This is a genomic window from Hydrogenophaga sp. (assembly GCF_014773545.1).
Classification (GTDB): Bacteria; Pseudomonadota; Gammaproteobacteria; order Burkholderiales; family Burkholderiaceae_C; genus Hydrogenophaga.
In genome coordinates this window covers 1-55,482 of sequence record NZ_SDDV01000011.1, presented here as the reverse complement: position 1 = coordinate 55,482, position 55,482 = coordinate 1, and the positions used below count along the sequence as shown (strand labels likewise).

Sequence of the window (55,482 nt, the reverse complement as noted above, 5' to 3'; positions counted from 1 at the left end):
GGCCACGCACGCCCAGATACCCGGCGGCAGCCATCCGAAGCGGCGACCGCTCCCCACAGGATTCGTACACCATGTTTGAAGCATTCCGGCGCCAGTTTTCGACCGATCTGGCGATCGACCTCGGCACCGCCAACACCTTGATCTACGTGCGCGGCAAGGGCATTGTGCTCGACGAACCGTCGGTGGTCGCGATCCGTCACGAGGGCGGCCCGCAAGGCAAGAAATCGATTCAGGCGGTCGGCAAGGAAGCCAAGGCCATGCTGGGCAAGGTGCCGGGCAACATAGAGGCGATCCGGCCGATGAAGGACGGCGTAATCGCCGACTTCACCGTCACCGAGCAAATGCTCAAACAGTTCATCAAGATGGTGCATCCGCGCTCGATGTTCAGGCCGAGCCCGCGCATTATCATTTGCGTGCCCTGCGGCTCGACTCAGGTCGAGCGCCGCGCCATCCGCGAATCCGCCCTGGGCGCCGGCGCCTCCGACGTCTACCTGATCGAAGAACCCATGGCGGCGGCAATAGGTGCTGGCCTGCCGGTGTCGGAGGCCAGCGGCTCGATGGTGGTCGACATCGGTGGCGGCACCACCGAAGTGGGTGTGATCTCGCTCGGCGGCATGGTCTACAAAGGCAGCGTGCGTGTCGGTGGCGACCGTTTCGACGAGGCCATCATTGCCTACATCCGGCGCAACTACGGCATGTTGATCGGCGAGCCCACGGCGGAGGCGATCAAGAAGAAGATCGGTTCGGCCTTTCCTGGCTCCGAAGTGAAAGAAATGGAAGTCAAGGGTCGAAATCTCTCTGAGGGCGTGCCACGCAGCTTCACCATCTCCAGCAACGAGATTCTGGAGGCCTTGACCGACCCGCTCAACAACATCGTCTCGGCGGTGAAAATGGCGCTCGAGCACACCCCGCCCGAGTTGGGTGCCGACATCGCCGAGCGCGGCATGATGCTGACCGGCGGCGGCGCGCTGCTGCGCGACCTGGACCGCCTGCTGGCCGAGGAAACCGGCCTGCCGGTGCTGGTGGCCGAGGAGCCGCTGACCTGCGTGGTGCGCGGCTGCGGCATGGCGCTCGAGCGCATGGAGCGCATGGGCACCATTTTCACCAGCGAATAAGCCCGGTGCCGGTTCGCGGCCACCTCGAGCCCGACTCTCATGCCTTTGGGCACCTTGGACCGCAGCCCACCGCCCTTTTTCAAGCAAGGGCCGTCGGCCCTGTCAAAACTGTTGCTGCTGGGCGCCTTGGCCGTGTTTTTGATGATGGCTGACTTGCGCTGGCAGTTTGCCCAGCCCGTGCGCGCCACGCTGGCGAGTGCCCTGTATCCGCTGCAGTGGCTGGTGCTGCAACCGGTGCGGGCGCTCGCACAGGCAGGCGTTTATTTCAGTTCGTTGCAGCAGACGCAGCAGAACGAAAACCAGGCGCTGATGCGGTTGGCAGCACAGGCCGCAAACGCCTTGCAGCTCGAGCAGCTCCAGTGGGAGAACCAGCACCTGCGCCAATTGCTGGCCATGCGCGAGCGCATCAGCACCCCGGCACAGGGCGCTCAGGTCTTGTACGACAGCGCCGATCCGTTCTCGCGCAAGGTGGTGATCGACCGCGGTCAGTTGCACGGCGTTGTGCTTGGCTCGCCGGTGATCGATGAGAACGGCGTGCTGGGCCAGGTCACGCGTGTGTATCCGATGGTCTCCGAGGTCAGCTTGTTGATCGACCGCGAGCAGGCGATTCCGGTGCTCAATCTGCGCAGCGGTTTGCGCAGCGTCGCTTACGGTCGGGCCGGGACGCAGGGCGACGGGTTGGAGTTGCGCTACACCCTTGCCAGTGCCGACGTGGCCGTGGGCGATTTGCTGACCACCAGCGGCGTCGATGGTATTTACCCGCCCGGCCTGCCGGTGGCGCGGGTGACGCAGGTGGACTACCAGGCCACGGCAGCGTTTGCCCGCATCACGGCCGACCCGCTGGCGCGCATGCAGGGTGCGCTGCACGTGCTGGTGCTGCAACCGGTCGGATCGTCGCTGCCGTCGCTCTCGCCTGAGCCCCAGATCGCTCCCGCAGCGCACGCGCCGTCCGCCGTGGGGGGCCGCACGCCATGATCATGCGCCCGGGGCAACCTCTGCTTCTGCCCGCCAACGCGGTCTTCATCTGGCTTAGCCTGCTGGGCGCGCTGCTGCTTGGCATGCTGCTCAACATCGGTGGCGCCGGCCGTGCGGCCTGGCTGCCCGATCTGCTGGCCGTCGTGCTGGTGTTCTGGAGCATGCACCAGCCGCGCCGCATTGGTGTCGGCGTGGCCTTTGTCTTTGGTCTGCTGATGGACGTGCAGCAAGGCGCCTTGCTCGGCCAGCACGCGCTGGCCTACACCGTGTTGGGCTACTTCGCGGTTTTTCTGCACCGACGCCTGCTCTGGTTTCCGATTTTTACCCAGGCCTTGCAGTTATTTCCGCTGTTCGTCGCGGTGCACCTGCTAGAGCTGCTGGTGCGGCTGATAGGGGGTGCGACCTTGCCCGATTGGTCCTACCTGCTGGCACCGGTGCTGCAGGCGGCGCTGTGGCCACTGCTTAGCGTGTTGCTGCTGGCGCCGCAGCGCCGCGCCCACGATCCAGACGAGAACCGGCCACTGTGACCCGCTGCGCTGGTGACGCCCTCGCATGACCGAAATCAGAAACGTCGATACCGAGCTGGCGCGCTTTCGCACCCGGGTGCTGCTGGCGCTGCTGGCGCTGCTGTTCGCGTTCGGTCTGCTGGCCGCGCGCATGGTCTATTTGCAGGTGCTCAAGCACGACGAATTGCGCTTGCAAGCAGAGAGCAATCGCACCGCGGTGCTGCCGCTGCCGCCGCAGCGCGGACAGATTCTGGACCGCCACGGGCGCTTGCTTGCTAGCAATTATGCGGCTTACACGCTAGAGATCACGCCGGCGCGGGTGCCCGACCTGGATGCCACCCTGGCCGCGCTGGGCGAGTTGCTGCCGATCTCGCCCTTGGATCAGCGGCGCTTTCGTCGGCTGTTGCAAGAGTCGCACCGTTTTGATTCGCTGCCGATTCGCAGCCGTTTGACGGAAGTTGAAGTGGCACGCTTTGCGGCGCAGCGTTTTCGCTTTCCCGGCGTCGAGGTGCGCGCGCGCCTGATTCGCCACTACCCGCTGGGCGCGACGGCCAGCCACGTGCTGGGCTACATCGCCCGCATCAACCAGCGCGACAAAGAGCGCATGGCCGAGTGGCCGCAGCAGGTGCGGGCCAACTACCGCGGCACCGATCACATCGGCAGAACGGGTATCGAGCAAAGCTTTGAATCGGTGCTGCACGGAGTGACCGGGTACGAGCGGGTCGAGACCACGGCCGGTGGACGCGCCGTGCGCATGCTCGCCAACACAGCGCCGCAGCCGGGCAACAACGTCATTTTGACGATAGACATCCGCTTGCAAGCTTTGATCGAAGAGATGTTTGGCACCCGCCGCGGTGCCCTGGTGGCGATCGATCCGCGCAACGGCGAGGTGCTGGCCTTTGTCAGCATGCCCACCTTCGACCCCAACTTGTTCGTCGACGGCATCGACGTGGAGAGCTGGCGCGCGCTCAACGAGTCGATCGACCGGCCGCTGTTCAACCGCGCCCTGCGCGGCACCTACCCGCCGGGCTCGACCTACAAGCCCTTCATGGGCTTGGCGGCGCTGGAGTTGGGTCTGCGCAGCGCTGAAACCGAGATCAATGACCCCGGCTTTTGGATGCTGGGCACGCACCGTTTTCGCAGCCATGGCGACAAAAATCTGGGCCGCGTCAATCTGCGGCGCAGCATCGTCAACTCCAGCAACGTCTACTACTACACCCTGGCGCACGAAATGGGCGTCGATGCGATCCACGACTTTATGTTGCCGCTGGGGTTTGGCCAGCTCAGCGGCATCGACCTGGTGGGCGAAGCGCGCGGCGTGCTGCCCAGCCGCGCCTGGAAGCGTGGTGCTTTTCGACGCCCGCAGCAGCAGCGCTGGTTTGTCGGCGAAACCATCTCGCTGGGCATCGGGCAGGGTTACAACAGCTTTACCATGCTGCAACTGGCGCGCGCCATGGCCACGCTGGCCAACGCCGGCGTCGCACACCGGCCCAGGCTGGGCCTGGCGATCGAGACCGGGACGAGCGGGGAGCGCCGCGCACCCCTTGTCGCGCCGCCGGTCGATCTGGGCTATCGGTCCGAGCACCTGGCCGAGATCCTGAGCGCCATGCACGCCAGCACCACCGAGGGTACGGCCGCGCGCGTGTTCGCCGGCGCGGCTTACGCCAGCGGCGGCAAAACCGGCACCGCGCAGGCGGTCACCATTGCCCAGACCGAGCGCTACGACGCGCGCCGCCTGCAAGAGCACCAGCGCAACCATTCGCTCTACGTCGCGTTCGCCCCATTGGAAAACCCCCGGGTGGCGCTGGCAGTGGTGGTGGAAAACGCCGGCTTTGGTGCTGCGCACGCGGCACCGATTGCACGCCGCGTGTTCGACTACTTGCTGTTGGACCAGCACCCGAACGCGCAAGACATGCAAGCGCTGCGACAAGGGCTGGCGAGCGCTCCCATCGGCACGCCCTTGATCGCCAGTCAAATGCCCTGGCCGCCACCAGACCTGGCGGGCGCACCGGTTCAGGCTGCGCCAGCGTCAGCCAGCGGCACTTCGAGCGTGAATTCGGCCCCGCCCTGAGGGTGGTTGCGCGCGCTCAGGCTGCCGCCGTGTTGCAAGGCGATGCCGTGGCTGATCGAGAGTCCCAGGCCGGTGCCCTTGCCGACCGGCTTGGTGGTGAAAAAGGGGTCGAACAGGCGCAACAGATGCTCGGGCGCCATGCCGGGCCCGTTGTCGCGCACCACGAGCTGCGCGCGCGCCGCTTCGCAGCCCAGCGACACCCAGACGCAGGCGCCGGCGCACGAATCGGTGGCGTCAAAGGCGTTTTTCAGCAGATTCATCACCACCTGCTGCAATTGGCCTGCGCTGCCGGCGACGATGCAAGGCGCGCCGCCCTGCCAGCGCAGGTCGGCCGGCTGCTTGCAGCCTTTTTGCAGCCAGTGAATCGCGCGCTCGACCACTTCGACCAGATTGACCGGCGTGTGTTCTTGCGGGTCGATGGCCGAGAAGCATTTGAGCCCGTGCACGATGTCGGCGGTGCGCTGCGCGCCCTCGAGCGTGCCTTCGATTAGCGAGGGCAAGTCGGCCAGCAGGTGCTCGACACGCAGTTGCTGGCGCAGCGTTTGCAGTTCGTCTTCGCTGGCGTGCGCGTGCAGCGCCGCCATATAGGTTTGCAGGCGGTCACAGTATTTGCGCAGCGCGTGCACGTTGCCTAGCACAAAGCTGATCGGGTTGTTCAGCTCGTGTGCCACGCCGGCCACCAATTGCCCGAGCGAAGCCATTTTTTCTGCGTGCAGCAATTGTTGTTGGGTGCGTTTCAAGGCCTCGTGCGCGCTGCGCAGCTCGTGGTAGGCGCGCTTGAGCTCGGCGGTCGGGCGGCCGACCCAGACCGTGCCGACGCGCCGGCCGTTGCTGCTCAGGCGCGGCGTGCAGTTGGCGTCGACCGAAACCGGCTGGCCGTGCGGGTCGCGCAGGTGCAGCTCTATGCCCTCGCCGGCGCGCGGTGCATCGGTTTTGGCCATGGCCGCGCGCGCGCGCTGCACGCTGGCCTGGTCGCTCAGCCAGTCGTAGAGCTGGCTGCCGCGCAGCTCAGACTCGCTGCGGCCCAGCAGTTCGCACAAGGCCGCATTGGCTTGCTCGATTCTGCCTTGCGCGTCGCACACCAGCAACACGTCCGAGATCGAGCTGAGCACGCTGAAGATGAACTGCTGCGACTGTTCGAGTTCGGCGTTTTTTTGCTCCAACTCGACTTCGTCTTCGATTAGGCGGGTGTAGACCTCGTCCATTTTGCGGATCACGTCCAGCCAGGTCGATTCGTCCACTCCCTCCAGCGAAACACTAGGCAGCGGACTGGGTGCGCGGTCTTTGCTCATGGGGGTTTAGTGCACCGTGCACACCATGCAAGGGTCGAAAGAGCGCACGATGTGCTGCACCGCCAGCGGCGTTTGTTCGCCCGCGTGCACCGCTGCGCCCACCAGTGCTTGCTCCAGCGCGCCGGGCGTGCCGCTGGCGTCGCGCGGGGAGAAATTCCAGCTCGTGGGGGCGACGATCTGGTAGTTGGCGATGCACGCGCGCTGCAGCACCACCCAATGCCCCAGGCTGCCGCGCGCGGCTTCGCACAGCCCGATGCCGCTGCCCTCGTCGGGCAACGGCGTGCTGAGGCAAAAAGGCTCGGTCGGTCGCAGCGCATGCAGCCAGTCCTCCATCAGCGGCAGCACGCGCGCGAGTTCGACCAGCCGCGCCAGCACGCGGGTGAACACCGTGCCGCCGTGGCGCGCCACCGCAGCGCGCAGCAGCGGCTGCGCGCTGGCGAGCTGGCGCGCAATGGCGCCGCATTCGACCACGGCGCCGCCCAGGCGCGGTGCTTTGTTCCAACTGTAGGCGCCGGCCTTGTCCGGGGCCGGCTGGGTTTGCCCTTGCAGCGGGTGCCGTGGGCCGCCAGCATCGGCCAACCAGGCGCGGCTGGCGTCTTCGCTGATGCCAGCCGGATCGAGGTCGTCCAGCCGCCCCGCCTGTGCCTGCCAGACGCCGGCCGGCAGCGCAAAGCCGCCGGCGGGCTGGGCATAGGCGCCATAGCTCAGGTAGCGGCCCGGGCCGGGGCCGAGCGCGCCCAGGCCGAGCGCGCGCACCAGGCTGAGGAAAAAACGCAGATCCCCGCCCAGCGGGTCTTGTTCGTGCCAGGCCCACAGCGCCTCTTCGGTCTGCAATGCGGCCAGCTCTTCCAGTGGGGCGGCAAACAATTCCTGTTCCAGAAAACCGCGCAGCTCGCGCACGCGCGCCAACAGGCGTATGCGCTCGGCGGCGTCGATGGCGCGGCTGCTGCCGCCGGGCTCGATCGATTGCGTGTGCGGCCACTTGCCGCCCAGCGTGCCCAGCAGCATCAGCCAGCGCTGGCGCGCCAGCGTGGCCGCGCGCACCTGAACGCCGCGCGTGGGCGCGAAGCGGCGCACGGCCTCGGCGTGCCAAGGCTGGCCGGCATACTCCGGGCGACTGAAGTCGGGCATGAAAAACAGGTAGAAATGCGTCAGATGGTCGGCCAGGTTTTCGGTTGCCAACATCAGGTTGATGGCGTGTTGGCCGTTCGGCGGCATGGTGATGCCGCCCAGGTCGGCCAGCGCGCGCGCCGCTGCCACCGATTGCGAGACCGAGCAGATGCCGCAGATGCGCGGCACGTAGACCAGCGCGTCGTGCGCCGCCTTGCCCTGCAAAATCTGCTCGAAACCCCGGTACATGGTGGCGTTGACCTGGGCCGATGCGACGCGCCCTTGCTGCACGTCGAGCTGGACTTCGAGGTCGCCTTCGACGCGGTTGAACGGGCCTACCAAAAGTGTGCTCATGGGCGCATCACTTCAGCCGAGTCTTGCGCACCGCGGGGGTGTGCAGCAAGTGGTCGGCGGTGGCGTTTTGCCTGACGCGCTTGGGCGTGGCGCTCTTGGACAGCGAGGCCAGCGCGATGAACCAGGCTTTGGGCATGTCGGTCGGCAGCCCGATGGGGATGCCGGCGATTTTTGGCGTCTGGTGAAACGGGTGGCCGGGCTCCTGAAAACCGGGTTCGGTGCAGGCGATGCAGGCGTAGCCGCCGCGCGTGCAACTGCCCTCGCCGTTCCACAGCCGGGTGTTGCAGTCGGCGTGCACCTGTGTGCCCTTGCAACCCAGGTGCTCCATCAGGCAGCCCAGATCGGATGGCTTTTCGGCGCTGGCCTTGAATTCGTAGTATTCGTTGCGGGTGCAACCGTGGTGCACCAGTTGGTCGGCGTAAAAACGCGGCCGCGCCAGCGGGTCCAGGTCGGCGGCGCTGAAGCTGTGGTTGGCCAGCGCCATCAGGGTATCGATCACCCAGTTCGGGTGCGTCGGGCAGCCGGCGATGTTGATCACCGGCAGGCCGCTGCCGGAGCGAAAATCGGCGCCCAGCAGGCCGCCTGGGCGGTCGTCGTCGTACTGCAGGCCGCAGGCGTCGGTCGGGTTGCTGCCGCCGGCGGTGATGCCGCCCCAGGCGGCGCAACTGCCCACGGCCAGTACGTGCTGCGCCCGAGCGGCCAGCTCGCGTACCCAGTGAATCATGGGCAGACCGGTGCCAGCCAGCAGGTGAAAGCGCCCGCTGCCGTTCGGCCCGCGCAGCAGCGAGCCCTCGATGCACAGCGCATCGAGCCGGCTGCGGCCGTCCAGCAGCGCTTGCAACAAGGCAATCACCTCGTCGCCGCTGGCCAGTGAGAGGGAAGGGTGCCAGAGCAAATCAATACCGGCGGTGCGCAAATGGCCCTGAAAATCAGTCGTGTCGGCGCACAGCAGCGACATGCTGCAGCCGCCACAGCCCCCGCTTTGCAGCCACAGGACGTTCATCATTGCGCTCATCCCTCGCCCTCTTGCAGCCCCAGGCGCTGCATTTTGCTGCGCAGGCCAACGCGTGACAGGCCGAGCTCTTGTGCGGTGTGGGTCTTGTTGCCGCGGTGGCGCTGCAAGGCGTCGCGCAGCAGCATGGCTTCTATCGTGTCGAGCCGTTCGGCCAAGGTGCCGCAGGGCGCAATGACCACGCGCAAGGCCGGGCCGGCATCGACCCTGCCTTCGGTGCGGCTGGCGCAGCGCTGACGCACGCGCTCGGAAAACGCCGCCGGGCTGAGCTGGCGGCTGTCGTGCAGTGCCATTGCGCGCGCGATTTCGTTGCGCAGTTCGCGAATATTGCCCGGCCAGGCGTAGCTGCCCAGGCAGGCCAGGGTGTCGTCTGTCACCTCCACGCCAGGGTGGCCGAGTTCGGCTGCCACCTCGCGCGCAATGTGGCGCGCCAGCGGTTCGATGTCGGCCGGGCGCTCGCGCAGCGGTGGCACTGTGATGCTGACGCTGGCAATGCGGTAGTACAAGTCTTCGCGAAACAGCCCGTCCTTGACGCGCTGCTCCAGGTGGCGGTGGGTGGCGGCGATTACGCGCACGTTGACCGGCACCGGGCGCACGCCACCGACCGGCCGCACCTCGCCTTCTTGCAGCACGCGCAGCAGCTTGACCTGAAAGGCGGGCGATGTCTCGCCGATTTCGTCCAGGAATACAGTGCCGCCGTCGGCGCGCTGGAACAGGCCCGGGTGGTCATCGAACGCACCGGTGAAAGCACCGCGCTTGTGGCCGAACAGCTCGGACTCGAGCAGCGTGTCGGGCATGGCGGCGCAGTTTTCCATCACGAACGGACCGGCCAGGCGCGGCGAGGCGTAGTGGATGGCGCGCGCCAGCAGCTCCTTGCCGGTGCCCGATTCGCCCAGCACCAGCACCGAGAGGTCGTAGCGCGCCACACGCTCGGCCATGGCGCAGACCTCGTCGAGCGGGCTGCCGGGTGCGCGCACGATACGGTCAAACCCGAACGCGCAGCGCGCTTGCGCCAGCCGGTTGCTCGAGCGCTGGCGCAACACGCCGGTGCTGGTGCGCAACTCCAGCGCCAGGCGGCTGGTCTGGCGCTGCAGCGCCAGCGCGTCGACCGCGTTGCGCACCGACTCCAGCAGGTGCTCGGGCGACCAGGGCTTGAGGATGTATTGATAGATGCCGGCCTGGTTGATGCCGGCAATGATGTCTTCGCTGTCGCTGTAGCCTGAGATCACGATCCGCACCGTCTCCGGCCAGCGCTCGCGCACCTCTTGTAAAAAAGCGACGCCGGTGCTGCCCGGCATGCGCTGGTCGCACAGGATCACGCTGACCGGTTGGCGCGTCAGCAGCTCGCGCGCCTCGATGGCGCTGTGCGCCGTCAGGATGCAAAAATCCTCGTCCAGCGTGCGCCGCAGCGCTTGCAGCGAGCGCGGCTCGTCGTCCACCAATAGCACGGTGGGCAGGGCTTGCGGTGGCAGGGCTGAGGTCACGGTCGAGCGGCTTGATTCACGCCCCGCTCCCGCAGCGGGCTTTAGCGGTGCACGGCCAGATGCCGCGGGGTCCAAGCGTGGGCTTGTTTGTACACGAAATGGTGGCGTGCCACGTGGTAGCTGGGGTCAAACCCGTAAAAATTGCGCTGCATGCGCGCCAGTTCCTGCGCGCGGTAGTCGGCCAGCGGTCGCTGCGCCTCGTCTTGCTGGCGCTGGGCTTGCTTGGCCGCCAGCCGCGCCGGCCAATCGGCGCTGCAAGCCAGCGCCAGTGCATGTTGCAGGCAGCGCGCGGCAAAGCCCTCAGGGGCGGCGTCGCAGCGGTCGATCAGGCCGCATTGCAGCGCACAGCGCGCCAGCAGCGGCAGGCGCTGCGCCATCAGGGCGTGCGCGCCCGCCTCCCCCAGGCGGCGCGGCAGCAAGTAGGTCCAGTACTCGGAGCCGTACAGGTTGCCCATGTTTTTGTAGTGCGGGTTGAGTACCACGCCGTCGTGCGCCCACGCCTGATCGGCCGCCAGCGCCAGGAAAGCGCCACCCGCGCCGGCGTTGCCGCGCAGCACGGCTACGCTGAGCCGGTCGCTGATGTGCAAAATCGCCAGCGCCAGGTCGTTCATGGCATTGATATTGCGCCACGAGGCGTCGGCTGCGCTGTCCCCGTCGCGCTGGGCGGCGGCCTCGATGCTGTTGAGGTCTATGCCGTTGCTGAAGAAGTCTTCGCCGCCCAGCAGCAGCAGCACCTTTGTGGGACGCTGCAAGACTTGCAGCAGCGCAGCGTGCAAGCGCTCGCAGCGCGCCGTGCTCATGGCGCCGTTGTAAAAGTCAAAACTCAGGCAGCCCACGCGCGCGTGGGCGGGCCCGTGTTCGGTGTAGCGCAGCTCGCCCCATTCGTCGGCGGCCCGCTGCAGCGGCACCGGCCGAAGCGGCAGCGCTGTCGCTTCGGCAAACAGGCTGGCCGCTGCCTGCTTGAAGGTTTTTTGCCCGTCTGCGCCGACCAGCCGTGCCTGCCCGATCCAGACCCCGGCGTCGCGTGTGCGGCGCAGCAGTGCGCCGTCGCGCACCGCCAGCAGCGCGCCGGGTGCGGCGTCAGTGAACGCAGCCAGGCCAGCCGGGCTGGCCAGGTGCGCATCGCTCAGGTAGCAGGGCTGACCCCAGAGTGTGTCGAGCACGCCGGGCTGGCCGTCGGCGCTGCGAATTTTCGCCAGCACGGTGGCGCTGCTGTCTTCGGCCCAGTCGATTGCGCGCTCGCTCTGGCGCAGCAGCGGCTGCCAGTGCGGCGGCGGCGCCGGGCCGCTCCAGGCCGGCGCTGCGCGCGCGCCGGATGCGAAACGAGCCACCGCTTCGTTCACGGCCTGTAACGCTGCCTGCGTCACCTCACGCCGGTACACGCTGCCCTTGCTGGCCGCGCGCAGGGGAAAGCGCGCCTGCGCCCAGACCGGCCCGGCGTCCAAGTCGTCATTGGCCTGCAACACGGTCACACCCCAGTCGGTCTGGGCGTGCAGCAGCGCCCAGTCCAGCGCCGACGGCCCCCGGTCACCCGGCGGGCCGGGGTGCAGCACCAGGCAGGGCAGGCGCTGCCAGACCGATGCCGGTAGGCGGCGCCTGAGAAACGGCGCCAGCAGCAGATCGGGCGCAAACAGCGCCAGCGCTTCTTCGGTCACGCGCTCGGCAATGTCGAGTTCGACGCTGACGCTGTGGCCGGCTGCGCGCAGCTCGGCGAACAGCCGCTGCGTCAGGCTGTTGAAGCTGTGGCACAGCAGCAGGATGCGCAGCGGGTTCAACAGATTCGGGGCAGTTGTTCGCCGCTGAGCCAGTCGACCACGCGGCGCCCGCCAAAGCGGGTCGCCATTTGCACGAAGTGCTGCGGGTCGGCGCTGACTTCGCCAATGCGCGCCGCAGCGGCGCCCAATGGGTGCGCGCGCAGCGTGGCCAGCAAGGTGTCGGCGGCTTCGGGCGCGCAAATGGCGATCAGCTTGCCTTCGTTGGCGACGTATAGCGGGTCGAGGCCGAGCAGCTCGCAGGCGGCTTCGACCTGCGGTTGGACCGGAATCGCCGCCTCTTGCAGCAACATGCCGACACCCGACTGGCGCGCGATTTCGTTCAGCGCGGTGGCCAGGCCGCCGCGCGTGGGGTCGCGCAGCACGCGCAGCGCACCGGGTGCGGCCGCCAGCAAGTCGGCCACCAGGGTGTGCAGGGCGGCGCTGTCGCTTTGCACCGTGGTTTGAAAGCTGAGCGAAGCGCGCTGAGACATCACCGCCACGCCGTGGTCGCCCATACTGCCCGAGAGCAAGATCACGTCGCCGACGCGCGCGTTGCGCCCGCTGATCTGCACCCCAGGCGCGCGCACGCCGACGCCGGTGGTGCTGATGAAGACGCCGTCGCCCTTGCCCTGCTCGACCACCTTGGTGTCGCCGGTCACCACCGGCACACCGGCTGCGCGTGCGGCCGCCGCCATCGAGGCGACGATGCGTTGCAGCTCGGCCAGCGCAAAACCTTCTTCGATGATGAAGCTCGCGCTCAGGTAGAGTGGGCGCGCGCCCAGCATCGCCACGTCGTTCAAGGTGCCGTGCACCGACAGACTGCCGACGTCGCCGCCGGGAAAGAACAGCGGCGAGACCACGTGGGCGTCGCAGGACATGACCAGGCGGCCCTGCGCCGGGTCAAAGGTGGGCAGCTCCAGTACCGCGCCATCGTCGCCCTGGCGCAGGTAGGGGTTGTCGAAGGCGGCCAAAAACAGCTCCTCGATCAGTTGCGCCGCCGCCTTGCCGCCGGCGCCGTGGCTCATGTCGATGCGGCCGTGCTTGATGTCAAGGGGGCGGATATAGTTTTTCTTCACCGGTTTGGCCGGCGCTGCGCCGCCGTTGTGCGGGTATGGGTCGATTTTCATGCCAGGCTGGGTTCGGGTGGAGCGGTGCGGATGGCTATGTCGCGAAAACGTCCGTAGCTGTAGTGCGCGGCGCAAGCGCCTTCGTTTGACACCATGCACGAGCCGACCGGGTTTTCCGGTGTGCAGACGGTGCCGAAAATTTTGCAGTCGCTGGGTTTTTTGACCCCGCGCAAAATGGCGCCGCACTCGCAGGCCTTGTTGTCGGGCACCGGCTGGTAGTTCAGCTGGAAGCGGCGCTCGGCGTCGAAAGCGGCAAAGGCCGGCCGGATTTTCAGCGCGCTGTAGGGCACATGGCCCAGGCCACGCCATTCGAAGCTGGTACGCAGCTCGAACACCTCGGACACCAGGGCCTGGGCTTTGAGGTTGCCGTGCGGCGTGACGGCGCGGGTGAATTCGTTTTCCACCTCGGCGCGGCCCTGGTTGACTTGGCGCACCAGCATCAAAATGGCCTGCATCACGTCCAGCGGCTCAAAGCCCGCAATCACCACCGGCTTGCGGTATTCAGCGGCAAAGTGGTCGTAGGGCGCCGAGCCGATGACGATGCTCACATGCGCCGGTCCGATGAAGCCGTCGATCGGCACGGTGCCGAACTGGCGTACCTCGGGTGACTCCAGGATGTGGGTGATGGCCGAGGGCGTGAGCACGTGGCAGCACAGCACGCTGAAGTTGCTCAGGCCTTCGCGCGCGGCGTCGCGAATGGCCAGCGCGGTCGGCGGCGTGGTGGTCTCAAAACCGATGGCGAAGAACACCACCTCGCGTTGCGGGTGAGCGCGCGCCAGCGCCATCGCATCGGCGACCGAATACACCATGCGAATGTCGCCACCGCGCGCCTTGGCCTTGATCAGCGACAGGCTGTCGGAGGCCGGTACGCGCAAGGTGTCGCCGTAGGTGCAAACGATCACGCCTTGTTCGAGCGCCAGCCGGATCGCCTGGTCGATGCGGCCGATCGGCAGCACGCAAACCGGACAGCCGGGGCCGTGAATCATGCGCACATGGGGCGGCAGCAGTTCCAACACGCCGTAGCGTGAAATGGCGTGCGTGTGGCCGCCGCAAAATTCCATGAAGCTGTAGGAGCGCGCCGGGTCGGCTTCGTGCAGGATGCGGGCGCCGATCTGGCGCGCGAGATCACCGTCGCGGAATTCGTCTATGTATTTCATGCCGGCTCCTTGGCTGCGGCCAACGCGTCGTCGTGGCTGGCGATCTGGGCGAATAGGGTCAGCGTCTGCTGCGCTTCTTCGGCGTCCAGCGTGCCGATGGCGTGGCCGACGTGCACGATCACGTAATCGCCGACCTGCACGTCAGAGACCAAGGCAATCGAGATTTCTTTCTGAATGCCGCCCAGATCGACCAACGCCTGTTCGTTGGGCAGCAGTTCGATCAGGCGGGCAGGGATGGCGAGGCACATGGTTCGGGTTCCTTGACAGTGGGGTGCTCAGACGTGGATGCGGCGAGTTGCCGTGCGGCCACCCAGGCCTGGCCTATGGCCAGCCCGGCGTCGCCGCAGCCGCGCGCGTGCGGCAGCAGCACCGTGCAGCCGTCCGCTTGCAAGCGCGTGCGCACGCGCTGGAGCAATACGCGGTTGTAGAAGCAGCCGCCGCCCAGACCGATTTGGCGGCTGCCGTGTTGGCGCGCCGCTTGCGCGGCCCAGTCGGCCAGCGCGTCGGCCAGCGCGAGATGAAAACCGGCTGCCGCTGCGTCGACGTGTTCGGCTGGCTGATCGAGCAGGGCGGCGAACAGCTCGCGCAGGTCCAGCCGCTGCTGCGCGTCTATCTTCGCCCCGGGCAGGGCGGCGCAGTCAGGGTGATCGGCCAGCCAGCGCGCGCTAGCGGCTTCGAGCGCGATCGCGGCTTGGGCTTCGTCGCTCTGGCGCAGACACAAGCCCAGCGCAGCGGCAGCGGCGTCGAACCAGCGCCCGGTGCTGCTGCTGGGCGGGCAGTTCAGTCCGCGCGCCAGCATTTGCGCAAGGCCGCCGGCCAGCTCGTGGCCGACGCGGGCGCCAAAGCGCGGCACGATCTCGTCGCCGCGGCCAAGCGCGTGCAGCGCGCTGGCGGCCATGCGCCAGGGCTCGCGTGCAGCGCGGTCGCCGCCGGGCAGGGCCAGCGGCAGCAGATGGCCCAGGCGCTGCCAGCGCGCGCCGTTCACCCACAGCAGCTCGCCGCCCCAGGCGCTGGCGTCGCTGCCCAGGCCAAAGCCGTCGAGCGCCAGGCCAATGAGCGGGCCGTCGATGCCGTGCTCTGCCTGCACCGCCGCAATGTGCGCGTGGTGGTGTTGCACGCCGATGGCGGGCAGGCCCAGCGCGGCAGCCAGATCGAGCGCCAACTGGGTGCTGAAGAAATCCGGGTGCAGGTCGTGCGCCAGTGCCTGCACCGGCGCGCCGCTGTGCTGCGCGTGTTGCAGCAGTTGCTGCACCGAGCTTTGCAGCGCGGCGCAGGCCGCCGGGTCACTCAGGTCGCCGTGCAGCGCCGACCAGACCGGCTCGCCGCGCAGCAGCAGGCAGGCGGTGTTTTTCAGCCAGGCGCCGCAGGCCAATACGGTCGGCAGATCGGTTCGGGGCGTAGCGTGACCTGACATGGGTGGGTGTTCTGGGTGCCATGGCGTTCAGGGGCGGGTCTGGGCCGCACGCGCCTGCGCCAGCTCGGCTTCGAGCTGCTGCACGCGCTGGCGCAGCGCGGCCTCGGTGGCCGCAGCAGGGGCATCGTCGTGCTGGTGCGGGCGCCCAGTCTGGTGCTCCAGCCAGTGCAGCCAGGCGTCCATGCCCTCGCCGCTGGTGGCCGAGAGTTGCAACACCTCGATGCCGGGGTTGACGCGGCGCGCCAGCTCGATGCAGCGCGCCACGTCAAAGCGCACATGCGGCAACAGGTCGATCTTGTTCAAAACCATCAGCGCAGCGGCGGCAAACATGCCTTGGTACTTGAGCGGTTTGTCCTCGCCCTCGGTCACCGACAAAATGACCACCTTGGCGGCTTCGCCCAAATCCCAGACCGCCGGACAGACCAGATTGCCTACGTTTTCGATGAACAGCAGGCTGCCTTCGTCCTGGTGGTGGTGATGGCCGTGACCGTGCTCATGGTCATGAGCGTGGCCGTGGCTGTGGCCGGCGTGCGTGTGCAACTGGGCAAACGCTTGCGCCACCATGGGCGCATCGAGGTGGCAGCCTTTGCCGGTGTTGACCTGAATCGCGGGCGCACCGGTGGCGCGGATGCGCTCGGCGTCGAAGCTGGTTTGCTGGTCGCCCTCGATCACGGCCACCTGCAGTTGCGGCGCGCGCACCTGCAGCGCTTCGATGGTGGCGCACAGCAGCGTGGTCTTGCCCGAGCCGGGGCTAGACACCAGGTTGAGCGCGGTCACGCCGTGCGCCTTGAAGTGGGCGCGGTTTTGCTGCGCCACCTGGTTGTTGGCACCCAGAATGTCAGCCTCGAGTTTGATGGCGCGCGCCTGACTCATGCCGGGCACCGAAACGCGGGCCGCGCCGGCGCCAAAATGCAAGTCTCCGCTGGCCGGATCGACCCGCACCGCCGACTCAGCGCTGCCCAGCGCTTGTTGCGCGGGAACAGATTGATTTGCTGCACCGCTGTTGCTGCAACCGCATACGACACACATGCTTGATTTCCTTGGTCGGTTCAGACGCCAGGCGTCGGAACGAATTTCAATCGACTTCCATCTCCAGCACGCGCAGCTCCATGCCGCCGGTGGCTTGCAGCAAGTAGCTGGCGCAGGCTGGGCAGGCGTCGCCGCGCTGCTGTAATTCCACCGTCTGGTGGCAGTTCAGGCACCAGGCCTGTCCGGGCGGCTGCTCGATCTCTATCGCTGCGCCTTCGAGCAGCGTGCCCGGCGCCAGGCTTTGCAAGGCAAAACGCAGCGCGGGCAGTTCGACACCGGCAAGCTGGCCCGCTGCCAGCCGCAACGATAGCAAACGGCTAAAACCTTCGCGCGCTGCAGTGTCTTCCACCAGCTTCAACACGCCCGCAGCCAGGCTGACTTCATGCATGGTGTGAGATCGCTTTTGTGCTCAGGTTTTGCTCAAGGCCGCGCGCCGCGCCTGCCGCCTGTGCCACAGCGAGGCAGCCGACAGCACCAACGCCAGAGCAGCGGCGCTGGCCAGAAACGGCGTCGTCAAGCCCGCGAGCTTGAACATCCAGCTCAGTCCCATGGCGCCAAACAGGCTGAAGCTAGCCCACAGCAGCCGCTGGGCGGGTACGGCCAGTGCCGCCCAGAGACCGACCGCCAGCAGCACCAGCAGGTGTTCGACCTCCAGCAGGTGTAGCAGGCCGTCGTGCAAGAAGCTGGTGCTGCCGTGGCCGGGGTGGGCCAGGGCGCTGCCGCACAGCACGGTCAGCACGGTGGCGCCGAGCAGATGGCGGATTGATTTGTTTTGCATGGGTGATCTCCTCAAGGGGGGGAATGACGCCCAGGGCGGTTCTTGCCTGCCCTGGGCCTTGCCGATCAGCCGCGCCCCTTGGCGCCGGTTGAGATGTATTGCTCCAGCGCCATTTGCTGCGCCGAAACCGCTGCCACCACGCTGTGCACGCGCTTGATGACGGCACGCATGAAGTTGTACACCAGCTCCGGGTGCTCGGTGATCAGGGGCCGCATACCATCGGCACTGAAGCACAGCACGGTGGCGTTGCCCAGCGCCATCACGCCCAGGTTGTGTGGCATCTGGTCGATGAAGCTAAGCTCGCCGACCAGGTCGCCTTTTTCGAGCACGTGCAACACTTGGTCGCCGCCGCTGGTTTCCTTTATCAGCGCCAGCCGACCTTCGCTGACGATGTAGAAGCTGTTGGTGGTCTCGTCCTTGCGGTAGAGATATTCCTTGTCCTGGAGCCGGCGCACGCAGCCGGCCCGCTCGGCCAGGATGGCAGCGCCGTCGCGGCCGATGTATTCACCCAGGGGGGCGGCGTAAATCAAGGCCGCGATTTTGTCGATTTCGTGTTGATTCATGAGATTCTCCGGTGGGGTTTAACAAAAGATCAAACGGTGCATGACTCAATTCGGCGCATGGAAATCCATTCAATCGCCGCTTCCAGATTGAACTGCGCCCGTGCGCTCAGTCCCTGCTCGAGCTCCCACGCGTAGCCGCGGATCGCCAGCACATAGACTTCGGGCGCGTGCTCAAAACACTGCTGGCAGGTGGCCAAAATGGCGGGAATCGAGATCGCGTGCGAGCTGAAGCTGAAATCCATCTTCGGCTGCACCCGCGTCAGACTGAACGATTCCAGCGCCGCGTCCTTGCTGGCGTCGATGAACAGTACGCGCCCAAAGGTGCTGATCAGGTCGGCGTCCTCCAGGTGCAATTGGTAGTGGCGCTGCAACTCGGCTTGCGGGCTGTCAGATTGCTGCTCCAGCCAATCGACGAAAGCCCAGCCCAGTCCGTCGTCCTGGCGCCCGACGTTGCCAATGCCATAAATCAGGTTGCCGGGCTGATTGAAATCAGCCAGCGACAGGATCGGGTGTTCAGCGCGCGCGTTCATGGACCAGATTCCCTGCCGCGTCCAGCACCGAGACGGTCAGCGGCATTTGCCCGAGCGCGTGCGTGGCACAGCTCAGGCAGGGGTCGTAGGCGCGGATGCCGACCTCGATGGCGTTCATCATGCCCTCGGTGATCTCGCCTTGTCCGTTCAGGTATTCCTCGGCCACGCTGCGCACGGTGCGGTTGATGACCTGGTTGTTCTGGGTGGTGGCCACGATCAGGTTGGCGAAGGTGATATTGCCCTCCTGGTTGGCGCGGTAGTGGTGCAGCAGCGTGCCGCGCGGGGCTTCGACCACGCCCACGCCCTCGCCGGTCCAGGCATTGGGCGGCGCCGTCAGCAGCAATTGGTCTTTTTGCAAATCCGGGTCGTTGAGCAAATCGCGGCAAATCTCGGCTGCGTGCACGATCTCGATCGCGCGCGCCCAGTTGGTGTGCAGCGTCATGTTGTTGGCGCGGCCCTTGGTGTAGGCGTGAAAGCGCTCCAATGCCTCTTGCGCCAGCGGCGTCGAGAGGGTCTTGGTCACATTCATGCGCGCCAGCGGCCCGACCCGCACCGAACCGGCCTCGCGTCCCAAAGTCTTGAGGTAGGGGAACTTCATGTAGCTCCACTCTTCGGTGGCTTCGGAGAAATGCTCCAGATAGTCGTGGTAATCGAATTCAGTCACCAGTTTCTTGTTGTCGTCGACCACGCGCATAGTGCCGTGGTAGTAATCGACATTGCCGTCAGCGTTGGCCAGGCACATATTGAGCGCCGGCACGTCGCCGAAACGATCGACCTGGGCGCGGTTTTTCTCGTGAAAATCGTAGAACAGGTTCAGGCCGTCCATGGCGTAATCCAGCACCTGGTCGATCGAGATCAGGCCTTCTTCGCCGTTCAGAAAGCGCTCGCGCGCGGCCACGCTCAGGTTTTTATTGACCCCGCCCGGGATCGAGCTGATGCCGTGCATTTTCTTGCCGAACACCTCTTTGAGCATCTCCTGGCCCCATTTGCGCAGCATCACCACGCGCTTGACCAGCGCCGGGTTGGCCTCGATCAGACCGATCACGTTGCGCTGCTCGGGTGCGGCGTCCATGCCGAACAGCATTTCCGGCACGATCAGATAAAAATACGCCGTCACGTGCGACTGCAGCATCTGCGCGTAGTGGCCGAGGCGGCGCATTTTCTCGGCCGTTGGGGTGACGTTGATGCCGTCTTTCAGACCGACGCCTATCATGTCGTCGAGCACCTTGGCGCCGCACAAATGGTGGCTGACAAAGCAAATGCCGCAGATGCGCTGCAGGAACATGGGCGCTTCCCAATACGGGTGGCCCTGGATGAATTTCTCGAAGCCGCGAAACTCCACCACATGCAGCTTGGCATCGGTGACTTGGTTGTTGTCGTCGAGTTGCACCACCACCTTGCCGTGACCCTCGATGCGAGTCACCGGATCAATAACCAGTTTTCTGCTCATGATTCATTCTCCAATCTTCACTCGTAGCGGTTGATGGTGCTGGGCAAATTGAATGGGCGGCCATTCAAAAGGTCGTCAAACACTTTGAAAATCGCATCGCCCGAAGGCGGGCAGCCGGGGATGAAGTAGTCCATCTTCACCACTTCATGGCAGGGGTAGACTTTGTTGGTCAGGCGCGGAATGTCGGGGTGAAACGGTATCACCCGCCTGGCGCCGACCGGCGAAGTCACCGAGCTCGAGTAAGCCACTTCCAGGCAGTCTTTCAATTCGACGACATTGCGCATGGCGGGCACGCCGCCCCAAACTGCGCAGGCCCCGACCGAAATCAGCACGTCGCAGTTGTCCCGGAAATGCTCCAGGGTTTCGATGTTTTCCTCGTTCGCCACCCCACCTTCGATGAAGCCGACGGCGCAGCGCTCGGGGATGCGCTTGATGTCGGTGTACGAGGAGCGCAGCAGGGTGATTTTTTCAAACAAGGGCAGCAGCCGCTCGTCGAGGTCCAGGAACGACAGGGTGCAGCCCCAGCAGCCGCAAAATCCGATGGTGGCGACCTTGATTTTCCCGGCCCGACCGGCAGCCAGGACCGGATCGAGTGGCGTGGCACGCAACTGGTGCGAGGCGGTTTCGTTTTTGACAGCATGGCTCATGGGGTTTCTCCGCTCAGGACGCGTTCACGCAGGGTTTTGACTTCGAATTTGCGCTGCAGCACCGGGTGGTTGTAGCCGACGCCTTTTTCAATGATGGTGCCAACCGGGCACATATCCACCGCTTGCTTGACTTGCTCGTTGGACATGGCGTTGGCGAGATCGACGTCGATCTCGATGCGGGCATTCGTGCCGCGGCCGCTGATGCTGAAAATCTTCTTGCCGGTCGCCTGGTCGCGCACGAACTCGACGCAGCGCTGGCAAAAAATGCAGCGATCACGCTCGAGCCAGATCTTTTCGCTGGCGTGGTCTTGTACCCGCACCGGAAAGCGGTAGGGGAAACGCGAGACGACCATTTCGAGTTCGTAGCCGGTGGCCTGCAATTCGCAGCGGCCGCTTTTCTCGCAGCTCGGGCAGTTGTGATTGCCCTCGGAGAACAGCGCCTCTACCAGGCCCTTGCGCATGTCGTTCAGTTCGGGCTCGTTGACCTGCACCTCCATGCCCTGGGCCACTTTGACCGTACACGAGGCGTTGACCACACCATTGACCTTGACCGAACAGACCCGGCAGGTGCCCAGGCAGGGTTTGCCCCTCTGGTAGCACAGGGTGGGGATGTAGACCCCGTTGTCGGCGGCGACGTCGACCAGGGGCTGTCCTTCTTCGGCGTTCATGCTGACGCCATCGATGCTGATCTGGATGCTCATTTTTGCTCCTCGGTTTGCAGCTCCTGCACCGCCTTGGCGTGCTCGCTCAAGGACTGTTCGAAGTCAAACGAGGGCAGCAGCGCCCCTTTTTGCTTGACCAGTTTGGCTTCGTAGATTTCGGGGAATTTGTCCAGCGTGGTCAGAATGGGCTTGGGCGATGTGGTGCCCAGGCCGCAGCGGCTGGTCTTGCGCACCAGCGCCCCCCACTTGACCACCTGCTCCAGGTCCTGGCGGCTGGCTTTGCCGGCGATGACCAGTTCGACTTTGCGGTACAGATCGACGTTGCCGGAGCGGCACGGCACGCAAATGCCGCACGACTCATCGACGAAGAAGTGCATGAAGTCTTTGACAATGTCGAGCAGGTCGCGCCGGCTGTTGAAGATGGTGAAAGCGCCGTTGCAGGACAGGTCTTCGTAGGCCAGTTGCCGATCGCCGTCTTTGGCGACCGAAATGCATTCGCCCGAAGGGCCGCTGATTTGCACCGCGCGTGCGTCGTAGGCGCCTACTTTTTCCAGCACCCGTTTGATGGTGGTGCCCCATTCGACTTCGTAGATGCCGGGCTTGCTGCAATCGCCCGCCACGCTAAGCAGTCGGGTGCCACGCGATTGGGGCGTGCCCAGATCTTTGAACCAGTCCGAGCCTTGTTCCATGATGTGGGTCACGGCGGCAAAGGTCTCGACGTTGTTGACGCTGGTGGGCTGGCCCAGATAGCCCTGTTGCACCGGGAACGGCGGCTTGACGCGCGGTGTGCCGCGCTTGCCTTCGCAGGATTCGATCAGCGCCGACTCGTCGCCACAGATGTAGGCGCCCGCGCCCATTTGAATCCGGATGTCGAAGTGGAAATCATTCGATCCGCCAATCGAGTGCCCGAGCAGGTTTTGCGCGCGCATCTGCTGCAACTGCGCCTCCAGATAGGCCTTCAGATAATGGTATTCGGCGCGCAAGTAGACAATGCCGTGCCGGCTGCCGATGGCGTAAGCGGCCAGCACCATGCCCATGAACACCTGTTTGGGTGAGCGCGTCAGCAGCACGCGGTCTTTGAAGGTGCCGGGCTCGCCCTCGTCGGCGTTGCAGATCACGTATTTCTCGCTGCCGGGCGCGTTGCGGCACAAACGCCACTTCAGGCCGGTGGAAAAGCCGGCGCCGCCGCGCCCGCGCAGACCGGAGTCGATCACCTGGCTGATGACTTGTTCCGGAGGTCGATCCAGCGTTTCCTTGATCAGCTCCGGCAAGTTGATTTTGCCGCGGAAAAACACCGGCCCCCGGGTGCGCACGTTGGATTCGACCTGGTTTTCAACGTAATCCAGCTCGGTGTTCACAAGGCCGGCCGGGTTGGCGATTTGTTCGGCGGTCTTGCCCTGCTTGAGCTGTTCGATCAGGTAGTGCACCTTGGACGGTGTCAGGTGTGTGAAGGCGATCTTGTCGACCAGCATGGCCGGTTCCTGATCGCTCAGGCCGATGCAACTGGTCTCGAACAGACTGAATTCCGAGCCGGCCTCGGTGACGCCAAAACTGCTACCGGTGGCACTCTCAAGCGCTTCGTAGACGCCTTGGTAGCCATTCATCTTGGCCAAAACGGTGTTGCTCAGGTAAATCTGATGCGTGCCGGTCGGCTTGGTGTGAAAAAAGTGGTAGAAGCTCGCGGTCTCCAGGATGTCGTTGCGCGAGATGTTCAGGCCGGCCTCGAGCTGCGGCAGGAGGGCTGGCGGCAGATGACCGAAGGCGTCATGGATGTCCCAGAGAATGTCCATCAGGCGGGTTCGATCCGAATCGTAGCGCTGCAGTATTGTCTGTGTCTCTTTATTCATGGTGACCAATTCCAATGGTTGTCAGTGAAAAAGCGGGGTGATGCCGTGCGAAGCTTCGGTGCTGGCGCTCCTTTGCATATCGGGTCTCGGGGTGGTGGGGCTGGGGCAACGGCTGCGGCCCGATTTGAACAGACCCGCTGGGCTTGGGCGCACAACAGGGGGATTGCAAGCCTCGGGCCAGAATATGTCTGCTCAGGGAAAATACCAAGCAGAGCGTGCAACTCATTGTTTTGCATCGGTTTTTTTTTCACCTGCTCAGTTGAGCGGGCGCAGCCAGGTATTGTCTGCAAGATTTCTTTCCAGTTTTCCGAAACAGGTGAAAGATGATCTTTCGGTTGCAGGCCGTCGCCGGCATGCCGGACAAAAGACACGGACATCGGCATAGGGGGCAGCCATTATCGGCTGCGCCCCTGCCACACCACCGGGCATGCGGGTCCGCACCCGGCGGTTCGAGAGTTTGAGGTCATGAGAGTCGGGGCAGTCCCATCCGATCGAAGTAAGCGATTGTCAGCACGCTGTGGTCAGCTTGCGGGAGGACTTGCACCTGCGGGAGTGCGCCCATGCTGGGCGCACAAAAAAAAGCCGACCCGCGAGGGTCGGCTTTTGACTTTGCTGCGTCTCTGGGGGCGCTTGGCAAAGAGCTGTGCTTGGACTGGGTATGTCTCCTCGGTCCCTCGCGGTCGGCCTGCAAACGGGTGCGGGCTGCGAGTGGCGCAACTCTAAACGCTGGCGGCATCCTTAGGTATTGGGATTTTCCCTTGGTGTTCGGTCGGCGTCTTCAGAGTCGGTCTGGAGCGGGTTCATGGACGCTGTGGGCTCGTCGTCTGGCAGGCTGTAGTCGCCGCGCTGGTAGGCTGCCATGACCGCCCGGGCCTGTGCCAGGCAGCGCTCGGGCACCAGCACCCGCACGGGGACGGCACTGGCGAGCAGGCTATAGGTTTGCACCAGATGCGCATCGGCCAGCGCTGCCGGCACGCCGGCAGCTTGCAGGCAGCCGCGCAGCAAGCAGGCTTCGGTCGGGCTGAAAAAGCGGGCCAGCGTCTGCCAGTCGCCCAGCGCCGGGTCGTAGGGGCTGTTGCCTTCGTCCATGTGGGCTGGGCTCGCTCAATCGGTGGTCGGTAGGCTGAAGTCGGCACCCGGGACTATAACGACCGGAGGTGAGATAAACGAAAGGGGAGAGGCGCGATATTTGACGATTTCGGGGCTCGATGGCACTCGCCGGGATGGAGTGAAGGGAAAAATCATTTCGCGTCAGGAAATAGGCTGGTTCGGCCTGAAACTCATGATCAAGGTGGCGATGGACTCGGCGCTTGCGGCGCTTTTCACCAGCCTGACCTCACCGGTTGACCGCTCAACAATTGTGACGATGGTTCCCTGTTCGGGGCTCGCAAGGTTGACGTCCTTTTCTTTGAGGGCGAACACGTACCAGTGAAGGCTGGATCTGGACACCTTGATTCCTTGATTGTCGAGTTCCGTGCGATTATGTGCCCTGCCGCAGCTGGCCGTTGTTTCGGGCTTGGGGTGGGAGGCAAGGGTTCAGGTGCGCGCGCTATGGCTGAGGAAAAAGCGCAGCATCTCGGCTGAGGCGTTCGGGCCACCCGGGTCGGTGAAAGAGCCGGCCGGGTCGCCGCCCGACCAGGCGTGAGCGCCTTCGTGCAGCGTCCACGACTCGATTTGCACCTGACCCTGGGCGTCGAGGTAGCAGGTTCGGGTGTAGCTTTTCCCGTCGGCTGACTGACCCTGTTCGGTGCGCTCGCGCAGCGCAGGATGTCCCAAGCGGGCATTTTGCTGCGCGTGCGCGTGCTGCGCTTGAAAAACGATGCCAGCGCCATTGCTGGGGCGCACCGTGCGATCACGCCCGCCGTGAAACACAATGGTGGGCAGCGCCTGTGTGGCGGGGCGGCGCGGGTCGTCTGCCGTGCCTGGAAAATGCGGCCGGCCCAGCAGAGTGCGGCCTTTCATGGCCACCAATGCCGACGGGATGTCGTGCGCCGCCGCGTAGGGCAGGCCCGAATGGGCGCCGACGGCAGCAAACCAGTCGGGGTAGGTCTGGCCCAGAATCACCGCCATCGCCGCTCCTGCCGACAGGCCGGCCACAAAGATGCACTGGCGCTGCACCGGGTACTGGGTCGCCACTGCTTGCGTCAGCTCGGCCAGCAGCGCCGGCTCACCGCTCTGGCGCTGCTGATCCGAGGGGCGAAACCAGTTCCAGCAGCGCGAGGGGTTGGCGTGCGTCGACTGTTCGGGGTAGAGCACCAGCCAAGCGTGCTGCTCGGCCAGGCGGTTCATTTGCGTGCCAGTGGCAAATTCCTTGGCGGTCTGCTTGCAGCCGTGCAGCAGCACCAGCAGCGGCATCGCCTGGGCCGTCGCGCTGCGGGCCGCTGCGGGCAGATACAAGTGGTAGGCCAGCGAGCCGGCCGGGCTGCGGTGTTCAAGGCGGAGGAAGGATCCGCCGCCGGGTGCAGGTGCAGGTGCAGGTGCAGGTGCAGGTGCAGGTGCAGGTGCAGGTGCAGGTGCAGGTGCAGGTGCAGGTGCAGGTGCAGGTGCGCTCGGGCTGTCTTGGCGTGCCTGACCCAGCCCGAAGGCGCCCCATGCCTCGCGCAGGGCTTGGCGTGCAGCGTGCAGCCGCTCGGCTCTTAGCGCGGCCAGTGCACGTTCGATGCTTTTTTGGATGTTCATTGCTAGGCGAAGCGGGTCTGTGCTCATTCGTTGCGCGTGCGCAGCTCGTCGAGCTGGTCTTCGATCTCGGCACAGTCGTCGCTGCTCAAGGGCGACGCCGGCGCAGTCAAGTCAAGCGTATTCATGGAATGACTCGGTTGGGTTTTATGATGCGACCCAGTGTAGCCTTGCTGCACTTCAGAAAGACACCATGCTTGATCGGCTCGACGCCATTTACCCGGTGCGCTACACCGCTCTTGTCCTGTGCGTGCTGGCGGCTTTGCTGAGCCTGTTTGCCTGGATCGGCTTTGGCGTCGGAGGTTTTTTCTTTCTGCTGTTTGCCAGCCTGAGTGCGCTTGGCTTGTGGGATTTGCGCCAGAGCAAAAGTGCGTTGCGGCGCAATTACCCGGTGCTCGGCCACTTGCGCTACATGCTGGAGAAAATCCGGCCTGAAATTCGCCAGTATTTTCTGGAGGGCGACACCGACGAGGCGCCGTTTTCTCGCAGCCAGCGCAGCCTGGTTTACGCGCGCGCCAAGGGCGAGACCGACAAACGGCCGTTTGGCACCCAGCTCGACGTGACCGCCAACGGCTTCGAGTGGATCAACCACTCATTGCTGCCCAGCACCCTGGCCTCAAGCGACTTTCGCCTCACCATCGGCGGGCCGCTCTGTCGCCAACCCTATGACGCCAGCGTCTTCAACATTTCAGCCATGAGTTTTGGCGCGCTCTCGGCCCATGCCATCCAGGCGCTCAACGCTGGTGCTAGGCGCGGCGGTTTTGCGCACGACACCGGCGAGGGTTCGATCTCGGCTTGGCACCGGCTGCACGGTGGTGATTTGATCTGGGAAATCGGTTCTGGCTACTTCGGCTGCCGCGACGCTGCGGGCCGCTTCAACGAGGACAAGTTCAAGGCCAATGCGCTCGAACCCCAGGTCAAGATGATCGAGATCAAGCTCAGCCAGGGCGCCAAGCCGGGGCATGGCGGCGTGTTGCCGGCGGCCAAGGTCACGCCCGAGATCGCCGCTGCGCGCGGTGTGCGTATGGGGGTCGATTGTGTTTCGCCCGCTGCCCACAGCGCTTTTGCCACGCCGATGGAGTTGCTGCATTTCGTCGCCCGTCTGCGCGAACTCTCGGGCGGCAAACCGACCGGGTTCAAATTCTGCGTCGGCCACCCCTGGGAATGGTTTGCCATCGTCAAAGCGATGCTGGAGACCGGCATCACACCCGACTTCATCGTCGTTGACGGCAGCGAGGGCGGCACCGGAGCGGCGCCGCTGGAATTTACCGACCATGTCGGCGTCCCGCTGCAAGAAGGGCTGCGCCTGGTACACAACACCTTGGTGGGGGTGAATCTGCGCGACTGCATCAAGCTCGGTGCGGCCGGCAAGGTGGTCAGCGCGTTCGACCTGGCACGCGCCTTCGCCGTCGGCGCCGACTGGTGCAACAGCGCGCGTGGCTTCATGTTCGCACTGGGCTGCATTCAGGCCCAGACCTGCCACACCGGCGCCTGCCCGACCGGGGTGGCCACGCAAGACCCGCTGCGCCAGCAGGCGCTGGTGGTGTCCGACAAGTCCGAGCGCGTATTCAATTACCACCAGCAAACACTCAAAGCCTTGCAGGAGCTGGTGCAGGCCAGTGGCTTGCAGCACCCGTGTGAGATCAGTGCGCGGCACATCGTGCGCCGTGTGAACGAAAACGAGGTGCGTCTGCTGGCGCAATTGCTGCCCAGCGTCGCGCCGGGCGCCTTGCTCAGCGGCGCACAGGTGCAGCACCCGGTGTTCGATACCTACTGGGCGCTGGCGCGCGCGGATCGCTTTGGGCTGGCGTGAGAGCCGTGCGGCTGGATTCGTTGCAGCGCATTGAACCTGGTGCTGCGCGCTGCAGCTCGCAAAAGCGTTGTACCGGGGTCTGATGCTCGCATGGGCAACCCAGACCGTGGTCTGGTGGAAAATCTGCGGCGCTTCAACCGCGTTTGACATCCTCCCCCGCCTGATGGCAGGGGATCCTACGGCGCTACGCATGAGTTACCTCTTGCACAGGGTAACCGTTCGCTCAGCTCAAACGTTCGGCCCCATCGGAACGGGCGGAACTTGACATCTAGTCCATGTCGATCACCATCCTTGTGATGATCAACTCGCCCCGATTCGACCCTACATCCCCGTCCTCAGGCTCATTCCTCGTTGGAAACGCGCCCCGTTCAGGCTCACACCACGTTGGACAAGGCCCCCGGGGGGCGGCGGCGCGAGTCGATTATGATCACCTGCCGATTGGGCGTTGGGCGTGAATTTTGTGTCGCCCTAAGCCATTTGGCGCGTGACCGATTCAATTTCCGGCCTCGCACACGACCCATTTTCATTTTCATGGCACACGCATCCGATTCACACCCCCCCTCAGGCGGCTTGTCGTGGCTGGGCTGTGCCGCCTTTACCGCTGTGCCGGCGCTGGCTTTTGGTCTGGTGGTTTGGCTGCTGCTGACGCAGCCGCTGCCGCTGATCTGGCACCAGGAGTGGGTGCCCGCGCTCGGCGTTGACTGGTCGTTTCGCGTTGACGGTCTGTCGATGCTGATGCTGCTCATGATCACCGGCATCGGCACCGCGGTTTTTGTCTACGCCGGCGGCTATCTGGCGGGCCATCCGCAGCAAGTGCGGCTCTACGTGCTGCTGGTGCTCTTCATGCTGGCCATGATAGGCACCGTCACCGCCGACAACCTGATCGTGCTGTTCCTGTTCTGGGAGATGACCAGCCTGACCTCGTTCATGCTGGTCGGCTTCAACCACGAGCAGCCCAACAGCCGCAAGTCGGCGCAGCAAGCGCTGCTGGTCACCGGCGGCGGCGGCTTGTTCATGCTGGCCGGCTTCATCGTGCTCGGCCAGGCGATGGATAGCTGGTCGATGAGCGAAATCGTCGCCCGCTTGCCACATACCGCTGCCACGCCAGCCTTGACCGTCGCATTGCTGTTGATTCTGGTGGGCGCATTCACCAAGAGCGCCCAATTTCCGTTCCATTTCTGGCTGCCCAACGCCATGACGGCACCGACGCCGGTGTCGGCCTACCTGCACTCGGCCACCATGGTCAAGCTCGGCGTGTACCTGCTGGCGCGGCTGGACCCCGGTTTTGGCGAGTGGCCGCTGTGGCAGTGGCTGCTGCAAGGCGTGGGTTCGCTCACCGCCGCCTGGGGCATGGTGCTGGCGCTGCGCGAACGCGACTTGAAGCGCATTCTGGCCTGGTCCACCGTCGCCACGCTGGGCACGCTGGTGATGCTGGTCGGGCTGCGCGGCCAGGGTGCGGGGCTGGCGGTGGCCACCTTGCTGCTGGCGCACGCCTTGTACAAAGCGCCGCTGTTCTTCGTCGCCGGCAACATCGACCACGGCACCGGCACACGCGTGATCGACCGCCTGGGCAATCTGCGCCACGCCATGCCCTGGACCGCCGCCGCCGCCTTGCTGGCCGGTTTGTCCATGGCCGGGCTGCCGCTGTCTATGGGCTACATTGCCAAAGACATGATTCTGGCCGCCGAAGCGGCCGGCTACGCGCTGGTGTTCGTCAAAGCCGCCAACATCGTCTTCGGCGCCATCACGGTGGCGGTGGCCGGGGTGGCAGCGGTGCGCGTGTTCTGGCGCCACCCGGGCACCAACATCACGCCGCTGGACGCGCATGAGGGCGGTTTGTCCTTGTTTGGCCCGCCGCTGCTGCTGGCCTTGCTGGGCATCTTGCTCGGCATGTTCCCCTTCGTCGTCAATGACCTGGTGGCCCAGGTCTCGCACGTCATGTCACCGACCGCTCAAACGGCCGCCCTCGGTCTGGCGCTGAACCTGGGGCCGGCGCTGGCCTCGCTGGCGCTGGCGCTGGGCATCGGAGCGCTGATTTATTTTGCCTGGGACCCCTTGCACCGTCTGCTTGCGCGGCTCGACGTTCCGTTTGAGCGCTTTGGCATGGCCGCGCAGTACGAGCGCGCGCTCAAAGGCCTGGTGCGTTCGGCCGCCGCCAGCACGCGGCTGTTTCAGAACGGCAGCCTGCCCGACTATGGGCTGTGGGTCTGCGCCAGCGTCGGCCTGGCGCTGCTGGCGCTCTTGTTGAGCGGCCAGGGCCAATGGGTCTGGCCCGCGTGGGACACCCCGTCGCCCGGTTTTGTCGGCGCCTGCCTGGTGATCATGGCCGGCGCGCTGCTGGCTTGCTGGGTGCGCGACCGCCTGGTCTTGCTGCTGGTCACCGGACTGGTCGGCTTTGGCTGCGGCATGTTGTTCATCTTCGTTGGCGCCCCCGACGTCGCCTACACCCAGTTCGTGGTCGAGACCGTGCTGGTGATCGTGGTCGCTTCGGTGCTGCTCAAGCTCAAACGCCAGGGCCACGGAAAAAGCCTGCCCGAGCCGGGCGGGCGGCCGCAGGCGCTGGCGGCTGCGCTGTTGCTGGCCGGCGGCATCACCGCGCTGCTGCTGCTGGCCACCGGCGGCGTTTTCAATCCGGTGCTGACCGACTACTTTGCCGTCACCAGCGTCCCAGAGGCCCATGGGCGCAACGTCGTCAACGTGATTTTGGTCGATTTTCGCGCCCTCGACACCCTGGGCGAGATTGCGGTCGTGATGTTGTCTTTCCTGGCTGCCTGGCCGCTGTTACAGACATTGCGTGCGGCGCGCAACAACGCAGCCGCCGCCAAGGAGGGTGCATGATGCGCGCGCGACTGGTGATGCTGGAGGTGGTCGCCGGCCCCCTGTACGCGGTCATCCTGGCGGCCTCGGTTTGGGTGCTCCTGACCGGCCACAACGAACCCGGCGGCGGCTTCATTGGCGGCTTGCTGGCCGTCAGTGCTTCGGTGCTGTGGGCGGTCGCGCATGGCGGCGCCGCCGCCAGCCGGCGCTTGCTGCTGGGCGACCCGTTGCGCCTGACCGCCGCTGGCCTGGCGCTGGCCACCTTGTCGGGCCTGCCGGCGCTGTGGCATTCGTCCGCTTTCCTGACCCACTTCTGGGGCAGCCTGCCGCTGGGCTTTACCGACCTCAAGGTATCGACCGTGATGCTGTTCGATTTGGGTGTTTACCTGTGCGTCTGGGGCGCGCTGGCCGGCTATGCCATCGCCTTGCTCGGTCTCGACGACCTGGATGCCAGTCCGGCGCAGGAGGAAAAGCCATGATCTGGGTGCTGGCCTTGACGGTTTTTGTGAGTGTCGGCGCCGGGGTTTACCTGGTGCTCTCGCGCGACCTGTTCCGTTGCGTGCTCGGTCTGTCGGTGCTGGGCGCGGCCGCCAACCTGGTGCTGCTGGCTTCAGGCCGGCTGCAATCGGCCCACCCGGCGGTGGTGCCCATCGGACAGCAGGCTCTGGGTGAAGCCGCCAACGCCTTGCCGCAGGCGCTGGTCTTGACCGCCATCGTGATCGGGTTTGCTCTGCTTTGCTTTGCCCTGGTGCTGGCCTTGCGTCTGATTCAACTGTCCGGCTCGGACGACGCCGAGCAACTGCGCTACGCCGAACCGCTGCCCACCGACCCGCTCAAGCCGCCCGTAACCGAAGCGGCGCTCGATCCGCTGCACCCCGGTTTTGACACCGAAAGCCGTCGATGATCGCTGCGCCGCCCCCCCACCCGCTGTGCAACGCCCTGCGCGGCCCGGAGATTGCTGAATGAGCGCACTGGTAGCCGCCCCTGTGCTGATTCCGCTGGCGACGGTGCTGCTGACCACCTTCAGTCGCAACCAGCCTGGCTTGCAAAAAACCTTCAGCTTCGTCGGCGTGCTGGCGTTTCTCGCCTGCGCGCTGGTGCTGGTGCAGCAAGCGGGAGCCGGTGCCGACCTGCGCAGCGCTTTTGGCGACTGGCCGGCGCCCTTTGGCATCGAATTCCGCATCGACCGGCTGGGTGCCTCGCTGGTGCTCATCACCGCGCTGATGTGGCTGGCATCGCTGCTGTTTCTGCTCAGCGACGCCGACACCGGCAACCAGCACCCGCTGCTGCTGCCGCTGCTGCACGGACTGCTCGCTGGCGTGGCGGGTTCATTTGTCACCGCCGACCTGTTCAATCTCTACGTCTGGTTCGAGATCATGCTGATCTGCTCCTTGGGTTTGTTCGCCATGGGCGGACGGCTCGATCAGCTTGACGGCACCTTCAAGTACCTGGTGCTCAATATGCTGGGCACGCTGCTGCTGCTGATGGCGGTGGGCATGGTCTACGCGGCCACCGGCCACCTCAACTTTGACGCCCTGGCGCAGGCAGCGCCGGGCCTGACGCCAGCGCTTTTGACCCTGGTGCTTGGCACGCTGCTGATCGCCTTTTTGCTCAAGGCGGGCGCCTTTCCGCTCTTTGTCTGGTTGCCCGCGTCTTACCACACTTTGCCAGCTCCGGTGCTGGCTTTGTTTGCCGGTTTGCTGACCAAGGTCGGCGTCTACGCGGTGCTGCGCACCGCCGGCGATGTGTTTGCGCCGGCTCCTGAGCTGTTGATGGAGGCGCTGGGCTGGATTGCCGCTGCGACCATGCTGATTGGCGTGCTCGGCGCGGCCTACCACTGGGACATGCGGCGCATTCTGGCGTTTCACATCGTCAGCCAGATCGGCTATCTCTTGCTCGGCATTGCGCTGGCCAGCCAGGCCGGCAACGCCGCCACGCTGTTCTACACCATCCACATCATCCTGGCGAAGGCCAATCTGCTCTTGATCGCCGCGCTGATCTGGCGCTACAGCGGCAGCTACGATCTGCGCAAAATTGGCGGCTTGTACCTGGCGCATCCGGCGCTGGCGCTGCTGTTTGCGATCTCGGCGCTGTCGCTGGTCGGTATTCCGCCATTTTCTGGCTTTTGGGCCAAGCTGATGATCTTGCAGGAAGCGCTTGCACAGGGTCGCGTGGTCTGGGCCGTGGTCGCCCTGCTGGTCAGCGCCTTGACCCTGTATTCGATGATGAAGATCTGGCTCGAAGCGTTCTGGAAACCGCACCCCGACGCCAACTGGCGCCTGCCCAGCAAGACACGCCTGGCCCCAGCCTGGGTCGCTACGGTCGGTCTGGTTCTGGTTATCCTGTGGATCAGCCTGAACCCGCAGCCCTTGGCGGCCTATGCGCAAGCCGCGGCGCAAACCCTGGGAGCGCAATGAGATGATGAAAAAAGCAATCGCTTTCGTCGAGTTGCTGCTGCGTTTTTTGCTCGCCGTCGTGCTCTCGGGCATTCAGACCGTCAAAGTGATTTTGCGCAACAGCTTTGGCACCGGTCCATCTGCCGCCGGCGTGTTCGTGCGGCTGCGCTTTGCCCCCATGAACGAGCAGGGCGCGGCCATTCTGGGCTGCATGATCACGCTCACACCCGGCACCACGACGCTAGACATCGACATGGAGCACCACGAGTTGCTGCTGCACGTGCTCGACGGCAGCGACCTGCCCGGCATGATCGAAGGCATCGAACGCGACTTCGAGTCCAGTCTGGTGGTTTTGTTTGGAGTTCGCTCATGATTCAGGCCGCATCGGTGCTGATGGTGCTGGGCGCGCTGCTGGCGCTGGCGCTGGCCACTGTGCGCATCGTGCGCGGCCCGACCGACGCCGACCGCATCGTCGCACTGGATATTTTTCTGGCTGCCGGTGTGGCGCTCGCCGTGGCCGCCTCGCTGCTGACGGCGCGCACGGTGTTTCTGGACGTGGCGATCGGGCTGGCGCTGGTCGGCTTCGTCGGCACCGTTGGCTGGGCGCGCCTGGTCGAGCGTTCGGCAGCGGTCAAGCACACGGAGAAAAAACCATGAATGTGTTGGCTGCTGTCTTGATCGTGCTGGCTGCGCTGCTGCTGGTGATTGCCGCCTGGGGCGTGCACAAGCTGCCCGACGCGCTGGCGCGTCAGCACGCTGCCACCAAGGCCGGCACGCTGGCGTTGGCGGTGTTGTGCCTGGGTGCCATGCTGGCCATGGCCGACCCGCAATGGACGCGGCGCCTGCTGCTGATCATTGGCTTTTTGCTCTTCACGCTGCCGGTGGCATCGCACCTGCTGGCGCGCGCGGCGGTGCGCGAGTCGGCGGCGCACCAGCGCGCCATCGAGAGCGCGCCGCTGCTGAGCACACAGGCGGCGCAAGAGGCGGCGGAAAAAGCAGGCCGGCGCTGATTCGGTGCCGCCGCGCGTTCTCGGCGGTCGTCCGTTCAGTCCGCTGGCAGGTCGTAAAAGCGCACGATGTGTTGCCAGGCTGCTGCCGGGGTATCGACGTATTCGAACAGCTCCAGGTCTTCGGGCGATATCGCGCCTTCTTCCACCAGCACCTCGAGTTTGAGCAAACGCTTCCAGTAGTCCGAGCCAAACAGCACGATAGGCACCGGCTTGGCCTTTTGGCATTGCACCAGCGTGATGACCTCGAACAACTCGTCCAGCGTGCCAAAGCCGCCCGGAAACGCCACCAGCGCCTTGGCGCGCATCATGAAGTGCATTTTGCGCAACGCGAAGTAGTGGAACTTGAAGCTCAGCTCGGGCGAGATATAGGCGTTGCCGGCCTGCTCGTGCGGCAGCGCAATGTTCAGCCCGACGTTGAGCGCGCCCTCGTCGTGTGCGCCGCGGTTGGCCGCTTCCATGATGCCGGGGCCGCCGCCGGTGCAGATGAAGAGCTGGTCTTCCTTCGGGCAATGCGCGCTGTAGCGCGCCACGGTGCGGGCGAATTCGCGTGCCTGCTCGTAGTAGCGCGCGTTGTTGAGCAGCGCGCGCGCCTGCGCCAGCGCGCGCGCGTCGCCGCTGGCTTGGGCCTGCTCCAGCCGCTCCTGCGCGACGGCGCGCTCGCGAAAGCGCGCGCTGCCAAACACCACCACGGTGTTTTCAACCCCCAGCTCCTGTTGCGCCAGGTCGGGCTTGAGCATTTCGAGTTGCAAACGGATGCCGCGCGTCTCGCGCCGCAGCAAGAATTCCGGGTCGGCAAAGGCCAGTCGGTGCGCGTCGGCCTGCAAGGTCTTGCCGTTGTCGGCCTGGGCTTGCAGCTCGGCCCAGGCATCGGCCAGGCGCCGTTCACTCAAGTGATGGGCAGGATTCATTGGGACCTCACGCCAGGCGGGCTGGCAGCAGTTGCTTCAAGCGGGCATTCATGCATCTGTCGATCCGGTCCGGTGCCGTCTTGAGTTCCGCTCAGGACAGGCCCTTCGACCCCTTCGACAGGCTCAGGATGAACGGAGCTCAGGACAGACCCTTCGACAGGCTCAGGATGAACGGAGCTCAGGACAGACCCTTCGACAGGCTCAGGATGAACGGAGCTCAGGGCGAACGGTTGATTTGATGCTGTGGCGCGCCAGCGTCAATCAGACCCGGCGGCGGTACTCACCGGTGCGGGTGTCGATTTCGATCTTGTCGTCCTGCGCCACAAACAGCGGCACGGCGACTTCAAAGCCGGTGGCGATCTTGGCGGGCTTGAGCACCTTGCCCGAGGTATCGCCCTTGACGGCGGGTTCGGTCCAACTGACCAAGCGCTCGACGCTGGTAGGCAGTTCAACCGAGATGGCTTTGCCGTCGTAAAACACCACCTCGACCGCCATGCCGTCTTCCAAGTAGTTGAGTGCGTCGCCCATGTTCTCGGCCTCGACTTCGTACTGGTTGTAGTCGGCGTCCATGCAGACGTACATCGGGTCGGCAAAGTACGAGTAGGTGCACTCCTTTTTGTCCAGAATGATTTGCTCCATTTTGTCGTCGGCCTTGCAGACCACTTCGGTTGCCATGTTGTTGAGCAGGGCTTTGAGCTTGAGGCGCACCGTGGCAGCGCCGCGGCCGCCGCGGCTGTACTCGGTTTTCAAGACGATCATGGGATCTTTGCCGTGCATGATGACGTTGCCGGCGCGCAGTTCTTGAGCGATTTTCATAAAAATTCCAAGGGGGTTGGCCGCTTGTTGCTGGGGCGTTTGGAAGCGCGCCCGCAATCTGGGGGTGGTTGCGATCTGCGCGGCGATGCAGATGGCGGGCAGGCCGCGCTGCTGTATCCGCAGCAGCTTACTGCAAAACCTTGCATTCTACCGCTTCTCGGCGACGAATTGAAGCAACTGGCTGACCAGGTCGGGCTGCGCCAGCAGGCGCGCACGCGCCGCCTGCACGCAGGCGCGCCAGCTCTCCAGCACCGTCCAGCCGGGCCAGATCGGGTCAGCCAGCAGCTCCATGCCGTTCCAGGCCCGGTGAAACGCCCGCAGCGAGGCCGGCGCCCGCAGCCAGTCCAGGAAGGCTTCGAGCTTGGCGTGGTGCGCGTCGTCGTGCTGCGGGTAGATCTGCCAGACCAGGGGCTGGCCGGCCCAGAGCGCGCGCACCAGCGAGTCTTCGCCGCGCACGAAATTCAGCTCGCAGGCCCAGAGCAGGTGGTCGTAGTCGCGCTGCGTCAGGCGCGGCAAGCGGTGCAGGCGGGCATGGCCTGTGTCCAGCCCCTGCGCCTGGGCGGCGCCGACGGCGTCGCCCGCGCGACCGGCGGTGACCAGCCAGTCGCTGGCAGTGTCTGCGCCAGCCTGTTGCAGCACAGCGGGCAGGGCGACGGGCTCGTAGCAGAACAGGCTGGCGCGTGGCCGCTTGGCGTTCGGCAGGCCCTTCGACGCCAGCCAGGCAGCGGCGTCGAAGGCAGCCTGCCGCACCGGCAGATCAGGCTCGCGCAGCAGCCCGCCGGTAGAGGCGCTGAAACCAGGGTAGAAAAACCACTTGCCCACGCCGCGCAGCGGCCCGCTGGACACCAGCGAGGGCAGGCCATGCGAGCGCTCCACATACGGCTGCGCGCTCATGTATTCGAGGTTGATCCAGACCGGATGCCGCTCGCCAGCAGCGAGCGCGGCGGCCCAGTGTTCCCGTGCCTGTGGCGGCGGGTGGCAGCCGAAGGTCTCGATCCAGACATCGGCCAGCGGAAGTTGCGCCAACAGGCCCGGCGCCAGCGGCGTGGTCCAGGGCAGCACGCGCACGCCGTGAACGCGGCCCTCGAGCGCGCCGGGCGCCATCCAGCGCAAGGCGCCGGGTTCGTCGATCCACAGCCGCACACGCTGCCCACGCGCCGCCAGGTCGGCGCACAAGCGCCAGCAGACACCGATGTCGCCCAGGTTGTCGACGACGTGGCAGAACACGTCCCAGGTCAGAGGCGGGGTGCGGTGCGGTGCGGTGGCGGCGGGCATGGCCTTGCAGTGGTGGGAAGATGGCGGTAATATAACAAGCGTTACAACGCCTCAGGTGCCACCATGACCACACTCAAACTCACCCAGATCGGCAATTCCGTCGGCCTGATCCTGCCCAAGGAGCTGCTGGCGCGGCTCAAGCTGGAAAAGGGCGACACGGTATTTGTGACTGAAGCAGCGCACGGCGTCAACCTGTCGCCGTACAACGCCGATTTTGAAACGCAAATGGACGCGGCGCGCAAGATCATGAAGGAGCGCCGACAGGTGCTGCGCGAGCTGGCCAAATGACGCTCATCTGGACATGGCTGGATCGGCAAGTGATGCTGGCCGTGCATGAGGAGCAACTGGCCGAACACGGCGGCGCCAGCGGTTTGCGCGACGAAGGTCTGTTCGACTCCGCGCTCAGCCGACCTCGCAACCTCGCTGCCTATGGCGAGCCCGATGCGGCGGCTTTGGCTGCTTCCTATGGCTACGGTCTGGCCCGCAATCATCCCTTTGTTGACGGCAACAAGCGGACTGCCTTCGTAGCGGTGGAGCTGTTTCTCTGGCTCAATGGACAGCAGTTGCAAGCCGACGATGCCGACTGTGTGTTGACCATGCTCGCCCTGGCCGCCGGCGACTTGCCCGAAGACAGCTTTGCCCAATGGCTGCGCGAGCGCGTGCGGCCGCGCCCGAGCTGAACCCCACATGAACAAAGAGCCATCGCCCGCCGCGCCCGACGCGGCGCCGGGCAGCGCCCCATTCCCGCACAGCGCCGTCTTGCTGGCCGAGGTGGCGGCCCTGCCGGGTCTGCCCGGCGTCTACCGCTATTTCGATGCGCAGGGCCAGTTGCTCTACGTGGGCAAGGCACGCCACCTGAAGAAGCGCGTCAGCAGCTATTTCCAGAGGAGGCACGACGGCACCCGCATCGGCCACATGGTGGGCAAGATCGTGCGCATGCAGACCACGGTGGTGCGCTCCGAGGCCGAGGCGCTGCTGCTGGAAAACAACCTGATCAAGACGCTGGCGCCGAAGTTCAACATCCTGTTTCGCGACGACAAGAGCTACCCCTATCTGAAGATCACCGGCACGCGCGAGACCTGCCGCAGCGCAGGTGCCAAGCCAATCCCGATGATCGCGTTCCCGCGCATGGCCTATTACCGGGGCGCGGTGGACAAGCGCCACAACTGCTACGGCCCCTACCCCAGCGCCTGGGCGGTGAAGGAAACCATCACGCTGCTGCAGAAGGTGTTTCGCCTGCGCACCTGCGAAGACACGGTGTTCGCCAACCGCACCCGGCCCTGCCTGCTGTTCCAGATCAAGCGCTGCAGCGGCCCCTGCGTGGACCTGATCGATAGCGAGGCCTATGGCCGCGATGTGGCGGCTGCCGAGCGCTTCCTGCGTGGCGAAACCCAGGCCGTGCTCGACGAGCTGGAGGCGCGCATGCGGGCGCACGCCGACAAGCTCGAGTTTGAGCAGGCGGCCGAGATCCGCAACCAGATGAGCGCGCTCTCGCGCGTGTTGCACCAGCAGGCGATGGACAACCTCTGCGACAAAGACGTGGACGTGCTGGCTGTCAGGGTGCAGGGTGGTCGTGCCTGCGTCAACCTGGCTATGGTCCGGGGCGGACGGCATCTCGGCGACCGGCCGTATTTCCCCGCCCACGTGGAAGACGCGACGCAGATTCAGGTCCTGCTGGAGGGTGACGAGGCGGTGAACGCAGACCCGGCTGAGCGCGTGGCGGTGCAGGTGCTCGAAGCCTTCATCGCCCAGCACTACCTGGGCAGCGCCATGCCGCACACCCTGGTGACCAGCCATGCTGTGGGCAGGCCGCTGCTGGACGCGCTGACCGAGCAAACCGGCGCCAGAATCAACGCGGTGCACCAGCCGCGCGAGCACCGCCGCATCTGGCTGGAGATGGCGCAGAAAAACGCCGACATCGCGCTCGCGCGCCTGTTGGCCGAAGAGGGCTCGCAGCAGGCGCGCACCCGCGCGCTGGCCGAGGCGCTGGGCCTGCCCGACGACGATCTGGACGGGCTGCGCATCGAGTGCTTCGACATTTCGCACACGGCGGGCGAATCGACCCAGGCGTCCTGCGTGGTGTTCGAAGGCCACAAGATGCAGAACGCGCAGTACCGCCGCTACCACATCGACGGCATCACCGGCGGCGACGACTGCGCCGCCATGCGCTTGGTGCTGCTGCGCCGCTACGGTCGGATCGCCGAGCTGCTGCGCGCCGAGTCAGCTCAAGCGCTGCGCACGGAGCCAGACGAAGCGCTGGCCAGCGCCGCTGCTGCAGAGGGAACAGCGTCTTCGACCGAAGGCAGCACCGACACCAGCTCCGGTCTGCCCACTGGACCGCGCATGCCCGAGCTGGTGCTGGTCGACGGCGGCAAGGCGCAGGTGAGCGTGGCGCGCGAGGTGTTCCAGCAACTCGGGCTGGACCTGTCGCTCATCGTGGGTGTGGAGAAGGGCGAAGGCCGCAAGGTGGGCCTGGAAGAGCTGGTGTTCGCCGACGCTCGCGAGAAGGTCTATCTGGGCCACGACTCGGCGGCGCTGATGCTGGTGGCGCAGATCCGCGACGAGGCGCACCGCTTCGCCATCACCGGCATGCGCGCGGCGCGCGCCAGGGTGCGCACCGGGGGCAGCAAGCTCGAAGACATTGCGGGCGTCGGACCGAAAAAGCGCGCGCGCCTATTGCAGCGCTTTGGTGGGGTGCGCGGCGTGGCAGCCGCCAGCGTGGCCGACTTGTGCAGCGTGCCGGGCATCTCGGCTGAATTGGCTGAAGCGATTTACCGCGCGCTGCGCTGAATGTCAGCCTCTGAGCCGCCGACGGCCTGATGCAACCCCGCGCTTACAGCGTGTCGATGAAGCTGCGCAGCTTGTCCGAGCGGCTCGGGTGCTTGAGCTTGCGCACCGCCTTGCTCTCGATCTGGCGGATGCGCTCGCGCGTGACGTCGAACTGCTTGCCGACTTCCTCCAGCGTGTGGTCGGTGCTCATCTCTATGCCAAAGCGCATGCGCAGCACCTTGGCCTCACGCGGCGTCAGGCTGTCCAAAATCTCTTTGACCACTTCGCGCAAGCCGGCCTGCATCGCGGCCTCGATGGGCGCGGTGTTGGCATGGTCTTCGATGAAGTCGCCCAGATGCGAGTCGTCGTCGTCGCCAATGGGCGTCTCCATCGAGATCGGTTCCTTGGCGATTTTCATGATCTTGCGAATCTTGTCCTCGGGAATTTCCATCTTCTCGGCCAGGATCGAAGCGTCGGGCTCAAAGCCGTGTTCCTGCAGGTGCTGGCGACTCAGGCGGTTCATCTTGTTGATGGTCTCGATCATGTGCACCGGAATGCGGATGGTGCGCGCCTGATCGGCAATCGAGCGTGTGATGGCCTGGCGAATCCACCAGGTGGCGTAGGTGGAGAATTTGTAGCCGCGCCGGTATTCAAACTTGTCCACCGCCTTCATCAGCCCGATATTGCCTTCCTGTATCAGGTCGAGGAATTGCAGACCGCGGTTGGTGTATTTCTTGGCAATCGAGATCACCAGCCGCAGGTTGGCTTCGATCATCTCCTTCTTGGCCCCGCGCGAAGTCGCCTCGCCCTGGTTCATGCGCTTGTGAATGTCCTTCAGGTGCGCCAGCGGCACCACCACGCTGGCCTGCAGCGCCAGCAGAGCCTGTTGCAGCTCTTGAATCGGCGGGATGTTGCGCGTCATCACCGCGCTCCAGGGCTTGCCAGCACTGGCCTGCTTTTCCACCCATTTCAGGTTCAGCAGGTGGGTGGGGAAGTCGGCAATGAATTTTTCCTGCGGCATGCCGCACTTGTCGACGATGATGCGGCGCAGTTCGCGTTCTTTTTTGCGCAGTTCATCGACCTGAGCGCGCAGCGAGCTGCACAGCTTTTCAATCGCCTTGGCGGTGAAGCGGATCGACATCAGCGTCTCGGTGATGGCCTTTTGCGCTTTTTGGTAGGCCGCGCCTCCGTAGCCTTCTTTGTCGTAGGTCTGGCGCAGTTGCTCGAACTGCGCGCGCATGGTGTCAAAGCGGGTCAGCGCCTCGCGCTTGAGTTCTTCGAGCTTGCGCGTCAGCGCCTTGGAGCCGCCCTTGCCGTCGTCGTCGTCGCCCTCATCGTAGTCGTCGAAGTCTTCTTCGGCCACGTAGTCGTCGGCCGCACTGGCATCGGCAAAACCGTCCACCACGGTCGAGATCACCACCTTGCCGCTGCGAATCTCGTCGGCCATCTGCAGAATTTCGGCAATGGTCGCGGGCGATTCGCTGATCGCTGCCATCATGTCGTTGAGGCCGCCCTCGATGCGCTTGGCAATCTCGATTTCGCCTTCGCGCGTGAGCAGTTCGACCGTGCCCATTTCGCGCATGTACATGCGCACCGGGTCGGTGGTGCGGCCAAATTCGCTGTCTACCGTCGACAGCGCGGCTTCGGCCTCTTCTTCGGCTTCTTCATCGCTGGCGGCGGTCGGACTCGTGTTGTTGAGCAACAGGGTTTCGGCGTCAGGCGTTTGTTCGTACACTGCCACGCCCATGTCGTTGAGCAGCGAGACCACCACTTCCAGCGTTTCGGCCTCGGCCAGTTTGTCGGGCAGGTGGTCGTTGATTTCACCGTTCGTCAAGTAGCCGCGTGTCTTGCCTAGTTTGATCAGGGTTTTCAGGCGCTCGCGCCGGGTTTTGGCTTCTTCTTCGGTCAGAACAGTCTCATCCAGGCCAAATTCCTTCATCAGCGCGCGTTCTTTGGCCTTGCTGACCTTCATGCGCAGCGGTTTGAGCTTTTCCTGCACCTGCACGGTGGCGTCAGAACCGTCGGCTTCAGTTTCGGGCTCGACCTCGCCGCTCAGCTCTTCCTCGAGATCGATCAGGTCGGCTTCGCTTTGCTCTGGCGCCGCCTGGGCCGCGCTTTGTGCTTTGCGCACGCGCGCAGCGGCTGGTTTTTTCGCCGCAGCGGTGGGAGCGGCGCTCTTTTTTCGGCTGACCGGGGGGGCTGCGGCCGCGCCCGGATCGGTCGGCAGCGCAGCCGGCTTGGCCTTGCCAGCCGCTTTGGGCTTGGCCGCAGTGGCGCTTTCTTTTTCGGCGGCAGCCAAGGCGGCTGCGGGCGCTGGTGCCGGGCTGCTGGACGTGCGGGGCAAGCTGGATTTCATCGTGGGCATGAAGACCTCAAAAGGGTTTCGTATCGCTGGGTGTCGGAACAACACACAAAAGGAGCCGGATGCAAGGCGGCTGATGCCGGTGCGCAGGGCGGGCCAAAGAAGCGCCGTTCGCGGTGAAAGGCGGGTCTGCAAGCGGGTGGGGCGAACATGTGGCGTGCAGTCCTTGCGGGGTTCCAGCAGAGCCGTGAATCTGAGGGGGCCAGGGCCCCGCAGTCAGGGGTCGGGCCAATGCCGCAGGTGCTGCGGTCGCAGTTTGCAACTGAACAACATGGGATTATACTTTTTCTCAGCCTGATTGAGTGTGCTTTTTTTGAGTTCGAATCCGGGCATGGAGTTCCTGCAGCCGCAAGCGCGCCTGCGGGTCGCTGTGTGCTTGCTCGGCCAGTGCCTGGCTTTGCAGTTCCCACTGGTCCAGTCGCAGCCGCGCCAGCACGTCGCGCAATTCACCGGCGTCGGCGTCATCGTTGCTGCCCAATAACTGCTCGACTTGCAGGTTGGCGAATGCTTCGTGGGTATGGCCGCGCAAGGCCTGACGCAAAGCCGCCCAGGATTGGGCGCCGTGCTCGTGCCGCTGCCCCTCGATCCAGGCAAACAGCGGTCCATGCGGGCTGGGCAATTGCCCCAGCAGCGCGTGCTCGTCGGCCGATAAGCTGTCCCAGGCGCCTGCGTGGGCCAGCAGCAGCCCGAGCGCACGGTCGGCCCGGCTGACCACGCCCCGGCGTGGGCCGCCGCGGGCCAAGGCGCCCGTTTTGTAGGGGCGCGCTGCTGATCGACTCTCGAGCGCCTGGCCGCTGGGTCGGCCGCTGGCCGCGGCGCTGCCTGGCTGCCAGAGTTGCAGCAGGTCGCGGCTGTCGAGTGCCACCCGTTCGGCCAGTTCGCCGATCAACAGGCGCTTCAAGGCGCCCTCAGGCAGCGCGCTCCACAGCGGACGGGCGGCAGCGGCCATGCGTGCGCGGCCTTCGGCGCTGGCGAGGTCGCAGCCGGCGCTGGCGGTCTCGATCAAAAAGCGCGACAAGGGCATGGCCTCTTGCACGCACTGGGCAAAAGCGGCTTGGCCGTGGGCGCGAATGAAACTATCGGGGTCGTGCTCGGGCGGCAGAAAAAGAAACTTCAGGCTGCGCGTGTCGCTGGCCAGCGGCAGAGCGGCTTGCAGCGCCTTGCATGCGGCGCGACGGCCGGCGGCGTCGCCGTCAAAGCCAAACACCAGCGCGTCGGTGAAGCGAAACAGCTTTTGCACGTGTTCAGCGCTGCAGGCGGTACCCAGCGCGGCCACGACGTTGGCAAAGCCGAGTTGGGCCAGTGCCAGCACGTCCATATAGCCTTCGGTCACCAGACAGTAGCCCGCACTGCGGATCGCGCTGCGCGCCTCGAACAGGCCGTAGAGTTCGCGTCCCTTGCTGAACACCGGCGTCTCGGGCGAATTGAGGTATTTGGGTTCGCCCTGGTCAATCACGCGCGCGCCAAAGCCAATGGTTTCTCCTTTAACGTTGCGGATCGGAAACATGATGCGGTCGCGAAAGCGATCGTAGCGCTTGCTCTGGCCCGGCGCAGTTGCCTCGCTCTCGTGGCTGACCACCAGTCCGGCTTCGACCAGCCGCGCATCGGCGTAGTCGGGGAACACGCTGGCCAGGTTGCGCCAGCCATCCGACGCGTAGCCGAGTAAGAACGTTTTGGCGATTTGGCCCGACAAGCCGCGCCCTTTCAGGTAGGCCACCGCGCGCGGCGCGCTCCTGAGTTGCTTGGCGTAGGCCAGAGCGGCTTTCTCCAGCAGCTCGGTCAAGCTGGCCTGCTGCTGGCGCTGTTGCGCGGCGCGTTCGCGTTCCAGCGGCGTGGCCGGGTCTTGCGGTACTTGCAGCCCGGCTTGTTGCGCCAGCTCCTGCACCGCTTCGACAAAGCTCGTGCCGGTGTGGGCCATCAGGAATTCAATCGCGTCGCCGCTGACGCCGCAGCCAAAGCAGTGGTAGAACTGCTTGCTCGGGCTGACGCTGAAGGAGGGCGATTTCTCGCTGTGGAACGGGCACAGGCCCATGAGATTGGCGCCGCCCTTTTTCAGCGCCACATAGCGGCCCACCACGTCGACCACATCGACGCGATTGAGCAGTTCCTGAATGAAGGTCTGAGGGATTAGCATGGCCGTTCGCTGGCAGCGAGCTTAACGCCCGCGACCCGTCGGCGTGGCGTCGGGTGCAACGGGCGAATCAGCGCGGTGCCAGCCGAATCGCGCCGTCCAGGCGGATCACTTCACCGTTGAGCATGTCGTTTTCGATGATGTGCTTGACCAGTTTGGCGTAGTCGGCCGGGGTTCCCAGACGGCTGGGAAACGGCACGCTGGCGGCCAGTGCGTCTTGCACGTCTTGCGGCATGCCAAACAGCATAGGGGTGCCGAAGATGCCGGGCGCGATCGTCATGTTGCGAATGCCGTTGCGGGCGAGGTCGCGCGCGATCGGCAGCGTCATCCCGACCACGCCGCCCTTGGACGCGGCGTAAGCCGCTTGTCCGATCTGGCCGTCATAGGCGGCCACGCTGGCGGTGGAGATCAGCACGCCGCGTTCACCACTGGCTTCGGGCTGGTTTTTGCACATCGCCTCGGCCGCCAGACGGATCATGTTGAAGCTGCCGACCAGGTTGACCATGAGGGTCCGGGTGAAGACGCCCAGCGCATGCGCACCGTTCTTGCCCACTGTTTTTTCTGCGGGTGCGATACCGGCGCAGTTGACCAGGCCCATCAGCTTTCCCATTGACCTTGCCTGGGCCACCACGGCCTGAGCGTCGGCTTCGCTACAGACGTCGCAGCGCACGAAGGCAGCGCCCAGCTCTTGTGCCAGCGCCTGGCCTTTTTCGACCTGCAAGTCGGCCAGCACGACGCGGGCGCCGTGTGCCGCAAGCAGGCGCGCCGCGCCTTCGCCCAACCCCGATGCGCCGCCGGTGACGATGAAAACCTTGCCTGGAATGTCCATGATTGCGATCTCTTGAAGCAAGGGCCGAAGGTTGTGTTTGCGTTTGCGTTTGCGATCGATTATGGATCGACAGCAGCGAGCGCTGATCGCCTTGGCCCATGCGCAGCGCATGGCCTTGGTCAAATTGACGTAAATTTTTCACGGTTTTGTCATCATTTCCACATATTCTGTTTTTTTTACCGCACAGGGGTTTTCATGATCGACAGTCACGACGAATTGCTGCGCCGCATCCAGGCCGACTTGCTCGACGGTTACGACGAAGAACTGGAAATGGAGCTGGAAGACCGCCCGTTTGGTGCCGCTTCAACCGAGATCGATAGCGCCGCACTGGCGCAGCAAAAACAAGAGCGCCAGAGTTATTTCCAACACCTGTTTCGCCTGCAGGCCGAGCTGGTCAAGTTGCAGGACTGGGTCGCCGCCAGCGGACACAAGGTGGTGATCATTTTTGAAGGCCGCGACTCGGCCGGCAAGGGCGGGGTGATCAAGCGCATCACGCAGCGGCTCAATCCGCGCGTCTGCCGTGTGGTGGCGCTGCCGGCGCCGAGTGACCGCGAGCGCTCGCAGTGGTACTTTCAGCGCTACGCGGCGCATTTGCCCGCCGCCGGTGAAATGGTGCTGTTCGACCGCAGTTGGTACAACCGCGCCGGCGTCGAGCGGGTGATGGGTTTTTGCAGCGACGAGCAGTACGAGGAGTTTTTCCGCAGCGTGCCCGAGTTCGAGAAAATGCTGGTGCGCTCGGGCATTCAGCTCATCAAGTACTGGTTTTCCATCTCGGACGAAGAGCAGCACCTGCGCTTTCTGGGCCGCATTCACGACCCACTCAAGCAATGGAAGCTCAGCCCGATGGACCTGGAGTCGCGCCGCCGCTGGGAGCTCTACACCAAGGCCAAAGAGCTGATGCTCGAGCGCACGCACATTCCCGAGTCTCCCTGGTGGGTGGTGCCAGCCGACGACAAGAAAAAGGCCAGGCTCAACTGCATCGCCCACTTGCTCGGGCAGATACCGTACCACGAGATCGAACGCCCTGGCATCACCTTGCCCGAGCGGGTGCGGCACGAGGGCTATCGCCGCCATCAGGTGCCGGGCGAAATCTACGTGCCGCAGGTGTACTGATGCGCCCGTGGCCGGCCCAGCCAGCAGATCGACAAAGCATAAAAAAAGGCCCGGGCCTGTTGTTCAGACCTGGGCCTTGCGGGGGGGCGTCAAGCCCCTGCGCCGCTTACTTGAAGCCGACCCGGTCCAGCATCTGCTGCACCTTGACCAGGTTGCGCGCCACCACGTCGAGCGGAATGTTCTCGACCTTGAAGTTGTCGCCACCGATGGCACTCAGCGCTGGGTTGTTGACCCTCACATTGCGGGCGGCGGCAAACTCGTTGTTGCCGTCGGCAAAGTGTTTTTGTGCAAACGGCGTGGCCATGAACTCCATGAAGGCAATGGCGTTGTCGCGGTTTCTGGCGTGGCGGGCGATGGCGCCGCCGGCAATGTTGACGTGCGTGCCGGTGGTGGCCTGGTTCGGGAACACCACACGCACCCGCTCGGCGACCGCGCGGTCGGCCGGATTGTCCGAGCGCATCAGGCGCGCCACGTAGTAGGTGTTGGTGATGGCCAGCGCACACTCGCCGGCTGCCACGGCGCGGATCTGGTCGGTGTCGCCGCCCCGGGGTGGGCGCGCCTTGTTGGCGACAATGCCTCTGAGCCAGGCTTCGCCGCGCTGGTCGCCAATGCGGTCGATCACGGTGGCGAAAAGAGAAATGTTGTACGGGTGCGAGCCCGAACGGGTGCAAATCATGCCGCGCAGCTTGGGATCTGAGAGCTGCTCGTAGGTGGCCACGTCTTCGGCGCGCAAGCGTTGCGGATCAATGGCGAAGACACGGGCGCGGGTGGAAAAGCCGGTCCAGGTCACGCCTTCTGGCGTAGGAGCGGCGCGCAGATTGGGTGGGATGGCGGCGTCGAGCCGGGCCGACCTGAACGGCTGGAACAGACCCTGGCTGTCGGCCAGCGCCAGCCGGGCGGCGTCGACCAGCAACACCACATCAGCCGGAGAAGCCGCACCTTCGGCGCGCAGCCGCGCCAAAATACCGGCATCATCGGACTCGATGCGGTTGATCCGTATGCCGGTGGTGCGGGTGAATTCATCGTACATCACGCTGTCGGCCTGGTAATGCCGGGCCGAATAGATGTTCAACACCTTCTCCTGCGCGTGCAATTGGCTCTGAAAGCCCAGCGCAGCGGCCACGGTGGCCACGATCATCGAGAATTTTGCAAATTTTCGCATGTCAATCTTTCGAGGTTGGTACAAACGGGTGCAAGCTGGCGCCGCATGCCGCCATGGGCGGTTCTACAATCAAACCGGTCATAATGATAACACAAACACGAATAGTTCTCACTAAGTATCTTGTTGTCTTCGCTGCCACGCTGCTGCTGAGTGCGTGTGCGGCGCTGCCTGGCGTGGATGCACCAGCCGTGCTTGCGCCGCCGCCGCCGGCTGCTGTCGATCCGGTGCTGCGGCCGCCGCGGCTCGGGCTGGCGCTGGGCGGGGGCGCGGCACGCGGTTTCGCGCACATCGGCGTGCTTGGGGTGCTCGAGCAAAACGGCATTCGCCCCGATTTGGTGGTCGGCACCTCGGCCGGCAGCCTGGTTGCGGCACTGGCCGCCAGTGGCAAGAGCGCAGCCGAACTCGAGCGCGTGGCGCTGGCCATGGATGAGGCGGCGCTGACCGACTGGTCCTTGCCCCTCATGGGGCGTGGCTTGTTGCGCGGTGAGGCGCTGGCGCGCTACGTGCGGCAGGCGGTCGATGGGCGTTTGATCGAAAACATGGCCATTCCGCTGGGCATTTTGGCCACCGACCTGGCCAGCGGAGATGGCGTGCTGTTTCGTCGGGGCGATACGGCGCAGGCGGTGCGCGCCTCCAGCGCGGTGCCGGGCGTGTTCACGCCGGTGCGCATTGGGGGACGCGATTTTGTCGACGGCGGCCTGGTCGCGCCGGTGCCGGTCAGTCAGGCGCGCGCCATGGGGGCCGAGCTGGTGCTGGCGGTCGACATTTCCAGTGCGCCTGCGGGCAACCAGGCCGAGGGCGGTTTGCAGGTGCTGCTGCAAACCTTTGCCATCATGGGGCAGAGTATCAACCGGCTCGAACTCGCTGGCGCCGATGTGGTGCTGCGCCCGGCGCTGGCCGGCGTGGGCAGTGCCGACTTCGCCGCGCGCCAGCGCTCGATTGCCGCCGGTCGTGCGGCCATGCAGGCCGCTCTGCCGCAACTGCGTGCCGAGCTGGCAAAGTGGCGGCCGCTGCGCGAGGCGCGGCCATAAAAAAAGCCCTCACGTTGCCGTGAGGGCCGAGCGCATCTGCGCAGACGCGCAAGAATCAGCGCTTCTTGGCCACCGTTTTCGAAGCGTCAACGGCAGAAGTGGTCACGGCGTTGAAGTTGGCTTCGGCCATTTCGGTTGCCTGCTTGACCGCTTTTTGCACCGACTCCATGGCGTTGCTGGCGGCAGAGACGGCGCTCTTCATCACGGCGACGGCGGTCTCGGAGCCGGCCGGCGCGTTTTTCGATGCGTTGTCCACCACGGACATGAAACGCTTTTGCATGTCGGCGTTCTGGGCTTCGGCGGCCTTGCTGAATTCGGCGCTGGTGCCAGAGGCGATGTTGTACAGATGGCGGCTGTAGGCGGCGGTTTTCTCAGCCAGTGGCTGCATCAGGCTGGCTTGCAGCGTCAGCAGTTCTTGCGCGTCCTTGACGCTGAGCATGGCCTGGGCGTTGTTGGCCGACTCGGACAGAGCGGCCTTGGTGGCTTGAACATTGAGTTCAACCAGCTTTTCCACGCCTTCGAAGGCTTTTTGGGTCAGACCGAAAAGGGTCTCGATGTTGGCTTTTTGGGCGGCGACGATTTGTTCGGCGGTCAGCATATTCATAACTCCAGAAAATTAGTCAAACAAGGGCCTGAAAAACAGGCTGTTGAGAGCCGCTATTGAACGCCGCGCTGTCTGGACGCTGTTGTCTTGGTTCGCTTTGCTGCACTGCAACAGGCACCGGATTATAGAGGTAAGCTTCAATGGCGCAAAGGTGTTTTGCAGAATTTTAGTCATCTAGATGTAACATTCTAAATGGGTGAACTGTCATCGTATCTGCATATTTCTGGTCCATACGCGGCGTCTCTTTTGATTTTTCCTGAGCCGATCGAAACAGGTGCCGATAAAAAACGTCTGACGTGGCGCTGGCGTAGCGCTATCGCCGAGGCGACCGGGTTGACCTCTCGGTGACCAGCAAGCCCGGGTCAGACAGGCACAATGCCAGGAGTTCGCCAAGCCCGCAGCCCCTGCCCGATTCGTTCAAGCACAGACCGGAGAAACTCTTGTGACACAAAACCCTGCATGCCAGCGCACGCCGATCGACGCCGCCAGCGTCGATGCGGCCATCACCAGCCGCATGTCGGCGCGCGCCTTTTTGCCCACGCCGGTGCCGCGTGCCACGCTGGAACATCTTTTGGCCGTGGCCAGCCGGGCACCCTCGGGCACCAACACCCAGCCCTGGAAGGTCTACGTGCTGCAAGGAGCCAGCCGCAGCGCGCTGGTCGACCAAGTCTGCGCCGCGCACGACGCCTTGCGCGCCGACCCGACGCTGGCAGCCCAGTACCACGAGGCATACGACTACTACCCAGAAAAATGGGTCAGCCCGTACATCGACCGCCGGCGCGAGAACGGCTGGGGCCTGTACGGCCTGCTGGGCATAGGCAAGGGCGACAAGGACAAAATGCACCTGCAGCAGCAGCGCAATTTTCGCTTTTTTGACGCCCCGGTGGGTTTGATGTTCACGCTCGACCGCGTGCTGGGACGCGGCTCGCTGTTGGATTACGGCATGTTTTTGCAAAACATCATGCTGGGCGCGCGGGCGCAGGGTCTGCACACCTGCCCGCAGGCGGCCTGGAACGTCTTTGCCAGCATTGTCTTGCCGCATGTCGGCGCGAGCGACCATGAAATGCTGGTCTGCGGCATGGCGCTGGGCTACGCCGATCCGGCGCATCCGGTGAACGGTTTTCACACGCCGCGCGAGCCGGTGGCGTCTTTCACCACCTGGATCGAATGATTCAAGCACGTTCAAGCACGTTCAAGCACAAGGATAAGGACAACACATGATCAGCACCGCAAGCGGCCTGCAATATGAAGACACCGTGATCGGTCGGGGTGAAGTCGCCCGCGCCGGTCGCCCGGTGCAGGTGCACTACACCGGCTGGATTTTCAGCAACAGCAGCCAGGGCGCTCAGTTCGACTCCAGCAAAGACCGCGGTCAGCCGTTTGAATTTACGCTCGGCGCCGGCCACGTCATCAAGGGCTGGGACGAGGGTGTGCAGGGCATGGCCGTGGGCGGCACGCGCCGCCTGCTCATTCCCGCTGCGCTGGGCTACGGCGCGCGCGGCGCCGGCGGCGTGATTCCCGCGCACGCCACGCTGCTGTTCGAAGTCGAATTGCTGGCGGTCTGAGCCCCATGCAAGCAGCGTCCAGGCCCGCCGTGCTGGTGGCGCGCGCCGTATTCCCGCAACTGTTGGCCTTGAGCAACGTGGTGCTCACACCGCACATCGTCAGCGCTACGCTGCGCACCCGGCTGGCGATGGCGCGGTTGGCGGCCGACAACCTGATCGCATTTCCGACCCAGGGCCGGGCGTTGACGGCGCTGAATACGCAGCCACTGCACATACCGGATCAGCCTTGATGGGCAGGACGCGCCGTGTTCAGCCGCCGCCTTGCCGCCGCCTTTGCCCTCCTGGCGCTATTGTCTTTTTTGCAAGGTTCATTGGCCTGGTGGGTTACCCATGCGGCCGAGCAGCGCGGTCAGCGCGGGCGGGTGGCGGGAGATGTGCTAAACGGCTTTCTGGAACTCGCGGCCAGCAAGCAGGTGTTGCGTGCCTGGTCTTTGCAAGTCCTGCTCGGTGTGCCGTACATACCTGGGCAGCAGGCGTTGCTTGGGCGCTCCATGCTGGACGGCGTAGAACGCTTGCAGGTTTTAAGTGTGCAAGCGCAGGCGCTCGATCGGCTGGCCGACATGGAGCGGCCCGAACATCGACTGCGCCAGCAGGACTTGCAGACCTTGCACCAGCATATTTTGGACGTCAATCTGGCCTTGTCCGGGTTGCCGGGCGGCGGCATCGAACAGCCCAGGCAAGCCTGGGCGGTACTGGATCGGGTGTTCGAATTGTCTGAAGGCAAGGAATTGCGCAGTCTGCTGACGCTGGCGATTGCCCGTGAAACGCAGGCCGTGCAGCGCGAGCGGCAGGCGACTTACCAGTCTTTGCAACGCATTCGGCAACTCTGGCTGGGCACCACCTTGCTTTTGTTGCTGCTGGCGCTTGCTTTGGCGGCCTACTTTGCCCGCTCACTGCGGCAACCCTTGGGTGCTTTGCAGGCCGGCGCCGACGCGCTCGCGGCCGGCGATCTGACGCATCGGGTGCCGCAAGACGGCGAGCACGAATTTGCCCGCTTTGCCCGCAGCGTCAACCGCATGGCCGACGAGCTGATCTTGCACCGCAGCCGCGAGGCGCAGACCCGGGGCGCCCTGGAAGCACAGGTGCGCGAACGCACCCAGGCCTTGCAGCAGGCGCTCGAGCGTTTGCAGGACTGGCAAGGACGCCGTCACCGTCTGTTGGCCGACATCAGTCACGAGTTGCGCACGCCCGCCACGGTGATACGCGGCGAAGCCGAAATTGCTTTGCGTGGGCGCCCCAAGACCTGGGACGAACAGCAGGCCACGCTGGGGCGCATCGCCGCAGCGGCGGCGCAGCTCTCGGGCGTGATCGAGGACTTGCTGAACATGGCGCGCAGCGATGTCGATAGCTGGTCAATCAAGCTGGCGCCGACCGATCCCTGGCCGCTGCTGCAAGCCGCGCTCGATCACGTGCGCGCACTGGCGGCGCAGGCCGGGGTTGGCATCGATGAGCCAGCGCCGTGTGAGACGACGGCCAGTTTGCTGGGCGACGCGCAGCGCCTACAGCAACTCATGCTCTTGCTGCTCGACAACGCCGTGCGCTACTCGCGGCCCCAGGGCCGGGTGCGGGTTGAGGTGACGCAGCAGACGCACGCCCATGGCACGCCGCACTGGTGTCTGCGCGTCATCGACCACGGTATCGGGATTGCACCCGAGGACCTGTCGCGCGTGTTCGAGCGGGGTTTTCGCAGTCTGGCCGCGCGACGGCATTGCGACGCCGGCAGCGGGCTGGGCCTGTCAATTGCCTGGGCGCTGGCGCGCCAGCACGGCGGCAGCCTGAACCTGCACAGCCAGCCGGGCGAGGGCACGACAGCCACCTTGTGTCTGCCCATGCTCAGCCAACGGGCATGACTTTGAAAGGCGCCCCAAAAAATGAAAGTCCTGCCCGTTCTCCCTCACCCCCAACCCCTCTCCCGCACACGGGAGAGGGGAGCGAAGTGAGTCGCGGCCCGACTCTCACGTTACCCATCAACTGCAACGAAACAGTCCGCATGAACATTTTGCTGGTCGAAGACGATGCCCGGGTGGGCGATTTTTTGCAGCGCGGCCTAACGGCCGAAGGCCACGTGCTGCGCTGGGCGCGCAGCGGCGGCGAGGGCGAGGCGATGGCGCGCGCTTGGTATCCGCAGACGCGCGAACTCCAGCAGCCCAGCGTGATGCTGCTCGACCTCATGCTGCCGGACATGGACGGACTGGCGCTGTGCCAGACCTTGCGCGCTGGCGGCGTGCAGTGGCCGATTCTGGTGCTCAGCGCGCTGGGCGAATTGCAAGACCGGCTGGCCGGCCTTCGCATGGGGGCAGACGATTATTTGGTCAAGCCGTTTGCCTTTGAGGAGTTGCTGGCGCGAATCGAAGCGCTGGCGCGGCGTTCGCGCGATCAGCGCGTGGGTGCCGCGCGCCACTTGCAAGTCGCTGACTTGTGCTTTGACCGCGAGCAGATGCGTGTGCGCCGCGGTGCCACAGAAATAAAACTAACCGCCAAAGAGCTGGCCCTGCTGGAACTCTTCATGACGCACCCAGGGCGGGTGTTCAGCCGCGAACGCATTCTGGCGCAGGTCTGGGGTGCGCACCAAGACCCGCTGACCAATGTGGTCGACGTCTACATCCGCCGCCTGCGCGCCAAGGTCGACGAAGGCTTCGAGCCGGCCCTCATTCAGACCTTGCGCGGGCTGGGCTACCGCATGCAGCAAGACGCAGCGCTCAGTTCGTGACCGGCAGCGAGGAGTGGTGCAGCACAATGCGCAGGCGGCCCTGGTCGTCGCGCAGATAGCCCCAGGTCTTATCGACCGTGGTGACCTTGCCGTTGCGGTCCGTAATCATGACGTTGCCCATGGTCTTGGCGATGTTGCCTTGCAGGTGCATGGCGACGTTGCGAATTTCCACTGAACGCCAGCCATTGAGGGCAAAGCCGGTGTCGTTCGGAAAATTCGGGTTGTGACCGACGAAGTAGGCCAGCGCGCCTTCGCGTGTGGTGCGAAAAGTGTGCGGCGCCGTGGTCAGCGTTGGCTTGAACAAGACCGGGCCCAGTTGGTAGGCGTAGGCGGCGTCCAGTACCGCGTTGGCGGTGGCGGTGGCTTTGGCTATGCCGCCGGTCTCAAAGTCTGTGGCAATTTGCACCAACGCATTGCCCCAGGCGCGCTGTGCGGCCAGCACTTCGGCGGCGGTGATGTTCGTGCTCAGCGTCGGCATGGCTGCGGCCGGGCTGAGCGCGGGTGCTTTGGCGACGGCGGCACTGCAACTCAAAACGAGCAGGGCGGCCAGACTGAGTGGGCGGATGGCAAAGGGCGGGTGCATGCGAAAGACTCCATTTGTTGCTGGGTTGAAGGCATCGGCCGATAGAAAGATGTGTTGCAGCCGATACCGGGGTATTGGACCCCCTTGATCTGAAGCCGACCTGAAGCGCGCATGACCAGGCGCTGAACACAAGATGAACCGCGCATGACAGCTCATGCTAAATCCGGCGCGTAGCGCTCTCACCCAGCAGGTGAGTGCCTTCGTGGTCAAAAAAATGTGTGTAAGTGCCTGACCGGGTGCTCGTTTGGCTCCTGTGCGTCGGCTGTCTGCTGAGGCGGGCCCGATGCTCGCTGTGCTTGGCTTGGTGCTTGGCCTGTCGGCCTGCGGCCAGCCGACACCGCAGGCAGCGCTCAAAGTGGGTCTGAGCAACTGGGTCGGCCACGACCCGCTGGTGCTGGCGCGCGAGCAGGGTTTTACAGATGCGGGAAATTAGAATCTGACCCCGATTTCTCCCCCCGAGTTGTGGTAACGTACCTACATTTTTAATCCAGGAGCTACTCATGAGTATCACCACTCTATCCAGCCGGGAGTTCAACCAGGACGCCGGCAAGGCCAAGAGAGCGGCGCAATCCGGGCCAGTGATCATCACCGACCGGGGTCGCCCGGCGCATGTGTTGCTGACGTTTGAAGACTACAAACACCTCACCCGCCAGCACTCCCGGATCGCCGATTTACTGGCCATGCCCGAGGCGCAAGACGCCGATTTTGAGACACCGGCCATGCGTGAGCTGGCTCAAGCGGCCGATCTGAACTGATGTACCTGCTTGACACCAATGTCGTTTCCGAGCTGCGCAAAGTCCGCGTCGGCAGAGCAGACGCCCGTGTCTGCGCGTGGGCCGACAGCGTCGAGGCCAGCGATCTGTATCTCTCGGTCATCACCCTGCAGGAGATTGCAATTGCTGTCTTGTTGGCCGAGCGGCGCGACCCTGTGCAGGGCGAGGCCCTGAGAATTTGGTTCGAACACCAGGTACAGCCAGCGTTTGACGGCCGTGTACTGCATGTGGACAGCGCCATTGCCCTGCGCAGTGCGCAACTGCATGTACCGGACCCCCACCCGGTACGTGACGGCCTGATTGCTGCCACTGCCTTGGTGCATGGCATGACCGTCGTCACCCGCAACGCAGCCGACTTCGCGCCCACAGGCGTGGCCGTGCTCAATCCCTGGGAATTTGGAATCTGACCCCGATTGTTGCCGCAGGGCCGGATCAATAAGGAAATTGGAATCTGACCCCGATTGCCACAAGAAACATCCGTTCGGGCTGAGCCTGTCGAAGCCTTCTTGCGATATGTATCAACCACTTATGGCGCAAACCCTTTGAGATAATCGGAATCTGACCCCAATTGCCCCTCCGTTCGGGCTGAGCCTGTCGAAGCCTTCTTTCACGCAAGAAACATCCGTTCGGGCTGAGCCTGTCGAAGCCTTCTTGAAGATAATCGGAATCTGACCCCGATTTCACCCCCGGTTTTATTGATCCGGCCTGGTGAAGTATCAACCGTTCGCCCTGAGCCAGTCCTCAAAAAGGGAGCGCCATTGGCGCCCCCTTGGCTTGTGCGAGTTGGGAAAAAATTACCTGCATTCAGCCGGAGCGAAACGCGCTTGCAGCGAACCCGCAACCGCGCCAGTAAAGGGCCCAGCATCAGCACCGTGGGCCAAGCAGCGCCATACAACTGGCTCCCCCAGGGGGGTGAAAACTGTAGCCCCACTAGGCAGATTCGTCCCGATCGGGGATTGCGGGGTAAAGATGAGCGTCCCGCCGCCAGCGGCATCGGTAGTGGTAACCGTGATCGCGCCGGTGTCGGACGCAATCACAACGCTTGCCACGTTGCGTGTCGGGGATGGTGCTGTGAAGCCTGTTGCATAGCCTTCGGGGTTGGCTCCCGGGTTGCCTGACGCCAGTATGTCTGCCACGTGGATTTTGGCCGCCGAAGCCGCCATTAGACCTTCCGCCACACGGGCACGCACCGTGAAATCTTGGTAAGCCGGCAGCGCCACAGCAGCCAGAATACCGATGATGGCCACCACGATCATCAGTTC

55 protein-coding genes and 1 pseudogene are annotated in these 55,482 nt (G+C 64.8%); 25 read left to right on the top strand and 31 right to left on the bottom strand.

Annotated features, from left to right (window positions below; genetic code table 11):
• The first annotated feature begins 71 nt into the window (after positions 1-71).
• Genes EST26_RS08795 through mrdA form a run of 4 tightly spaced genes read left to right on the top strand, consistent with a single transcriptional unit; the run spans position 72 to position 4,667 of the window.
• Positions 72-1,115, top strand: coding sequence for a rod shape-determining protein (locus EST26_RS08795; protein ID WP_291067109.1), 1,044 nt, complete (start codon positions 72-74; stop codon positions 1,113-1,115).
• A gap of 39 nt (positions 1,116-1,154) precedes the next feature.
• A complete protein-coding gene (mreC, locus tag EST26_RS08790) occupies positions 1,155-2,090 on the top strand; it encodes a rod shape-determining protein MreC (RefSeq protein ID WP_291067108.1) in 936 nt (311 codons plus the stop codon).
• Positions 2,087-2,617, top strand: a complete 531-nt coding sequence (gene mreD, locus EST26_RS08785) for a rod shape-determining protein MreD (protein ID WP_291067106.1) — start codon at positions 2,087-2,089, stop codon at positions 2,615-2,617. The genes mreC and mreD overlap by 4 nt, the downstream gene beginning before the upstream one ends.
• A 25-nt stretch (positions 2,618-2,642) precedes the next feature.
• The gene (mrdA, locus tag EST26_RS08780; protein WP_291067104.1) at positions 2,643-4,667 is read left to right on the top strand and encodes a penicillin-binding protein 2; all 2,025 of its coding nucleotides are present in this window, start codon (positions 2,643-2,645) and stop codon (positions 4,665-4,667) included.
• Here the strand turns inward: mrdA and EST26_RS08775 are convergent.
• The 21 genes from EST26_RS08775 to EST26_RS08675 all read right to left on the bottom strand — a co-directional run bounded on the left by EST26_RS08775 (position 4,610) and on the right by EST26_RS08675 (position 25,556).
• Complete coding sequence (locus EST26_RS08775) at positions 4,610-5,959, bottom strand: ATP-binding protein (protein ID WP_291067102.1); 1,350 nt, start codon at positions 5,957-5,959, stop codon at positions 4,610-4,612. The genes mrdA and EST26_RS08775 overlap by 58 nt on opposite strands.
• A gap of 6 nt (positions 5,960-5,965) precedes the next feature.
• Complete coding sequence (locus EST26_RS08770; RefSeq protein ID WP_291067100.1) at positions 5,966-7,423, bottom strand: nickel-dependent hydrogenase large subunit; 1,458 nt, start codon at positions 7,421-7,423, stop codon at positions 5,966-5,968.
• Positions 7,424-7,430: 7 nt separating this feature from the next.
• Entirely contained in the window at positions 7,431-8,438 is a 1,008-nt protein-coding gene (locus EST26_RS08765; RefSeq protein WP_291067099.1) for a HupU protein, read from the bottom strand.
• Positions 8,435-9,919, bottom strand: coding sequence for a sigma-54 dependent transcriptional regulator (locus EST26_RS08760; protein WP_291067098.1), 1,485 nt, complete (start codon positions 9,917-9,919; stop codon positions 8,435-8,437). The genes EST26_RS08765 and EST26_RS08760 overlap by 4 nt, the downstream gene beginning before the upstream one ends.
• A gap of 41 nt (positions 9,920-9,960) precedes the next feature.
• Complete coding sequence (locus tag EST26_RS08755; protein WP_366474634.1) at positions 9,961-11,694, bottom strand: enoyl-CoA hydratase-related protein; 1,734 nt, start codon at positions 11,692-11,694, stop codon at positions 9,961-9,963.
• Complete coding sequence (gene hypE / locus EST26_RS08750) at positions 11,691-12,800, bottom strand: hydrogenase expression/formation protein HypE (protein WP_291067096.1); 1,110 nt, start codon at positions 12,798-12,800, stop codon at positions 11,691-11,693. The genes EST26_RS08755 and hypE overlap by 4 nt, the downstream gene beginning before the upstream one ends.
• Positions 12,797-13,957 (bottom strand): hydrogenase formation protein HypD, encoded by a 1,161-nt coding sequence (gene hypD, locus EST26_RS08745; protein WP_291067094.1) that lies wholly within the window; start codon positions 13,955-13,957, stop codon positions 12,797-12,799. The genes hypE and hypD overlap by 4 nt, the downstream gene beginning before the upstream one ends.
• Positions 13,954-14,205, bottom strand: a complete 252-nt coding sequence (locus EST26_RS08740) for a HypC/HybG/HupF family hydrogenase formation chaperone (protein ID WP_291067092.1) — start codon at positions 14,203-14,205, stop codon at positions 13,954-13,956. The genes hypD and EST26_RS08740 overlap by 4 nt, the downstream gene beginning before the upstream one ends.
• Positions 14,178-15,371, bottom strand: a complete 1,194-nt coding sequence (locus EST26_RS08735) for a carbamoyltransferase HypF (RefSeq protein WP_291067091.1) — start codon at positions 15,369-15,371, stop codon at positions 14,178-14,180. The genes EST26_RS08740 and EST26_RS08735 overlap by 28 nt, the downstream gene beginning before the upstream one ends.
• A 27-nt stretch (positions 15,372-15,398) precedes the next feature.
• Positions 15,399-16,400 (bottom strand): hydrogenase nickel incorporation protein HypB, encoded by a 1,002-nt coding sequence (gene hypB / locus EST26_RS08730; protein ID WP_291067089.1) that lies wholly within the window; start codon positions 16,398-16,400, stop codon positions 15,399-15,401.
• A gap of 46 nt (positions 16,401-16,446) precedes the next feature.
• On the bottom strand, positions 16,447-16,788 hold the full coding sequence (locus tag EST26_RS08725; protein ID WP_291067087.1) for a hydrogenase maturation nickel metallochaperone HypA: 342 nt from the start codon (positions 16,786-16,788) through the stop codon (positions 16,447-16,449).
• Between the two features lie 21 nt (positions 16,789-16,809).
• On the bottom strand, positions 16,810-17,178 hold the full coding sequence (locus tag EST26_RS08720) for a HupE/UreJ family protein (protein WP_291067085.1): 369 nt from the start codon (positions 17,176-17,178) through the stop codon (positions 16,810-16,812).
• A 65-nt stretch (positions 17,179-17,243) separates the two neighbouring features.
• On the bottom strand, positions 17,244-17,741 hold the full coding sequence (locus EST26_RS08715) for a cyclic nucleotide-binding domain-containing protein (protein WP_291067083.1): 498 nt from the start codon (positions 17,739-17,741) through the stop codon (positions 17,244-17,246).
• Between the two features lie 29 nt (positions 17,742-17,770).
• A complete protein-coding gene (locus EST26_RS08710) occupies positions 17,771-18,271 on the bottom strand; it encodes a hydrogenase maturation protease (protein WP_291067081.1) in 501 nt (166 codons plus the stop codon).
• Complete coding sequence (locus EST26_RS08705; protein WP_291067079.1) at positions 18,255-19,721, bottom strand: Ni/Fe hydrogenase subunit alpha; 1,467 nt, start codon at positions 19,719-19,721, stop codon at positions 18,255-18,257. The genes EST26_RS08710 and EST26_RS08705 overlap by 17 nt, the downstream gene beginning before the upstream one ends.
• A 17-nt stretch (positions 19,722-19,738) precedes the next feature.
• Positions 19,739-20,368: an NADP oxidoreductase gene (locus EST26_RS08700; protein ID WP_291067077.1), complete on the bottom strand. Its 630-nt coding sequence runs from the start codon at positions 20,366-20,368 to the stop codon at positions 19,739-19,741.
• Complete coding sequence (locus EST26_RS08695; RefSeq protein WP_291067075.1) at positions 20,365-21,069, bottom strand: 2Fe-2S iron-sulfur cluster-binding protein; 705 nt, start codon at positions 21,067-21,069, stop codon at positions 20,365-20,367. The genes EST26_RS08700 and EST26_RS08695 overlap by 4 nt, the downstream gene beginning before the upstream one ends.
• The gene (locus EST26_RS08690; protein WP_291067073.1) at positions 21,066-22,877 is read right to left on the bottom strand and encodes an NAD(P)H-dependent oxidoreductase subunit E; all 1,812 of its coding nucleotides are present in this window, start codon (positions 22,875-22,877) and stop codon (positions 21,066-21,068) included. Before EST26_RS08690 ends, EST26_RS08695 begins: the two co-directional genes overlap by 4 nt.
• 738 nt (positions 22,878-23,615) lie before the next feature.
• Positions 23,616-23,966 carry a DUF2007 domain-containing protein gene (locus EST26_RS08685; RefSeq protein WP_291067071.1) on the bottom strand — a complete coding sequence of 117 codons (351 nt, stop codon included), beginning with the start codon at positions 23,964-23,966 and terminating at the stop codon, positions 23,616-23,618.
• A 162-nt stretch (positions 23,967-24,128) separates the two neighbouring features.
• On the bottom strand, positions 24,129-24,326 hold the full coding sequence (locus EST26_RS08680; protein ID WP_291067069.1) for a hypothetical protein: 198 nt from the start codon (positions 24,324-24,326) through the stop codon (positions 24,129-24,131).
• An 87-nt stretch (positions 24,327-24,413) separates the two neighbouring features.
• Positions 24,414-25,556 carry a PHB depolymerase family esterase gene (locus tag EST26_RS08675; RefSeq protein WP_291067067.1) on the bottom strand — a complete coding sequence of 381 codons (1,143 nt, stop codon included), beginning with the start codon at positions 25,554-25,556 and terminating at the stop codon, positions 24,414-24,416.
• A 190-nt stretch (positions 25,557-25,746) separates the two neighbouring features.
• Here EST26_RS08675 and EST26_RS08670 point away from each other — a divergent pair, with 190 nt between their 5' ends.
• The 8 genes from EST26_RS08670 to mnhG all read left to right on the top strand — a co-directional run bounded on the left by EST26_RS08670 (position 25,747) and on the right by mnhG (position 33,589).
• Positions 25,747-27,366 carry an FMN-binding glutamate synthase family protein gene (locus EST26_RS08670; protein ID WP_291067065.1) on the top strand — a complete coding sequence of 540 codons (1,620 nt, stop codon included), beginning with the start codon at positions 25,747-25,749 and terminating at the stop codon, positions 27,364-27,366.
• A gap of 531 nt (positions 27,367-27,897) precedes the next feature.
• The gene (gene mbhE / locus EST26_RS08665; protein ID WP_291067064.1) at positions 27,898-30,204 is read left to right on the top strand and encodes a hydrogen gas-evolving membrane-bound hydrogenase subunit E; all 2,307 of its coding nucleotides are present in this window, start codon (positions 27,898-27,900) and stop codon (positions 30,202-30,204) included.
• Positions 30,201-30,662, top strand: a complete 462-nt coding sequence (locus EST26_RS08660) for an MnhB domain-containing protein (RefSeq protein ID WP_291067062.1) — start codon at positions 30,201-30,203, stop codon at positions 30,660-30,662. Before mbhE ends, EST26_RS08660 begins: the two co-directional genes overlap by 4 nt.
• Complete coding sequence (locus EST26_RS08655; RefSeq protein ID WP_291067061.1) at positions 30,659-31,087, top strand: NADH-quinone oxidoreductase subunit K; 429 nt, start codon at positions 30,659-30,661, stop codon at positions 31,085-31,087. Before EST26_RS08660 ends, EST26_RS08655 begins: the two co-directional genes overlap by 4 nt.
• A gap of 58 nt (positions 31,088-31,145) precedes the next feature.
• On the top strand, positions 31,146-32,600 hold the full coding sequence (locus tag EST26_RS08650) for a proton-conducting transporter membrane subunit (protein WP_291067059.1): 1,455 nt from the start codon (positions 31,146-31,148) through the stop codon (positions 32,598-32,600).
• Positions 32,601-32,604: 4 nt separating this feature from the next.
• Positions 32,605-32,952 (top strand): Na+/H+ antiporter subunit E, encoded by a 348-nt coding sequence (locus tag EST26_RS08645; RefSeq protein ID WP_291067057.1) that lies wholly within the window; start codon positions 32,605-32,607, stop codon positions 32,950-32,952.
• Positions 32,949-33,236, top strand: a complete 288-nt coding sequence (locus EST26_RS08640; RefSeq protein ID WP_291067055.1) for a monovalent cation/H+ antiporter complex subunit F — start codon at positions 32,949-32,951, stop codon at positions 33,234-33,236. The genes EST26_RS08645 and EST26_RS08640 overlap by 4 nt, the downstream gene beginning before the upstream one ends.
• Positions 33,233-33,589, top strand: a complete 357-nt coding sequence (gene mnhG, locus EST26_RS08635) for a monovalent cation/H(+) antiporter subunit G (RefSeq protein ID WP_291067053.1) — start codon at positions 33,233-33,235, stop codon at positions 33,587-33,589. The genes EST26_RS08640 and mnhG overlap by 4 nt, the downstream gene beginning before the upstream one ends.
• A gap of 35 nt (positions 33,590-33,624) precedes the next feature.
• On the opposite strand, the gene EST26_RS08630 is transcribed toward mnhG, so the two are convergent.
• The 3 genes from EST26_RS08630 to earP all read right to left on the bottom strand — a co-directional run bounded on the left by EST26_RS08630 (position 33,625) and on the right by earP (position 36,588).
• Positions 33,625-34,497, bottom strand: coding sequence for a TIGR00730 family Rossman fold protein (locus EST26_RS08630; RefSeq protein ID WP_291067052.1), 873 nt, complete (start codon positions 34,495-34,497; stop codon positions 33,625-33,627).
• 261 nt (positions 34,498-34,758) lie between these two features.
• Complete coding sequence (gene efp / locus EST26_RS08625; RefSeq protein WP_291067051.1) at positions 34,759-35,313, bottom strand: elongation factor P; 555 nt, start codon at positions 35,311-35,313, stop codon at positions 34,759-34,761.
• Positions 35,314-35,460: 147 nt separating this feature from the next.
• Positions 35,461-36,588 (bottom strand): elongation factor P maturation arginine rhamnosyltransferase EarP, encoded by a 1,128-nt coding sequence (gene earP / locus EST26_RS08620; protein ID WP_291067049.1) that lies wholly within the window; start codon positions 36,586-36,588, stop codon positions 35,461-35,463.
• 63 nt (positions 36,589-36,651) lie between these two features.
• On the opposite strand from earP, the gene EST26_RS08615 reads away from it, so the two are divergent.
• Genes EST26_RS08615 through uvrC form a run of 3 tightly spaced genes read left to right on the top strand, consistent with a single transcriptional unit; the run spans position 36,652 to position 39,378 of the window.
• On the top strand, positions 36,652-36,876 hold the full coding sequence (locus EST26_RS08615; RefSeq protein WP_291067047.1) for an AbrB/MazE/SpoVT family DNA-binding domain-containing protein: 225 nt from the start codon (positions 36,652-36,654) through the stop codon (positions 36,874-36,876).
• On the top strand, positions 36,873-37,268 hold the full coding sequence (locus EST26_RS08610; protein WP_291067045.1) for a type II toxin-antitoxin system death-on-curing family toxin: 396 nt from the start codon (positions 36,873-36,875) through the stop codon (positions 37,266-37,268). The genes EST26_RS08615 and EST26_RS08610 overlap by 4 nt, the downstream gene beginning before the upstream one ends.
• A 7-nt stretch (positions 37,269-37,275) precedes the next feature.
• On the top strand, positions 37,276-39,378 hold the full coding sequence (gene uvrC / locus EST26_RS08605) for an excinuclease ABC subunit UvrC (protein ID WP_291067044.1): 2,103 nt from the start codon (positions 37,276-37,278) through the stop codon (positions 39,376-39,378).
• A gap of 43 nt (positions 39,379-39,421) precedes the next feature.
• On the opposite strand, the gene rpoD is transcribed toward uvrC, so the two are convergent.
• The 3 genes from rpoD to EST26_RS08590 all read right to left on the bottom strand — a co-directional run bounded on the left by rpoD (position 39,422) and on the right by EST26_RS08590 (position 44,679).
• Complete coding sequence (gene rpoD / locus EST26_RS08600; RefSeq protein ID WP_291067043.1) at positions 39,422-41,722, bottom strand: RNA polymerase sigma factor RpoD; 2,301 nt, start codon at positions 41,720-41,722, stop codon at positions 39,422-39,424.
• A gap of 286 nt (positions 41,723-42,008) precedes the next feature.
• Positions 42,009-43,853 carry a DNA primase gene (gene dnaG, locus EST26_RS08595; protein WP_291067042.1) on the bottom strand — a complete coding sequence of 615 codons (1,845 nt, stop codon included), beginning with the start codon at positions 43,851-43,853 and terminating at the stop codon, positions 42,009-42,011.
• A 67-nt stretch (positions 43,854-43,920) separates the two neighbouring features.
• A complete protein-coding gene (locus EST26_RS08590) occupies positions 43,921-44,679 on the bottom strand; it encodes a 3-hydroxyacyl-CoA dehydrogenase (protein WP_291067041.1) in 759 nt (252 codons plus the stop codon).
• Between the two features lie 195 nt (positions 44,680-44,874).
• Here EST26_RS08590 and ppk2 point away from each other — a divergent pair, with 195 nt between their 5' ends.
• Entirely contained in the window at positions 44,875-45,792 is a 918-nt protein-coding gene (ppk2, locus tag EST26_RS08585; protein ID WP_291067039.1) for a polyphosphate kinase 2, read from the top strand.
• Positions 45,793-45,898: 106 nt separating this feature from the next.
• On the opposite strand, the gene EST26_RS08580 is transcribed toward ppk2, so the two are convergent.
• Positions 45,899-46,954 carry an extracellular solute-binding protein gene (locus EST26_RS08580; protein WP_291067037.1) on the bottom strand — a complete coding sequence of 352 codons (1,056 nt, stop codon included), beginning with the start codon at positions 46,952-46,954 and terminating at the stop codon, positions 45,899-45,901.
• Between the two features lie 188 nt (positions 46,955-47,142).
• On the opposite strand from EST26_RS08580, the gene EST26_RS08575 reads away from it, so the two are divergent.
• Positions 47,143-47,985, top strand: coding sequence for a patatin-like phospholipase family protein (locus EST26_RS08575; protein ID WP_366474621.1), 843 nt, complete (start codon positions 47,143-47,145; stop codon positions 47,983-47,985).
• A 55-nt stretch (positions 47,986-48,040) separates the two neighbouring features.
• On the opposite strand, the gene EST26_RS08570 is transcribed toward EST26_RS08575, so the two are convergent.
• Complete coding sequence (locus tag EST26_RS08570; RefSeq protein WP_291067033.1) at positions 48,041-48,583, bottom strand: phasin family protein; 543 nt, start codon at positions 48,581-48,583, stop codon at positions 48,041-48,043.
• Between the two features lie 520 nt (positions 48,584-49,103).
• On the opposite strand from EST26_RS08570, the gene EST26_RS08565 reads away from it, so the two are divergent.
• The 5 genes and pseudogenes from EST26_RS08565 to EST26_RS08545 all read left to right on the top strand — a co-directional run bounded on the left by EST26_RS08565 (position 49,104) and on the right by EST26_RS08545 (position 52,864).
• Positions 49,104-49,760: a nitroreductase gene (locus EST26_RS08565; protein WP_291067126.1), complete on the top strand. Its 657-nt coding sequence runs from the start codon at positions 49,104-49,106 to the stop codon at positions 49,758-49,760.
• Between the two features lie 46 nt (positions 49,761-49,806).
• Complete coding sequence (locus EST26_RS08560; RefSeq protein ID WP_291067031.1) at positions 49,807-50,154, top strand: FKBP-type peptidyl-prolyl cis-trans isomerase; 348 nt, start codon at positions 49,807-49,809, stop codon at positions 50,152-50,154.
• 47 nt (positions 50,155-50,201) lie between these two features.
• A pseudogene (locus EST26_RS08555) lies at positions 50,202-50,384 on the top strand (D-glycerate dehydrogenase); the annotation flags it as partial.
• Between the two features lie 15 nt (positions 50,385-50,399).
• The gene (locus EST26_RS08550) at positions 50,400-52,004 is read left to right on the top strand and encodes a HAMP domain-containing sensor histidine kinase (protein WP_291067030.1); all 1,605 of its coding nucleotides are present in this window, start codon (positions 50,400-50,402) and stop codon (positions 52,002-52,004) included.
• A 140-nt stretch (positions 52,005-52,144) separates the two neighbouring features.
• Complete coding sequence (locus EST26_RS08545; RefSeq protein WP_291067029.1) at positions 52,145-52,864, top strand: response regulator transcription factor; 720 nt, start codon at positions 52,145-52,147, stop codon at positions 52,862-52,864.
• On the opposite strand, the gene EST26_RS08540 is transcribed toward EST26_RS08545, so the two are convergent.
• Positions 52,854-53,447 (bottom strand): hypothetical protein, encoded by a 594-nt coding sequence (locus tag EST26_RS08540; RefSeq protein WP_291067027.1) that lies wholly within the window; start codon positions 53,445-53,447, stop codon positions 52,854-52,856. The genes EST26_RS08545 and EST26_RS08540 overlap by 11 nt on opposite strands.
• A 283-nt stretch (positions 53,448-53,730) precedes the next feature.
• On the opposite strand from EST26_RS08540, the gene EST26_RS08535 reads away from it, so the two are divergent.
• From EST26_RS08535 to EST26_RS08525, 3 genes are all read left to right on the top strand, one after another.
• Positions 53,731-53,880, top strand: coding sequence for a hypothetical protein (locus tag EST26_RS08535; RefSeq protein WP_291067025.1), 150 nt, complete (start codon positions 53,731-53,733; stop codon positions 53,878-53,880).
• Between the two features lie 67 nt (positions 53,881-53,947).
• Entirely contained in the window at positions 53,948-54,202 is a 255-nt protein-coding gene (locus tag EST26_RS08530) for a type II toxin-antitoxin system Phd/YefM family antitoxin (protein ID WP_291067024.1), read from the top strand.
• Positions 54,199-54,627, top strand: a complete 429-nt coding sequence (locus tag EST26_RS08525; protein ID WP_291067124.1) for a type II toxin-antitoxin system VapC family toxin — start codon at positions 54,199-54,201, stop codon at positions 54,625-54,627. Before EST26_RS08530 ends, EST26_RS08525 begins: the two co-directional genes overlap by 4 nt.
• Before the next feature lie 387 nt (positions 54,628-55,014).
• Here the strand turns inward: EST26_RS08525 and EST26_RS08520 are convergent.
• Positions 55,015-55,482: pilin (locus tag EST26_RS08520; RefSeq protein ID WP_291067023.1), on the bottom strand; the 468-nt coding region annotated here is incomplete at its 5' end.

Coding starts and splice junctions, on each gene's coding strand:
- EST26_RS08795 (WP_291067109.1), top strand. CDS start 72: ATGTTTGAAGCATTCCGGCGCCAGTTTTCGACCGATCTGGCGATCGAC.
- mreC (WP_291067108.1), top strand. CDS start 1,155: ATGCCTTTGGGCACCTTGGACCGCAGCCCACCGCCCTTTTTCAAGCAA.
- mreD (WP_291067106.1), top strand. CDS start 2,087: ATGATCATGCGCCCGGGGCAACCTCTGCTTCTGCCCGCCAACGCGGTC.
- mrdA (WP_291067104.1), top strand. CDS start 2,643: ATGACCGAAATCAGAAACGTCGATACCGAGCTGGCGCGCTTTCGCACC.
- EST26_RS08775 (WP_291067102.1), bottom strand. CDS start 5,959: ATGAGCAAAGACCGCGCACCCAGTCCGCTGCCTAGTGTTTCGCTGGAG.
- EST26_RS08770 (WP_291067100.1), bottom strand. CDS start 7,423: ATGAGCACACTTTTGGTAGGCCCGTTCAACCGCGTCGAAGGCGACCTC.
- EST26_RS08765 (WP_291067099.1), bottom strand. CDS start 8,438: ATGAGCGCAATGATGAACGTCCTGTGGCTGCAAAGCGGGGGCTGTGGC.
- hypE (WP_291067096.1), bottom strand. CDS start 12,800: ATGAAAATCGACCCATACCCGCACAACGGCGGCGCAGCGCCGGCCAAA.
- hypD (WP_291067094.1), bottom strand. CDS start 13,957: ATGAAATACATAGACGAATTCCGCGACGGTGATCTCGCGCGCCAGATC.
- EST26_RS08740 (WP_291067092.1), bottom strand. CDS start 14,205: ATGTGCCTCGCCATCCCTGCCCGCCTGATCGAACTGCTGCCCAACGAA.
- EST26_RS08735 (WP_291067091.1), bottom strand. CDS start 15,371: ATGTCAGGTCACGCTACGCCCCGAACCGATCTGCCGACCGTATTGGCC.
- hypB (WP_291067089.1), bottom strand. CDS start 16,400: ATGTGTGTCGTATGCGGTTGCAGCAACAGCGGTGCAGCAAATCAATCT.
- EST26_RS08725 (WP_291067087.1), bottom strand. CDS start 16,788: ATGCATGAAGTCAGCCTGGCTGCGGGCGTGTTGAAGCTGGTGGAAGAC.
- EST26_RS08720 (WP_291067085.1), bottom strand. CDS start 17,178: ATGCAAAACAAATCAATCCGCCATCTGCTCGGCGCCACCGTGCTGACC.
- EST26_RS08715 (WP_291067083.1), bottom strand. CDS start 17,741: ATGAATCAACACGAAATCGACAAAATCGCGGCCTTGATTTACGCCGCC.
- EST26_RS08710 (WP_291067081.1), bottom strand. CDS start 18,271: ATGAACGCGCGCGCTGAACACCCGATCCTGTCGCTGGCTGATTTCAAT.
- EST26_RS08705 (WP_291067079.1), bottom strand. CDS start 19,721: ATGAGCAGAAAACTGGTTATTGATCCGGTGACTCGCATCGAGGGTCAC.
- EST26_RS08700 (WP_291067077.1), bottom strand. CDS start 20,368: ATGAGCCATGCTGTCAAAAACGAAACCGCCTCGCACCAGTTGCGTGCC.
- EST26_RS08695 (WP_291067075.1), bottom strand. CDS start 21,069: ATGAGCATCCAGATCAGCATCGATGGCGTCAGCATGAACGCCGAAGAA.
- EST26_RS08690 (WP_291067073.1), bottom strand. CDS start 22,877: ATGAATAAAGAGACACAGACAATACTGCAGCGCTACGATTCGGATCGA.
- EST26_RS08685 (WP_291067071.1), bottom strand. CDS start 23,966: ATGGACGAAGGCAACAGCCCCTACGACCCGGCGCTGGGCGACTGGCAG.
- EST26_RS08675 (WP_291067067.1), bottom strand. CDS start 25,556: ATGAACATCCAAAAAAGCATCGAACGTGCACTGGCCGCGCTAAGAGCC.
- EST26_RS08670 (WP_291067065.1), top strand. CDS start 25,747: ATGCTTGATCGGCTCGACGCCATTTACCCGGTGCGCTACACCGCTCTT.
- mbhE (WP_291067064.1), top strand. CDS start 27,898: ATGGCACACGCATCCGATTCACACCCCCCCTCAGGCGGCTTGTCGTGG.
- EST26_RS08660 (WP_291067062.1), top strand. CDS start 30,201: ATGATGCGCGCGCGACTGGTGATGCTGGAGGTGGTCGCCGGCCCCCTG.
- EST26_RS08655 (WP_291067061.1), top strand. CDS start 30,659: ATGATCTGGGTGCTGGCCTTGACGGTTTTTGTGAGTGTCGGCGCCGGG.
- EST26_RS08650 (WP_291067059.1), top strand. CDS start 31,146: ATGAGCGCACTGGTAGCCGCCCCTGTGCTGATTCCGCTGGCGACGGTG.
- EST26_RS08645 (WP_291067057.1), top strand. CDS start 32,605: ATGAAAAAAGCAATCGCTTTCGTCGAGTTGCTGCTGCGTTTTTTGCTC.
- EST26_RS08640 (WP_291067055.1), top strand. CDS start 32,949: ATGATTCAGGCCGCATCGGTGCTGATGGTGCTGGGCGCGCTGCTGGCG.
- mnhG (WP_291067053.1), top strand. CDS start 33,233: ATGAATGTGTTGGCTGCTGTCTTGATCGTGCTGGCTGCGCTGCTGCTG.
- EST26_RS08630 (WP_291067052.1), bottom strand. CDS start 34,497: ATGAATCCTGCCCATCACTTGAGTGAACGGCGCCTGGCCGATGCCTGG.
- efp (WP_291067051.1), bottom strand. CDS start 35,313: ATGAAAATCGCTCAAGAACTGCGCGCCGGCAACGTCATCATGCACGGC.
- earP (WP_291067049.1), bottom strand. CDS start 36,588: ATGCCCGCCGCCACCGCACCGCACCGCACCCCGCCTCTGACCTGGGAC.
- EST26_RS08615 (WP_291067047.1), top strand. CDS start 36,652: ATGACCACACTCAAACTCACCCAGATCGGCAATTCCGTCGGCCTGATC.
- EST26_RS08610 (WP_291067045.1), top strand. CDS start 36,873: ATGACGCTCATCTGGACATGGCTGGATCGGCAAGTGATGCTGGCCGTG.
- uvrC (WP_291067044.1), top strand. CDS start 37,276: ATGAACAAAGAGCCATCGCCCGCCGCGCCCGACGCGGCGCCGGGCAGC.
- rpoD (WP_291067043.1), bottom strand. CDS start 41,722: ATGCCCACGATGAAATCCAGCTTGCCCCGCACGTCCAGCAGCCCGGCA.
- dnaG (WP_291067042.1), bottom strand. CDS start 43,853: ATGCTAATCCCTCAGACCTTCATTCAGGAACTGCTCAATCGCGTCGAT.
- EST26_RS08590 (WP_291067041.1), bottom strand. CDS start 44,679: ATGGACATTCCAGGCAAGGTTTTCATCGTCACCGGCGGCGCATCGGGG.
- ppk2 (WP_291067039.1), top strand. CDS start 44,875: ATGATCGACAGTCACGACGAATTGCTGCGCCGCATCCAGGCCGACTTG.
- EST26_RS08580 (WP_291067037.1), bottom strand. CDS start 46,954: ATGCGAAAATTTGCAAAATTCTCGATGATCGTGGCCACCGTGGCCGCT.
- EST26_RS08570 (WP_291067033.1), bottom strand. CDS start 48,583: ATGCTGACCGCCGAACAAATCGTCGCCGCCCAAAAAGCCAACATCGAG.
- EST26_RS08565 (WP_291067126.1), top strand. CDS start 49,104: ATGTCGGCGCGCGCCTTTTTGCCCACGCCGGTGCCGCGTGCCACGCTG.
- EST26_RS08560 (WP_291067031.1), top strand. CDS start 49,807: ATGATCAGCACCGCAAGCGGCCTGCAATATGAAGACACCGTGATCGGT.
- EST26_RS08545 (WP_291067029.1), top strand. CDS start 52,145: ATGAACATTTTGCTGGTCGAAGACGATGCCCGGGTGGGCGATTTTTTG.
- EST26_RS08540 (WP_291067027.1), bottom strand. CDS start 53,447: ATGCACCCGCCCTTTGCCATCCGCCCACTCAGTCTGGCCGCCCTGCTC.
- EST26_RS08535 (WP_291067025.1), top strand. CDS start 53,731: ATGCTCGCTGTGCTTGGCTTGGTGCTTGGCCTGTCGGCCTGCGGCCAG.
- EST26_RS08530 (WP_291067024.1), top strand. CDS start 53,948: ATGAGTATCACCACTCTATCCAGCCGGGAGTTCAACCAGGACGCCGGC.